The sequence below is a fragment of the Streptomyces pyxinae genome, assembly GCF_024756275.1.
GTDB classification, from domain to species: domain Bacteria; phylum Actinomycetota; class Actinomycetes; order Streptomycetales; family Streptomycetaceae; genus Streptomyces; species Streptomyces pyxinae.
On sequence record NZ_JANUGQ010000018.1, the window covers coordinates 115343 to 160046 of the forward strand.

A 44704-nucleotide genomic window follows, 5' to 3' on the forward strand; every position below is an offset into this window, starting at 1 on the left:
CGCCGGCGTCGTCGGGTTCGTGTACTTCTGGAAGGCGGAGGAGCGGTACGGCCGTGGCTGAGACAGCGAAGATCCCCCAGAGCGCCTCCGGTACGGAGCGCGTCCCCACCGTGATCGCCGACGATGTGCACATCGTCTACCGGGTGCACGGCGGCAGCGGCGGCAAGGGCAGCGCCACCGCGGCGCTGAGCCGGATCCTCCGCGGTGACAAGGGGGAGTCCCGGGGCGTCCGCAAGGTGCACGCGGTACGGGGCGTCTCCTTCACCGCGTACCGGGGCGAGGCCATCGGCCTGATCGGCACCAACGGCTCCGGCAAGTCCACCCTGCTGCGCGCCATCGCGGGGCTGCTGCCCACCGAGAGCGGCCGGGTCTACACCGACGGCCAGCCCTCGCTGCTGGGGGTGAACGCGGCGCTGATGGGCGATCTGACCGGCGAGCGCAATGTCATCCTCGGCGGCCTGGCGATGGGCATGTCCCGCGAGGAGGTCCGGGAGCGCTACCAGGACATCGTCGACTTCTCCGGGATCAACGAGAAGGGCGACTTCATCACCCTGCCCATGCGCACCTACTCCTCCGGCATGGGCGCCCGGCTGCGGTTCGCCATCGCGGCGGCCAAGGACCACGACGTGCTGATGATCGACGAGGCGCTGGCCACCGGCGACCGCAAGTTCCAGATCCGCTCCGAGGAGCGCATCCGGGAGTTGCGCAAGGAGGCGGGCACGGTCTTCCTGGTCAGCCACAGCAACGCCTCCATCCGGGACACCTGCGACCGCACGCTCTGGCTGGAGAAGGGCGAGCTGCTGATGGACGGCCCCACCGACGAGGTGCTCCGGGCGTACGAGAAGGAGACCGGCCGCTAGCCGTCGGTCCGTCCGGGTCCGCCGGCCGTACCGGGTCCGCCGATCCGCACCGGGCCCGCCGGTCCGGTCACCGGTGACGGCCCGGCGCTCCGGCCCCGTCCTGGTCCCGGGTGTACCGGTCACGCCCCCCGAGCCGGTTCCGGGTGGCGCGGCACCGGAGCCGTACCGGTCGAGACACCGGACCCGTACCGAGGGATCCGGTGGGGCCGGGAACCCCGCACCCCCTCCCGCGCGTTCCGGTAGCGCGGCCCTCGTCCCGAGGGCCCCGTCTGTCACATCCGCCTCGCGTGTCTCGCCGGGCCGAGGGGGAATGGGGACGGGGACGGAGCCGACGGCCGCGGGGCCGGCCGCGCGGAGGACCCCGCCCGGGAAGCGGTGCGTTGTACAACGTAAGCTGTGCCGGTGCCGATTCATGACAACTGGGGAGATAACGCCCGGCGGGACCGTCCCGCGCGGGAGCACTCCCCTCCGGGTAAACCGGCGGCGTGTCCGAAATGGGTAGTTTTGAGTCGGCGGTGTAGAACGGGAGATATGACGGCAATCATGGGAAATCTCCGCTTCCGCGCACCTCTCGCCGTCCCCGGAGCGGACCGCCGGCCGTGACGATCACCCGGCAGCCGCCCTCCGACGCCCCCGGCGCCGCGCTCACCGCCCGCGCCACGCTGGACAAGGCCACCGAAGAGAACTTCCCGGTGGCCCCCTTCTTCCTGCCCCGGGCCTGGCGCGACGATCTGATGGCGGTGTACGGCTTCGCCCGGCTGGTGGACGACATCGGCGACGGCGACCTCGCCCCCGGCGGCGCCGACGCCCGATATCTGGGCGTCACCCCCGAGGACGCCGACGACCGGCTCGCCCTGCTCGACGCCTTCGAGGCCGATCTGCGCCGGGTCTTCGACTCCACGCCCGCCCATCCGCTGCTCCGCGCCCTGGCCCCCACCGTGCGCCGCCGCGCGCTCGACCCCGAGCCGTTCCTCGGGCTGATCCGGGCCAACCGCCAGGACCAGAGGGTGCGCCGCTACGAGACGTACGAGGAACTCCTCGGGTACTGCCGGCTCTCGGCCGACCCGGTGGGGCGCCTGGTGCTCGCGGTCACCGGCACCAGCACCCCCGAGCGGGTCCGCCGCTCCGACGCCGTGTGCACCGCGCTGCAGATCGTGGAGCACCTCCAGGACGTCGCCGAGGACCTGGCCCGCGACCGTATCTACCTGCCCGCCGAGGACCTGCGGCGGTTCCGCGTCACCGAGGACGACCTGGCCCGGCCCAGCGCGGGCGCCTCGGTCCGCGCGCTCGTCGCCTTCGAGGCCGAGCGCGCCCGGGAACTGCTGGCGGACGGCGTCCCGCTGGTCGCGAGCGTCCCCGGGCGGCTGCGGCTGCTGCTGGCCGGCTTCGTGGCCGGCGGGCTCGCCGCGCTCGACGCCATCCGGGACGCCCACTACGACGTCCTGCCCGGCCCGCCCAGGGCCACCGGAACGAACCTGGCGCGACGCGCGGCCGGGGTGCTGCGCCGTGCGCGCGGAGAGGGGTGAGCGGAAGCGTGGAGGGACCGACGACGGAGGTGGCCGCGCCGGTGCGCGCCGCCTACGCGTACTGCGAGGCCGTCACCGGGCAGCAGGCCCGGAACTTCGCCTATGGCATCCGGCTGCTGCCCACCGCCAAGCGGCAGGCGATGTCCGCGCTGTACGCGTTCTCCCGCCGGGTGGACGACATCGGGGACGGCGCCCTGGAGCCCGGCGAGAAGAAGGAGCGGCTCGACGGCGCCCGGGAGGTGCTGGGCCGGATCCGGCGCGGCGCCGTGGCCGAGGACGACACCGACCCGGTGGCCGTGGCGCTCGCCGACGCGGCCCGCCGCTTCCCGCTGCCGCTCGGCGGGCTCGACGAGCTGATCGACGGCGTGCTGATGGACGTGCGCGGCGAGACCTACGAGACCTGGGACGACCTCGCCGTCTACTGCCGGTGCGTGGCCGGTGCCATCGGCCGGCTCTCGCTGGGCGTCTTCGGTACGGCCCCGGGGGCGCCCGGCGCCGAGCGCGCCGCCGGGTACGCCGACACGCTGGGCCTGGCGCTCCAGCTCACCAACATCCTCCGGGACCTCCGGGAGGACGCGCTGAACGGCCGGGTCTACCTGCCCGCCGAGGATCTCGCCGCCCATGGCTGCGCCGACGGCTTCCGCTCCCCGGTCCCGCCGCCGGGCGCGGACTTCGCCGGTCTGGTCCGCTTCGAGGTGCGGCGGGCCCGGGCGCTGTTCGCCGAGGGCTACCGGCTGCTGCCGCTGCTCGACCGGCGCAGCGGCGCCTGTGTGGCCGCCATGGCCGGCATCTACCGCCGGCTGCTGGACCGGATCGAGGCCGACCCCGCCGCCGTGCTGCGCGGCCGGGTCTCGCTGCCAGGCCGGGAGAAGGCGTACGTCGCGGTGCGCGGACTGGCCGGTCTGGACGCCCGTACCGCCCGGGCCACCGCCGGTCTTGTCCGCCAGTACGACGGGGGGCGCGCCTGATGGACGCGTACCCGCGCACGTCCCGGGAGGCGGCATGACCGACGCGCACCGCCGCCCCGGGGACGCCGTCGTGGTCGGCGGCGGGCTCGCCGGGATCACCGCCGCCCTCCGGCTCGCCGAGGCCGGCACCCGGGTCACCCTGCTGGAGGGACGCCCCCGCCTGGGTGGCCTCGCCTTCTCCTTCCGGCGCGGCGACCTCACCGTCGACAACGGCCAGCACGTCCATCTGCGCTGCTGCACCGCCTACCGCTGGTTCCTGGAGCGGATCGGCGGCACCGCTCTCGCGCCGCTCCAGCCCCGGCTGGACGTCCCCGTCCTGGACGTGGGCCGGCCGGCCGGGCCCCGCCTGGGCCGGCTGCGGCGCACCGCCCTGCCGGTCCCGCTCCACCTGGCCGGCAGCCTGGCCGGCTATCCGCACCTCTCGCTCACCGAGCGGGCCGCCGTGGTGCGGGCGGCGCTCGCCCTGAACCGGCTCGACCCCACCGACCCCGCCCTGGACCGGGAGGACTTCGCCGGCTGGCTGGCCCGGCACGGCCAGTCCCCGCGCGCCGTCGCCGCGCTCTGGGACCTGGTCGGCGTCGCCACCCTCAACGCCACCGCGCCCGAGGTCTCCCTGGGCCTGGCCGCCATGGTCTTCAAGACCGGGCTGCTCTCCGAACCCGGCGCCGCCGACATCGGCTGGGCCCGGGTGCCGCTCGGTGAGCTGCACGACACCCGGGCCCGTGCCGCGCTGACCGCGCTGGGCGTCCGGATCGAGACCCGGGCCAAGGCCGAGTCGCTCACCCGCACCCCGGACGGACGGTGGCGGGTGGCCCACGCGGGCGGCGCCCTCGACACGGACGCCGTCGTCCTCGCCGTACCGCAGCGCGAGACGTACGAGCTGCTGCCGGACGGCGCGCTGCCCGACCCCGGGCGGCTGCTGGAGATCGGCACCGCGCCGATCCTCAACGTCCATGTCCTGTACGACCGCAGGGTGCTGCGCCGGCCGTTCTTCGCCGCGCTCGGCTCCCCGGTCCAGTGGGTCTTCGACCGGACCGACGCCTCCGGCTACCGGGGCGGCCAGTATCTGGCGCTCTCCCAGTCGGCCGCCGGAGCGGAGATCGACACGCCCGTCGCCGAGCTGCGCGCCCGCTATCTGCCCGAGCTGGAACGGCTGCTGCCCGCCGCGCGCGGCGCCGGGGTGCGGGACTTCTTCGTCACCCGGGAACGGACCGCCACCTTCGCCCCGGCGCCCGGTGTCGGACGGCTGCGCCCCGGCGCCCGCACCCGCGTCCCCGGCCTCAGCCTGGCCGGCGCGTGGACCGCCACCGGCTGGCCCGCGACCATGGAGGGCGCCGTCCGCAGCGGCTTCGCCGCCGCCGACGCCGCGCTGCACGCACTCCGCCACCCCCGGAACCATCCGGTCGAGGAGGCGGCATGAGCCTGAGTACTGGAACAAGAGGAGAAACCGTGCCGACTGTGCCCCCGGTGAGCCCGGCCGCCGACACCGCCGACACCCACGCGGCCGACGGCGTGGACGTCGGCGCGCTGCTGGAGCGGGGACGGACCCTGTCCACCCCGGTACTGCGCGCCGCCGTGGACCGGCTCGCGTCGCCCATGGACACCGTCGCCGCGTACCACTTCGGCTGGATCGACGCCCAGGGACGCCCGTCCGACGCCGACGGCGGCAAGGCCGTCCGCCCGGCTCTCGCGCTGCTCTCGGCCGAGGCCGCCGGGGCGGCCCCCGAGGTCGGGGTGCCCGGCGCCGTCGCGGTGGAGCTGGTGCACAACTTCTCGCTCCTCCACGACGACCTGATGGACGGTGACGAGCAGCGCCGCCACCGGGACACCGTGTGGAAGGTGCACGGCCCGGCGCAGGCGATCCTGGTCGGGGACGCGCTCTTCGCGCTGGCCAACGAGGTCCTGCTGGAGATCGGCACCGTCGAGGCCGGCCGCGCCACCCGCCGGCTCACCACCGCCAGCCGCCGGCTCATCGACGGCCAGGCCCAGGACATCTCCTACGAGCACCGCGAGCGGGTCACCGTCGAGGAGTGCCTGGAGATGGAGGGCAACAAGACCGGCGCCCTGCTCGCCTGCGCCGTCTCCATCGGCGCCGTCCTCGGCGGCGCCGACGACCGCACGGCCGACACCCTGGAGGCGTACGGCTACCACCTCGGCCTCGCCTTCCAGGCGGTGGACGACCTGCTGGGCATCTGGGGCGACCCGGAGTCCACCGGCAAGCAGACCTGGAGCGACCTGCGCCAGCGGAAGAAGTCGCTGCCGGTGGTCGCCGCGCTCGCGGACGGCGGCGAGGCCGGCCGCCGGCTGGGCGAACTGCTCGCGGCGGACGCCAAGAGCAATGACTTCGACAGCTTCTCCGAGGAGGAGTTCGCCCTGCGCGCCGCCCTCATCGAAGAGGCCGGCGGCCGGGAGTGGACCTCCCAGGAGGCCCGCCGCCAGCACGCCGTCGCCGTGGAGGCGCTGGACGACGTGGACCTGCCCGCCCGGGTGCGCGCACAGCTCGTCGCCCTGGCCGACTTCGTCGTGGTGCGCCGGCGGTGAACCCCGGCACCATGGTTTCCGGCCGTCAGTCCGCCGTGACGGCGGCCCGGCGGGCGCTCGCCGTTCGCTCCATACCGGTGCCCTCCGGGGGCTGATCACCTCAGTTCCCCGGAGGCAGCCGTCGCCGGCCGGTGCCCCGACGCACCGGCCGACGGCTCTCGCAGCCGCAGCAGCCGACCGCACCGAGGGGAAGCCATGACAGCGACGACCGACGGGACCGGGGCCGGCGGGCCCCGCACCGGCTCGGCCACCGGGACGACGGACGAGAAGGCCAGAACGGCCGGCCCGGCCGGCACGGGCAGGGGGAAGGCGAAGGGCGCGAGAGGCGCCGGGGGCGGGCGGAGCCCGGTCGCCGCCGGCCCGGCCGGGGGGACGCGGGACGCGACCGGACCGGCGGGCGTCGCCGCTCCGGCCGGGGAGGCGGAGAGACCGGTGGGTGCCACCGTCCGCGCGGGCACCACCGCCGTCCGGGCCCTCGGGACCATCGCCGGAGCGGGCACGGACACGGACATGGACGCGGCGCCGGAGTCGGATTCCGGGGCCGCCGCACTCCGCGAGGCGGCCGAGCGGGCCGCCGGACGCTCCGTCGCCCACCTCCTCGCCCGCCAGGACGCCGAGGGCTGGTGGAAGGGCGACCTGGAGACCAATGTCACCATGGACGCCGAAGACCTGATGCTCCGGCAGTTCCTCGGCGTCCAGGACCGGACCGTCACCCGGGCCGCCGCCCGGCACATCCGCTCCGGACAGCTGCCGGACGGGCCCTGGGCCACCTTCCACGGCGGCCCCGGCGACCTCTCCGCCACCGTCGAGGCGTATGTGGCGCTGCGGCTGGCCGGAGACGCCCCGGACGAGCCGCACATGGCGCGCGCCGCCGCCTGGATCCGGGAGCGGGGCGGGATCGCCGCCACCCGGGTCTTCACCCGCATCTGGCTGGCCCTCTTCGGCTGGTGGAAGTGGGACGACCTGCCCGAGCTGCCGCCCGAACTCATCTTCCTGCCGCCGTGGTTCCCGCTCAACATCTACGACTTCGGCTGCTGGGCCCGCCAGACGATCGTGCCGCTCACCATCGTCTCCGCCGAACGCCCGGTCCACCCGGCCCCGTTCGCCCTGGACGAGCTGCACACCGACCCCGCGCACCCGGTACCGCCCCGGCGTTCCGCTCCGGTCACCACCTGGGACGGGGTCTTCCGGCGGCTCGACCGGGCGCTGCGCGCCTACCGCCGGATCGCCCCGCGCCGGCTGCGCCGGGCCGCGATGAACGCCGCCGCCCGCTGGATCGTGGAGCGCCAGGAGAACGACGGCTGCTGGGGCGGAATCCAGCCGCCCGCCGTCTACTCGCTGATCGCCCTGCGGCTGCTCGGCTACGACCTCGGACACCCCGTGATGCGGGCGGGCCTGGAGTCGCTGGACCGGTTCGCCGTCTGGCGCCCGGACGGCAGCCGGATGGTGGAAGCCTGCCAGTCGCCGGTCTGGGACACCGGACTGGCCGTCATCGCCCTCGCCGACGCCGGGGTGCGCCCCGACCACCCGGCCCTGGTCCGCGCCGCCGACTGGCTGCTGGGGGAGGAGATCGTCCGCCCCGGGGACTGGGCCGTGCGCCGCCCCGGACTCACCCCCGGCGGCTGGGCGTTCGAGTTCCACAACGACACCTACCCGGACATCGACGACACCGCCGAGGTCATCCTGGCGCTGCGCCGGGTGCTGCACCCGGACCCCGCCCAGGTGGAGGCGGCGGTGCGGCGCGGCGCCCGGTGGACGGCCGGGATGCAGTCCTCCTGCGGGGGCTGGGGCGCCTTCGACGCCGACAACACCGGCACCCTGCCCAACCGGCTGCCGTTCTGCGACTTCGGCGAGGTGATCGACCCGCCGTCCGCCGATGTCACCGCGCATGTGCTGGAGATGCTGGCGTACGAGGGCAAGGCCCGCCATCCGCGCGCCCGCCGGGCGGTGGACTGGCTGCTGGACCACCAGGAGGACAGCGGCGCCTGGTTCGGCCGCTGGGGCGTCAACTACGTCTACGGCACCGGCTCGGTGGTGCCCGCGCTGGTCGCCGCCGGGCTGCCCGTCTCGCACCCGGCGATCCGGCGGGCGGCCGGCTGGCTGCGGTCGGTGCAGAACGAGGACGGCGGCTGGGGCGAGGATCTGCGCTCCTACCGGGACCGGAGCCGGGCCGGGCGCGGCACCTCCACCGCCTCCCAGACCGCCTGGGCGCTGCTGGCCCTGCTGGCCGGCGGGGAGCGGGACTCCGAAGCGGTGGCGCGCGGGATCGGCTGGCTGGTGGAACGGCAGCGCGAGGACGGCTCCTGGGACGAGCCGGAGTTCACCGGCACCGGCTTCCCCTGGGACTTCTCCCTCAACTACCACCTGTACCGGCAGGTGTTCCCGCTCACCGCGCTCGGCCGGTACGTCAACGGGGAAACCGGGGCGGCCGTCCTGCCGGGTGCCGCCGCCTCCGGCGCGCCGGCCGTCCGGGCCGCGGCCGGGACGGGCCGGTGACGGGAGGCCCGGACGGCCCCGTACCGCCGCTGCTGATCGCCTGCGCGCTCGGCATCGAACGGCTGGCGCTGCGCGGGGCCGGGCGGGGCGCCGACGCGCCCGGCCCGGTCACCGTGGTGCGCACCGGCATGGGTCCGGCCGCCGCCGGGCGCGCGGTCGCCGGGGCACTGGCCGCGCCGGGACTGGCGGGCGCCGCGGTGCTCGCCGCCGGCTTCTGCGCCGGGCTCGCCCCGGGCATGCACCCCGGCGACCTGGTGGTGGCCGGGGAGACCCGGGGTCCGGACGGGACCACCCGGTGCACCGGCACCGGGCCCCTGGCCGACGCGCTGCGCCGGACGGTGCCGGGGCGGACCGTCCACACCGGTCCGCTGACCGGCTCCGACCACGTGGTGCGCGGCCAGGAGCGGGCCGCGCTGCGGGCCACCGGGGCGATCGCCGTGGACATGGAGTCCGCCGCCACCCTCCGTGCCGCGCTGACCGCCGGGGAGCGCCCGGTTGCGGCCGTCCGGGTGATCGTGGACGCTCCCGAACATGAGCTGGTCCGTATCGGGACGGTAAGAGGAGGAATATCGGCGTTCCGGGTTCTTCGTGCCGTGCTCCCCGCTCTCCATGAATGGCACCGCTTCTCCCTGCTCCCCAGGAGGTGAGCCAGATGGCCATGCCGCTTCGCCAGACCATCCGGGTCGGGACCTATCTGCTCGAACAGAAACTGCGCAAGCGCGAGAAATTCCCGCTCATTGTGGAGCTGGAACCGCTCTACGCCTGCAATCTGAAATGCGAGGGCTGTGGCAAGATCCAGCACCCGGCGGGCGTCCTGAAACAGCGGATGCCGGTCGCCCAGGCGGTCGGGGCGGTCCTGGAGTCCGGGGCCCCGATGGTCTCCATCGCGGGCGGCGAGCCGCTGATGCACCCGCAGATCGACGAGATCGTGCGCCAGCTCGTCGCCCGCCGGAAGTACGTTTTCCTCTGCACCAACGCCCTGCTGCTGCGCAAGAAGATCGAGAAGTTCACGCCCTCGCCGTATTTCGCCTTCGCCGTGCACATCGACGGACTGCGCGAGCGCCACGACGAGTCGGTGGCCAAGGAGGGCGTCTTCGACGAGGCGGTGGCCGCGATCAAGGAGGCCAAGCGGCGCGGTTTCCGGGTCACCACCAACTCCACCTTCTTCAACACCGACACCCCGCAGACGGTCATCGAGGTGCTCGATTACCTCAATGACGACCTCCGGGTGGACGAGATGATGATCTCGCCCGCCTATGCCTACGAGAAGGCGCCCGACCAGGAGCACTTCCTCGGGGTCGAGCAGACCCGGGAGCTCTTCCGCAAGGCGTTCTCCGGAGGCAACCGGCGCCGCTGGCGGCTCAATCACTCCCCGCTCTTCCTGGACTTCCTGGAGGGCCGGGCGGACTTCCCCTGCACCGCCTGGGCGATCCCCAACTACTCGCTCTTCGGCTGGCAGCGCCCCTGCTATCTGATGGCCGACGGCTATGTGCCCAGCTACCGCCAGCTCGTCGAGGAGACCGACTGGGACGCCTACGGCCGCGGCCGGGACGCCCGGTGCGCCAACTGCATGGCGCACTGCGGCTACGAGCCCACCGCCGTGCTGGCCACCATGGGCTCCCTCAAGGAGTCTCTCCGCGCCGCCCGCGAGTCCCTCCCCTCCGGCCGATCCTGACCCCGGGGCCCCGCCGATCCCGCGAACCCGGGCCCGACCCGACCCCGCCCGCCCGGCGGGGCCCCGGCGGCCCGGCCGGGGAACGGGTGGCCCGGCCGGGGAACGGGTGGCCCGGCCGGGGAACGGGTGGCCCGGCCGGGGAACGGGTGGCTCCCCGACACACGCACAAGACGCCCCGGAGGCGACCCGGGCCTCGAAACCAAAGGGGAGCAACCCGTGAACGAGTTCGACCTCGCCGCGCTGCTCCGGGAGCGCGGCGGTGAGCGCTACGCCCTGCACTCCCGGCACCTCAACCACCAGTTGCCCCGGATGCTGCGGGCCATCGGCTTCGACAAGGTCTACGACCGGGCCGAGGGGGCGTACTTCTGGGACAGCGAGGGCAACGACTACCTCGACATGCTGGCCGGCTTCGGGGTGATGGGCCTGGGACGGCACCATCCGGTGGTGCGGCGGGCGCTCCAGGACGCCCTGGCGGCGGGGCTCGCCGATCTGACCCGCTTCGACTGCCCGCCGCTGCCCGGGCTGCTGGCCGAACGGCTGCTCGCCCGCTCCCCGCACCTGGACCGGGTCTTCTTCGGCAACAGCGGCACCGAGGCGGTGGAGACCGCGCTGAAGTTCGCGCGGTGCGCCACCGGCCGGCCGAGGGTGCTCTACTGCGCGCACGCCTTCCACGGGCTGACCGCGGGCTCCCTCTCGGTCAACGGGGAACGCTGCTTCCGCGACGGCTTCGCGCCGCTGCTGCCCGACACCGCGGTGCCGCTGGGCGACCTGGCGGCGCTGGAGCGGGAGCTGCGCCGGGGCGATGTGGCGGCCTTCCTGGTGGAGCCGGTCCAGGGGAAGGGCGTGCACGAGGCCCCGCCGGGCTTTCTGCGGGCCGCCCAGGAGCTGCTGCGGCGGCACCGGGCGCTGCTGATCGCGGACGAGGTGCAGACCGGTCTCGGCCGGACCGGGACCTTCTACGCGTACCAGCGGGAGAGCGGGGTGGAACCGGACCTGGTGTGCGTGGCGAAGGCGCTCTCGGGAGGCTATGTGCCGGTCGGCGCCACGCTCGGCAAGGACTGGATCTTCCGCAAGGTCTACTCCTCGCTGGACCGGGTGCTGGTCCACTCGGCCAGCTTCGGTTCCAACGCCCTGGCGATGGCGGCCGGACTCGCGACCCTGGCGGTGCTGGACGACGAGCGGCTGGTGGAGCGGGCCCGTGACACCGGTGAGCTGCTGAAGTCCCGGCTGGCCGCGCTGGTGGACCGGTACGAGCTGCTGCACGACGTACGGGGCCGGGGGCTGATGATCGGCATCGAGTTCGGGCGGCCGTCCTCGCTGGGGCTGCGCGGCCGCTGGGCCATGCTCCAGGCCGCTCGCAAGGGGCTCTTCGCGCAAATGGTGGTGGCCCCGCTGCTGCACCGGCACCGGATTCTCACCCAGGTCTCGGGCGACCGGCTGGAGGTCATCAAGCTGATCCCGCCACTGATCATCGGGGAGCCCGAGGTGGAGCGGTTCCTCGCCGCCTTCACCGCCGTCATGGACGAGGCGCACTCCGGCGGCGGGCTGCTGTGGGACTTCGGCCGGACCCTGGTGCGGCAGGCCGCCACGGCGGCACGCTGAGCCTTTTGCCTCTCGGGCAAGAAATTTGCCTCAGAGGAAAGATGGTGGCGCAATGGTCGTATGCCGCCCATTCCGGGGGACCCGCCCCCGTTCGCCGCCGCGCCCCCTCCTCAGGACCCGGCACCTCTGCCGGAGCCGCCGGACCTCTCGGGCGGCGCCGGGCCGACCGGTCCCGCGCTGCCGGACGTCGCGCCCCGGCTGCGGGCGCTCCGCCGCCGCCGGGGGCTCACCCTGGAGGCAGCCGCCCGCTGGGCCGGTCTCTCCCCGGCCCATCTCTCCCGGCTGGAGACCGGGCAGCGCCAGCCCTCGCTGCCGATGCTGCTCGGACTCGCCAGGGTCTACGGTACGACCGTCTCGGAGCTGCTGGGCGAACTCCTGCCCGAACGGGACCCGGTGGTCCGGGCGGGCCGGGCCGAGCCGGCCGAGGCGGACGGCTGGATCTACCACCAGGCCGGGTCCGCCGGCCGCGCCATGCAGGCGCTGCGGGTGCAGGTGCCGTACGCCACCCGCGGCGATCTGGTGCGCGTCCACCCGGGCGAGGAGTGGCTCCACGTCCTCACCGGCCGGGTGCGGCTAGTCCTGGGGGAGACGGCCCATGTCCTCGACCCCGGCGACAGCGCCCACTTCGACTCGCTCACCCCGCACCGCATCGGCGCGGCCGGGCGGGAAGGGGCCGAGCTGCTCTTCGTCCACACCCTCTTGCAGAGCGGCGCCGCCGATCTCTGCCTCGGCGGCCCCGCCCGCCGATGACCCCTCCCGAGGAAGGCCCCGCCATGTCCCTGGAACCCGCCCGCGACCCGAGCACCGAGGAACGCAAATTCCCCCGCGGCCTGGTCGTCCGGCTCTTCGCCTATCTGGTCGCCGGCCACCTCTTCGCGGCGTTCCTCTATCTGCTCTTCGTGCTGGGCGGGCAGAACCAGTAGCTGACGGAACCAGTGGCCGGGCGCCCCGGCCCCGGTACGACCGGCCCGGGCGCCGTCCGGAAGATCCGGGAGCCCCGGGACGTCCGGGAGCCCCGGGACGTCCGGGAGCCCCGGGACGTCCGGGAGCCCCGGGACGACCGGGTGTCGCCCCGGCCTCAGGCGTCTTCGAGCAGCCGGTCGCGCAGCCGCTCCCGGGTCTCCGGGGCGAGCGCCAGCCCCTCGGAGAAGTACCGCTCGGTCGAACCCCAGGTCTCCTCGACGGTGGTGAAGGCCGCCGCCAGGTACTCCAGCCGGGCGTCGAACAGCGGCGCCAGCAGCTCCATCACCTCGGGCGACATCCCGGCGGCCGAACTGTCGCTCCGGTACACCTTGTAGCGGCGGGCCGGGTCGTTCGACTTGAGGTAGTCCTCCTCGATCGCGTCCCGCTCGACGCCCACCGCGAGCAGCGCCACCGCGACCGACAGGCCCGCCCGGTCCTTGCCGGCCGCGCAGTGCATCAGGGCCGGGACACTGTCCTCGGCCAGGGCGTGCAGCACCCTGCTGTGCTCGGCCGTGCGTTCCCGGACGATCTCGCGGTACGACGCGGTCATCCGGGCCGCCGCCCGGCCGTCCGCCAGCAGCCCGCGCAGCTGGTCCAGATCTCCGTCCCGGACCATGGTCCAGAACTCCGCGCCATGGGCCGGGTCGGTGAGCGGGATGTTGACGTTCCGTACGCCCGGCAGCTCGACGTCGGGGCCCTCCAGCTGCTGGTCGGCGGCGTTGCGGAAGTCGAAGACGGTGTGCAGCCCCAGGGAGCTCAGGAAGGCCGTGTCCTCGGCGCCCGCGTGCGCGAGGTGGCCGCTGCGGTAGAGCCGGCCCCACCGCACCCGGCGGCCGTCCGTGGTGGGCAGCCCACCCACGTCGCGGAAGTTGCGCACCCCGGTCAGTCGGGGTTCGGCCTGCGGGGCCTGCGGCAGCTGCTGCGTCACGGCGGCTCCTGGGGTTCTGCCGTCGGCATCGGTCGCCGACGATGGCGCGGATCCGACGATACGACATCAGGGGGTCGTTCGATCATCATCCGGGTGAAGGAGCCCATGCGTTCCCGGTGCCCGCGGGCCGGTGGGGGCTCCGTGGTGACCTGCCGCAGAAAAGCACTTCTGTCCGAATTGCTGTATTGAGGGCGCTTGCGGCGTGTTCGCCCAACGGGGTCCAGGTGCGGGGGAGGTGGCCCGGGGCCCGCGTGAGCAGCGTCATAACTGTGACCGTCCGTGGTGATCGTCCGGACGCAAATGCCGTGCCCGGTACGGCGATACATGATCCGCAATCCACGGAGGGTGACCGGAAAATTCGGGCATTTTCCGGTCCCGGAATAGCGGACCGAAACACATGGCTTGTTCCGCCGGTCGGCACTCGATTACGGTCACCGTCAATCCGGACGGACCGCCGAATCCTGCCGCCGCCCGGAATTCACATCCACTCACGCGCTGGCAGGAGCGGGGGAACCAGGTAGTACGCCGCACCGGAAATTCCGGGACGGCTAGGGGTGAAGCCGTGCGATCCGCACGGCCGGGCATCTCCAGTCCGAACCCGACAGCTCACCTCGCAGGCGCCGGAGAGGAATTCGCCATGCCCGCGAAGGGTAAGCACCGCCGTCCCAAGTCCAACCCGCTCGCCCGGGGCGTCCTGGCCGCCGGCACCGGCGGCGCGGCTCTCGCCCTGCCGCTGCTCGGGGCCACCGGCGCCCACGCCGCCGCGAACGGCGCACCCGCCGCCGCGTCCGAGCAGGCCGCCACCGCCGCCGTCCGGACGGCAGCGCCGGCGCCCCGCGTCTACACCGTGGTGAGCGGTGACCATCTCGCCAAGATCGCTCACAACAAGAACGTCAAGGGTGGCTGGCAGCGGCTCTACCAGGACAACCGCCAGGTCATCGGGGACGACCCGGGGCTCATCCTGCCGGGCATGAAGCTCACCCTCGGCGGTGGCGCCGCCAAGGCCGAGCGCCCGCAGACCGACGAGCAGCGCTCCTCGCGCTCCGCCGACCGCGCCGAGGCCCCGGCCCCGGCGAAGGAGTCGGCCGAGCCCGCCAAGGCCGCCGAGCCCGCGGCTCCGTCCCCGGCGAGCGACACCGGCTTCACCGCCCCGGTGGACGCCGCCATCACGACGCCGTACCACGCCTCCGGCTCCATGTGGTCCTCCGGCTACCACACCGGTGTCGACTTCGCCGCCGCCACGGGCACCAGCGTCAAGGCCGCGGGCTCCGGCACCGTGGTCTCGGCCGGCTGGGGCGGCGCCTACGGCAACCAGGTCGTCATCCGGCACGAGGACGGCAACTACACCCAGTACGGCCACCTCTCCTCGCTGTCGGTGTCGGCCGGCCAGACCGTGAGCGGCGGCCAGCAGATCGGCCTCTCCGGCGCCACCGGCAACGCCAGCGGTCCGCACCTGCACTTCGAGGTCCGCACCGGCCCGGACTACGGCTCCGACATCGACCCGGTGGCCTGGCTCCGCCAGCACGGCGTCTCCGCCTGACACCCCGGCAGCCCGGCGGCCCCGTACCCGGCTGCTCCGGCCGCCGCCGGCCCCGGCACCTTCCCGTGCCGGGGCCGGTGGCCGTTCCGGCCCGCTCACCGTCCTCTTTCCCGGCGCGGGCCCGGTCTGTCTTCTCGTCCTTCCCGCCCTTCCCGCTATTCCGCCCTTGGGGAATTCTTGACCGGTGGCGTATCTCACCCGCCGTCAACCCCTCCTTACGGTCGCGTAGGTCACACCGCGCGGTGAAGGATGGGCTCCCGTGGCAGACGATTCGACCTTCAATGACAGTGACACAATCGAGTCGTACGCGGCGATCGGTGACAGCTTCACCGAGGGCGTGGGGGACCCCGGTCCCGATGGACTCTTCGTCGGCTGGGCCGACCGCCTCGCGGTCCTGCTCGCCGACCGGATGCCGGACCCCGGCGACTTCCGGTACGCCAATCTCGCCGTACGCGGACGGCTGCTCGACCAGATCGTCGAGGAACAGGTCCCGCGCGCCCGGGAACTCGCCCCGGACCTGGTCACCTTCTGCGCCGGCGGCAATGACATCATCCGGCCGGGAAGCGACCCCGACGACGTGGCCGAGCGGTTCGAACGGGCCGTCGCCGGCCTGACATCGGCCGTCGGCCGGGTCGTCGTGACCACCGGCTTCGACACCCGGGACGTACCCGTACTGCGCCGGCTGCGCGGCAAGGTCGCCACCTACAACGGCCATGTGCGGGCCGTCGCCGACCGGTACGGCTGCCCGGTGCTCGACCTCTGGTCCCTCAGGACCGTCCAGGACCGCCGCGCCTGGGACCACGACCGGCTGCACCTCTCGCCCGAGGGGCACACCCGGGTCGCCCTGCGGGCCGCTCAGGTGCTCGGGCTCGATGTGCCGGCCGACCCCGACCAGCCGTGGCCGCCGCTGCCCCCGCGCGGGACGCTGGAGGAGCGGCGGAACGACATCCAGTGGGCCCGCGAGTACCTGGTGCCGTGGATCGGGCGGCGGCTGCGCGGCGAGTCGTCCGGCGACCATGTGACGGCCAAGCGCCCGGACCTGCTGCCGTTGTGACCGTACGGGCGCCGAGACCGTGCGGGGTGCGGTGACCGTACGGGGAGCCAAGACCGTGCGGCACGCGGCGACCGTCGGGAGCCCGCCGCCCGGCCGGGAGCGGTGATCCGGTGGCCGGCCGTTCCCGCACCGCCCGCCCGCCCCGGTCAGTCGTCGGCCGGCACCGCCTCGCCGGGCGCCCGGCCGTCCGGTTCCCCGGCGTCCTGAGCGGTGCCCGGGCCGCCGGGCGCGGAGCCGGGGGCCAGCTCGCGGTCGAGCGCCTCGTCCGCCCAGGCCAGCATCGTGGCCCGGGAGAGGGAGCCCGGGTGGGCCGTCATCTGGACCGCGAGCCCGTCCAGGAAGGCGGTCAGCCGCCAGGCCGCCGCGAGCGGGTCGGCGCAGCGGAACTCGCCCGCAGCGGCTCCCTCGGCGATCACCTCCGCCAGCGCCGCCTTCCAGCGCCGGTCCAGGTCCCGTACCACCGCGCGCAGTACGGGATCCCGCAGCGCGGCCGCCCAGCCGTCGATCCACAGCCGCCAGCCCTTGGCCTGGCCGGTCGGCGCGTACCACCGCACCGCCGCCCGCAGCCGGCGCTCGGCGCTGGTCCGCCGGGCGAGCACGGCCCGGAGCCGTACCAGGTCGCCCTCGGCGGCGTACCCGAAGGCCGCGGCCACCAGCTTCTCCTTGGTGGCGAAGTGATAGAGGACCAGCGCGTTGCTCACCCCCAGGGCCGACGCCACGTCCGCGATGCGCACCGCGGCCACGCCCCGCTCCTCTATCTGCGTGACCGCCGCCCGCAGCAGCTCCGCGCGCCGCTCGGCCACGCTCAACCGCACTCTGCCCATCCGTGTGCCCCTTTCCGGTGCGGGGACGACGGCCGGTGCGGCGGCGGTTGCCCGTCGCCGTGGTCCGCCGCCCCCGGTCCGTCGCCGTCGGCCGTGCGCCGGCGGCCCCTTCCGCGACCGCCGGACGTCACCCGCCCGCCGTCGTGCTGTCGTACCACCCGCCCATAATGGAAGAACCCCTGTTCCCACTGGAGGTGCTGTGACCGACGCCGCTTCCCCGCGACCGCCGCGCTCCCCGTTCCGCTCACTCCGCCCGGCCTCGTTCGGCGCGGACGCGACCGGCGAGCGGCTGGAGCGGATCCGCCGCTCGCCGCACTTCGCCGACGGGGTGTTCCGGAATCCGGAGGGCACCCGCCACCGCCCGTCCGGTTCGGCGCTCGAACTCGCCCGGGTGTTCCTGGAGAAGGAGGCCCGGCGCCGCCGCGCACCGCGCGGTGCCGTCCCGGTGCACCCCACCACCGTCGCGGATCTCGCCCGGCCCCCGGCCACCGGGCTGCGGCTCACCTGGCTCGGACACTCCAGCGTGCTGGCCGAGATCGACGGCCGCCGGGTGCTCTTCGATCCGGTCTGGGGCGAGCGCTGTTCCCCGTTCTCCTTCGCCGGCCCCAAGCGGCTGCACCCGGTGCCGGCTCCGCTGGCCGCGCTCGGGCCGGTGGACGTGGTGGTCATCTCGCACGACCACTACGACCACCTCGACCTGCCCACGATCCGGGCCCTCGCCACCACCGGCACCCTCTTCGCGGTGCCGCTCGGGGTCGGCGCCCATCTGGAGCACTGGGGCGTGCCCGCCGGCCGACTGCGGGAGCTGGACTGGCACGAGTCCACCGAGGTCGGCGGCATCACCCTGACCGCCACCCCGGCCCGGCACTTCTGCGGCCGGGGGCTCCGCAACCAGCAGCACACCCTCTGGGCCTCCTGGGCGGTGGCCGGCCCGGAGCACCGGATCTATCACAGCGGCGACACCGGCTACTTCACCGGCTTCCGCGACATCGGCGCGGCCCACGGGCCGTTCGACGCCACCATGATCCAGATCGGCGCCTACAGCGAGTACTGGCCGGACATCCACATGACGCCGGCCGAGGGCGTGCGCGCCCATCTCGACCTCCAGGGCGGCCCCGGCGGCGTACTGCTCCCGATCCACTGGGCCACCTTCAACCTGGCCCCGCACCCCTGGGCCGAGCCCGGTGAGGGCACCCTCGCGGCCGCCGCCGAGGCCGGGGTCCGGGCCGCCCTGCCGCGCCCGGGGGAGCCGTTCGAGCCGGCCGGCCGGACGGTGCCGGAGGAGCCCTGGTGGCGTGGCGTCGCCCATCCCCCGTCCGGCGGCCGGCCCTCCGCCACCGTGCCGCTCCTCGCCGACCGGACCGCCGTCGGCACCGGTCCCGAGCCGGGCGCCGGCGCCCACCGCCCGGCCGCCACCGGCTGACCGGCGCCCCCGCCGTACCGGAGCGGACCGGGGGCCCGCCCGCAGGAGAGCACCCGCGGGAGAGGTCCCGTACGGCGAGGCGTGCCGAGCCCATGCCGGCCCCCCCCAGGGGCCCAGCGGCCAGGAGGCCCCGTACGGCGAGGCGCCGGAACGGCGGCACGTCTCCACGGCAGACGCCGAGGGAACCGGGTACGTCACCACGTCACACCGCCCACCGCACACCGCCCACCGCCCACCGCCGAAGGGACCGGTACGCCCCGCGTACCGGTCCCTTCGCTCTGGTGTGCGTCGCGCTGTTGTGCGGGGCCTCATACCAGAGCGGGATGCTCGGCGGGCAAGTTCGTCAACTGCCATCCGGGTGCCGACGCTTCGTGACTACCGTGGGTCCCCGGTGATCGACAGTGGGTTCAACGGCGCCGCCGTGGGCCCGCCGTATCGCCGTTCCCGCACACCCAGGTGAACCCGAGCTCGCAGACGCCGAATTCCGGGGATCACGTACCGAGGACGCCGATGTCACAACTTCGCGCACCCGCCGCGCGGCCGGACCGCCGTGAGGGCGGCCGGCACGGCCGGACCGGGGCCCGCTCCCTCCCGCCCAACGGCCGTTCCCGGGCCGCGGCGCCTCCGGTGGAGGCCCGTATACGGCCCCAGTTGCTCCGTGCCTCGGTCCTGCCGGTCATCGTGGTGGCGCTCGCCGGAACGGCCGCCGTGCTCTTCACCATCCGCTCCACCGGGGCCCGGCCGACCCCCGCGCTCTGGACCGCGCTGGCCGGCTCCACGGCGCTCGCCGTCGCCGCCGTGGCCGCCGCCGTGCTGGCCGCCGAGCGGGCCTCCGCCACCGTGCTCGACCGGTGCCACACCCTGCGCCGGCGCAGCGCCCGGGGCCAGACCGAGCTGCGGATGCTGGTCGACCAGCTCCGCAAGGGCGACCGCCCGCCGGCCCGGGCGGCCCTGCCACCGGCCCCCGGTGGCGCCGACGAGTTCGACCTGCTCACCCATGAGCTGGGCCGGTCCCACGAGGCGGCCGTGGCGGCGGTCGTCCAGGCGTCCCGGCTCTCCAGCAGCGTCGGCAACGAGCAGAAGGTGGAGGTCTTCGTCAATCTGGCCCGCCGCCTCCAGTCCCTGGTGCACCGCGAGATCCAGCTGCTGGACGAGTTGGAGCACGAGGTCGAGGACCCCGAACTGCTCAAGGGCCTCTTCCACGTCGACCACCTGGCCACCCGGATCCGCCGGCACGCCGAGAACCTCGCCGTCCTCGGCGGGGCCATCTCCCGCCGCCAGTGGTCGAACCCGGTCTCCATGACCGAGGTGCTGCGCTCGTCCATCGCGGAGGTCGAGCAGTACCCGCGGGTCAAACTGGTACCGCCGATCGACGGCACACTGCGCGGCCACGCCGTCGCGGACGTCATCCACCTGCTGGCCGAACTGGTCGAGAACGCCACCCTGTTCTCGGCGCCGCACACCTCGGTCCTGCTGCGCGCCCAGTACGTCACGGCCGGACTCGCCGTGGAGGTCGAGGACCGGGGCCTGGGCATGCCGGTGGCCGAGCAGAACCGGATGAACGAGCTGCTCACCGACCCCGACCAGGTCAATGTGGCGCATCTGCTCCAGGACGGCCGCATCGGCCTGTTCGTGGTCTCCGCGCTGGCCCGCAGGCACGGCATCGCCGTCCGCCTCCAGTCCAACATCTACGGCGGCGTCCAGGCCGTCCTGGTCCTGCCGCAGGAGCTCCTCGGCACCGACGCGGAGGGGCTCGGCCGGCCCCACGAGGCCGCGGGCGCCGTCCGGACGGACCAGCCGGCCGGGCCGTACGCCGTGCCGCGCCCGGACCACCGGCCGCCGGGTCTGTACCGGCCCCCGGCAGCGGCGGCCGCCGTCCCGCCGCCCGCCGGGGTCGCGGATCTCCGGCCGCCCCACCAGGGCCACCACGGGCCGGTCCAGCCGCCCACCGCCCCGCAGGTCCCCGCCCAGGGACAGGGCCAGGGACACGGGCCGGGGCCGGTCCGGGAGGGCGCCGGCCCGCTCCCGGTGCGGGACGACCACACCGACCGGCCCAACCCGGCCGAGGCGCTGCCCGGTCCCCGGATCCCGGCCGCGCCCGGCCCCGGCGGCGCACCCCGGCAACCGCTGCTGCCCGGCGGCCACCGGTCCGTGCCCGGCCCCGGCGAGCGCCCCCTGCTGCCCCGGCGCCGCGCCCAGGAGCACCTGGTCCCGCAGCTGCGCGACGCACCGGTCCGGCGGGACGACGAGGAGCCCACCGTGCACGACCCCGGCCTGATGGCGGCGTTCCAGCGCGGCATCGGGCTGGCCGAGGCGGTGTCCCCGTCGTCCCCAGCCACCCACGCCCACCCCGAACCGGGGCCCCACGGCCAACCCCCCAAGGAGTAATCCACCATGACGAGCGATGTGCCGACCGGCCATTCCTCGGATCTCGACTGGCTGCTCAGCGGCCTCGTCCAACGGGTGCCGCACACCCGCAGCGCGGTCCTGCTCTCCTCCGACGGCCTGGTGAAGTCGCTGCACGGCATGGACCCGGACAGCGCCGACCACATGGCGGCTCTCGCCTCCGGCCTCTACTCGCTCGGGCGCAGCGCCGGAGCGCGCTTCGGCGACGGCGGAGAGGTCCGCCAGGTCGTGGTGGAGCTCGACTCCACCCTGCTGTTCGTCTCCACGGCCGGTTCCGGCACCTGCCTCGCCGTGCTCGCCGGCCGGGAGACCGACGCGGCCGTCCTCGGCTACGAGATGGCCATGCTGGTCAAGAGCGTCCGGCCCTATCTCGTCACGCCCGCCCGGCAGCCCGCGGTCGCCCGGGGCGGAGCGGGGCACTGACCGTGCACATCCGACAGGACGGCCCCTGGCTCGACGACGCGGCCGGCCGTCTCATCCGCCCGTACACCGTGAGCGGCGGCCGCACCCGGCCCACCACCACGCTCGACCTGCTGTCGCTCGTGATGGCCACCGGGACGATGCCACAGGCGCACCTGGGGCCGGAGCACAGCCTCGCCCTCGGGCTCTGCCACGGTCCCACCTCGGTGGCCGAGATCGCCGCGCACCTGCGGCTGCCCGCGGTTGTCACCAAGGTCCTGCTCTCCGACCTGGTGGACTGCGGGGCGCTGACCGCGCGGGCGCCCCGGTACCACGACAGCCCCACCGACGACCGTTCCCTGCTGGAGGCAGTGCTCGATGGCCTACGACGACGGCTCTGAGAACCGGGCGGTACGTCCCGCGCGGACCGGCGCCCCGGACTCCGGCAGGGCATCCGGCCCGGCATCCGGCGTCGCGCGTCCGGTCGCCGTCGGCCCCGGCCCGGCGCCCGGCGGGACCGGGTCCGTGGCCGTGACAGGGCCCATGGCGGCGGGTCCGGCACTGCCAGGGCCCGGCGGGACCGGCGATCTCTTCCCCACCGCCCTGAAGATCCTCGTCGCCGGGGGCTTCGGGGTGGGGAAGACCACCTTCGTCGGCGCGGTCAGCGAGATCGAACCGCTGAGCACCGAGGAACTGCTCACCACCGTGAGCGAGGCCACCGACAGCCTGGTGGGCGTGGAGTCCAAGCGCACCACCACGGTCGCCATGGACTTCGGCCGGATGAGCCTGGACAGCCGCCATGTCCTCTATCTCTTCGGCACCCCGGGACAGGAACGCTTCTGGTTCATGTGGGACGAGCTCTCCGAGGGCGCGCTCGGCGCGGTCGTCCTCGCGGACACCCGCCGCCTCCAGGACTCCTTCTCGGCGGTGGACTTCTTCGAACGGCGCGGCATCCGCTTCGTCGTCGCCGTGAACGAGTTCGACGGCGCCTTCCGCTACGCACCGGACGAGGTACGGGCCGCGATCGACCTCCGGCCGGACGTGCCGGTCGTGCTCTGCGACGCCCGTATCGCCAGCTCCGGCATCCAGACCCTCGTCACCCTCGTCCAGCATCTGCTCGCCACCCACCCGTCCCCCGCGCCGGCACCGAGCTACGGAGCTCCTTCATGACCTACGACCCCACCGGCCATCTGCTGCTCACCCCGGTCGACCACGAGGCCCCGCTGCGGGTGCGGAGGCTCCGTCAGCTCGGCCTCGGGGACCGCCCCGACCCGGCCTTCGACGAGTTCGCCCGGAAGCTGGCGGAGGTGACCGGGGCCCCCTACTCGATGGTCAACTTCATCGACGAGAACCGGCAGTTCTTCGCCGGACTGCACACTCCGGCCGGCACCCACACCGGCAGCGACCTCGGCGCCACCGCCGCCGCCACCGGGGGAGTGGGCCGGTTCATGGCCCGCGACCACGGCTACTGCCCGCATGTGGTGGTCCGCCGCAAGGCGCTGGTCCTGGAGGACGTCTGCGACTACCCCAGGTTCGCCGGCAACCCGGTCGTGGACGAGATCGGCATCCGCTCCTACCTCGGCGCGCCCCTGATCGACCGTACCGGCACGGCCCTCGGCACCATCTGCGTGGTCGACACCGAGCCCCGGCCCTGGGGGCGGGCCGGCCTGGAGACCATCAAGTCGCTGGCGGCGGAGCTGGTCGAGCAGATCCACCGCCGCGAGGACGGCGGCCTCTGACCGACCCGCCCCGCCCCGGTGCCGGTGTACGGGCTTCCGCCGTACGGGCTCCGCCCGGAAGGCGTACCGCCCCGGTGCGCGCCCTCCCTCCGGTGTCGGCGGCGGTGACGGTGACGCTGACGGAACAGGCCGGGGGCCCACCTCCTCGGGCCCCCGGCCCGTTCCCGCTCGGCCCCTGGTCCCCGGCCCGTTCCGCTCGGCCCGGCGGGCCTGCCGGGCCTTCCCGGGGCGTCAGGGCGCCGTGGGCATGCGCACCACCTCGGAGAGCCGTTCGGACCACTGCCCCTTCGAGGACCCCAGCGCCACCTCGGCCAGCCGCAGCAACTGGATGTCCGAGGTGCCGGCCGGGGCGAAGATGTGGTGGGCGTCCCGCAGATAGCGTTCGATCGGCCGGTCGGTGAACAGCCCGGCGGCGGCGTGGACCTCCATCGCGTTACGGGCCGAGTCCAGGGCGTATTCCACATTCACCAGCTTGGCGTTCATCAATTCCGCGTCACAGGGCGCACCCTGGTCGAGCAGATGCACCGCGTGATAGGCGGCGAGCCGGGCGATCATCAGCCGGGACTGGATCTGTCCCAGCTTCATTTTGACCGTCGGCAGGGCGTGCAGGGGTTGCCCGTACCGTTGGCGTTCGGAACAGAAGGCCGTCGTCTCCTCCAGCAGCGCCCGGTGGATACCGAGGGACACGGCGGTCAGATTGGCCCGTCCGTACAGCACGCTGGAGGAGTAGGCGACGGCCAGCCCGTCCCCCTCCTCGCCCAGCCGGTTGGCCGCCGGCACACGGCAGTTGTCGAAGACGAGTTCACCGAAGCCGAAACCGTGCAGCCCCAGGGTCGGCTTCTGGTCACCCACCCGGCAGCCCGGCCGGTCCGCCTCCACCAGGAAGGCCGTGAGCCCCCGGGAATTCGGTCCGGTGCGCACCACGACGCCGTGCAGATCACCCACATGGCTGTTTCCGACAAACACCTTTCGGCCGTTGAGCACATAGTCGTCGCCGTCCCGTACGGCGGTGGCGCTCATGCCCAGGACATGGCCGCCGGACTCCGGCTCGGTGACCGCGATGGTGGGCAGGCACTCGCCCGCCGCGATCGCGGGCAGCCAGGTCTTGCGCTGCTCGGTGCTGCCGAAGTGCACGATTTTCGCCGCCCCGAGCTGCGAGGCCTGGACCATGGCTCCCATGGCGCCGCTGACCCGGGACAGTTCCTCGATGATGATCGTCTTGCCGAGGTGACCGACGCCCATCCCCCCGTGCTCGGGCCCGATCGTGGCTCCCAGCCAGCCCTGCCGGGCGATCAGCCGGGAGAGTTCATGGTGCACCGACCGGGAGGCCTCCATGGCGGGTATCAGCGGCCTCACCTCGTGCTCCGCGAACTCCCGTACTCGCTCCCTCAGTCGGTGGTGCAGTCGAGTGGCGAAGTACCCGTCCATTCGAGCCCTCCTCTGCGCAGCCCCCGCCCGGATCTGGGACGAGCGGTGGTGCCTCGGCTGTGGTCCCGCCCCGAGCGGTTCGGACGCGTGACGGTATGGATCATTCCGGAACGGTGCGGCGCGTCTCCGGCTTCTTCGAAATCTGTCCGGAATCAAAGCCATCGGCGCGCGAAGAGAACTCTGTTCGGTGTGGTAACGGCTGTCCAGTCCTGTTCGGGGTGCATTCCCCTCGCGCTTACTTCTGCCACATGCCGCCGGCACATGTGTCGCTTCCGGCGGGTGCGTGGAGGCCATTGAATGCCACATCCGTCACAGAAGTCCCATCAGCAAGGGTGCGCCGGATCGTTTCCGCATGTCTCACGACCGAATCTTTTCCTTTCATGAACGGTATTGACGCTGCTTGTTGCGGTGGAAGGGGCCAGAGGTGTCACGGCGGTGCCCGGAGGATCGGCGCGTGGATGCGTTGTACGGCGCGAACGGCGCTCGTGTCGGAAACCCGCGCGCGAGACGGCGCGCCTCTCCGTCCGCCGCGCGCCGCCAGGGGCCGCTCGCCCTGGCCGGCCCGGGAAGCGGTTCGAGATCACCCACCGGGGTGCGGTATGGTTCTTCTGCGCGTTCGGCCAGGGAAGCCCCAGGTCAGACGGGTAACGGGACGTGGCGCAGCTTGGTAGCGCACTTGACTGGGGGTCAAGGGGTCGCAGGTTCAAATCCTGTCGTCCCGACTTTACGAAGTCGCGGTTCGGGGCTGGTTTCGGAGATATCCGAAACCAGCCCTTGATCATTTCTGGTGGCGGCGCAGGTGGCCCGTTCCCGGACGGTGCGGCGCCAGGCGTTGGCGTCACCGGTCAGGCGGCCGGCCGGTCCGGGTTCTCCGGTGGATGCGTCCAGGTGATGGGGACGGTCGTACGGCCCCTCGGGTACTTCCGCGGTATCACGGCCTGCTGGTGGACATGGCCTGCGGCGTATCGCGTCCTGCGCGGTGTGGCTCAAGACCCGGGCTCATACCGGCAAGCTCACTTGTACGGTGCTGGTATGGCAGATCAACGGAACTCAGAGGGGTCGGCCGCGCACGTCGCTGCTGCCTGGGAGCGTATAGAGACGTGGCTACGTATGCACGCCCCCGCGTCCGCCCTCCTGTTGCGCCCTGCGGCCGGCGACGCCGATGTCACCGCAGTGGAGGAAGCGATCGGGGTGGCGTTTCCGCCCGCGCTGAGAGCCTGGTACGAACTGCACGACGGTATCGATGACCCTGGGGACGGGGAGAGCTGGTGGCCCGCCGGGTTCCTGCCGGGGAGTCAGGGCTGGTATCGGCTGGAGCAGCTGCAGAGCGCCTATGTGACGCAGACACGTGACTGGGGACGCGAGCCGGGTCGTATTCCGATCTCCTGCACTCCGGACGACATGTGGCACGGGCTCTACATCGACGCGCGCCCGGGTGAACCGTCGTGCGGCAATCTCGGCCGGTGGGTGGTCGACCGCGAACCGGAGCTCGTTCCGGAGTCCACCTCGGGCTGGCTGCTTCAGGCATGGCTCACCGAGATCGCCGACGCTCTTGAGCATGGCCGTTGCCTCATCGGACCCGATGGCCGGCGGGACGAGGACAACTGGCCCGCGTTGACCGTGTGCGGAGGGCTCACGTGGGTGGCTCCCGGTGAGGAGCCCCAGTTCCCCGAGGGCCGGATTCTTTTGGACGGTCCTCGTTAGCGGGGTGGTCCGGCAGAAACGGTGTCCTGCCGGACCACCACCTGGCTCCTTACGGCTTGGGGACCGTGCAGGCCACTGTCGCCTTCGAGGCGTCACAGTGCCGGAACTGCGGGAAGGTCACCCAGTAGGGGTCCTTGTCCAGCAGTCGGTATGTGCCGGAGAATCCGGAGCTGAACGCGCCGCCCATCGAGGTGGAGCTGATCCAGCTGGACATGGCAGAGCGACCGCAGACCTCACTCCATGCCGGAGCTGCCCTGCGCTCATCGTCATACAGGTGCCAGGAGCCGCCGCCAGCAGCAGTGACTCCCCCGCTGGTCTGGCCGCCGGCCAGCGGGGAGTGGACCCGGCTGGGCGCGGGTTCGCCGGGTATCCGGTACGGCCTCCGTCGCGGTGTGGGGCCGGTGGCTGCCGCGGCGTCCTTGTCCCCGGCGGCCGCCCGGTCCGGCGGGACGGGGTGACGGTGGTGGGCGCGGCCCGGTGCCTTCGGCCGGGCCGCAGGTGGGGGGTTGGCCGGAACGCGGGTCTACACGGCGTGTGCGAAGAGTGCTGCACTGGTTGGCGGAACGAGCCGCACGCCGGGGCCGGCACCGGCTGCTGTCCGGCTCCGGTGACCGGCGCCGCGTGAGGTGGAGACGCATGGAAGAAGCCGCTGTCCGCCCCCTGTTCCGCTCGGACGGGGTGGTCGCGACCGACGAGGAGATCCCCTGGCGCGACGGCCTCTCCGGGCCGGCGCCCGTGGCCCCGCCGGTCGCATGGTGACCGGGGCCCACCGGGCCGCGCCGCCGGTGCTGTCCGGCGGACTGCCGCTGCTCGGCCACACAGCGGCCTTCGTGCGCGACCCGGTGCCCGTGCTGTGGCGCGGTCATGCCGAGCACGGCACCGCTTTCTCCCTGCGCCTCGCCGGCCGCCGGACGGTCGTCCTGCTGGGCCGGGAACACAGCCGGACCTTCTTCGCGGAGACCGACGAGCGGCTGTCCATCGCCAGCGCCTACCCGTTCTTCGTCCGCATGTTCGATCCTGACTTCTTCTATTTCGGCGGTCAGAAGGAATATCTGCGGCAGCGCGATCTCATCCTGCCGCGCTTCCGGGGCAACCAGTTCGACGCCTATGTCGCGGTGATGGAGCAGCGCACCCGCGCCCTCATCGACCAGCTGGGCGACGAGGGCGAGACCGATCTGGTCACGACGCTCGGCCCGCTGGTGATGAACATCGCCGCCCATGCCTTCCTGGGCCCCGACATCACCACCCGCATCGACGGCTTCTTCTCTCTCTTCCGCGACTTCTCCAGCGGTATGGACCCCGTGCTGCCGGGCTGGCTCCCGCTGCCCCGGGTGGTGCGCGGGCGCAGGGCGCGCGCCCGGTTGCGCTCGGAGATGCTCGCCCTGGTCGCCGAACGCCGGCGACGCCCGGCCGACCCGCCGGACTTCCTCCAGGCGCTGAGCGAGGCCCACTACCCCGACGGCCGGCCGGCCCCCGACCGGGTGATCGTCAATCTGATCCTGTTGCTGACCTGGGCCGGCCACGAGACCACCACCGGGCATCTCGCCTGGGCCCTGACCGATCTGCTCGGCCACCCCCACGAGTGCGAGCGGGTCCGTGCCGAACAGGAGGCCGTCCTCGCTCCCGACGAGCCGCTCACCAGCGCCGCCGTGCGCCGCCTGGCCCATCTGTCCCGGGCCCTGCACGAGACCGAACGACTCCACCCGGTCGCGTACATCATGGCCCGCCGTACCACCGCGCCGCTGACCACGGGCGGCTTCACGATCCCGGCCGACACGCTCGTCCTGCTGTCACCCGCCCTCAGCCACCGGCTGCCCGAGGACCACCCGGACCCGGATTCCTTCCGTCCCGACCGGTTCCTGGAAGAGCCGCGCCGGCTGCACGATCTGACCGGCTTCGGCGGCGGTGTCCACCGCTGCCTGGGCGTGCACTTCGCCTATGTGGAGATGCAGGTCGTCGTGACCCTGCTGCTGCGCCACTACGATCTGGAACTGATCGACCGGCCGGAGCCGGTGCGCGGCACCAGGACGAAGTGGCCGCAGTCCCCGTGCCGGATCCGCTACAAGGCCCGGGCGGGCCGGGCGGCGGCCCGGCGCGAACCGGTGTGACCAGCTGCCCGGTCCACCCGGGTGAGGTGCGGAGGAGGCACTGTGGCACTGCGTGTTCTGGTGGTCGGCGGCACCGGCTTCGTCGGCCACCATGTGGTGCGGGAGCTTCTGGCCGGCGGTCATGAGGTCACCGTGGTGTCCCGGCGCCCCGCCACCACCGCGCACCCGCCGGGCGTGCTGACCCGGACGGCCGATGTGGCGGCCTCCGACGACCTCGGGGAACTGCTGGCGGACCAGGACGGTCTGGTGTTCGCGGCCGGTGCCGACGACCGCAGCGTGCCGCCCGTCCCGGCCTACCGGTACTTCGAGCGCGGGAACGTCGAGCCCGTGCGGCGGCTGACACGCGCGGCCGCCCGGGCGGGCTGTACCCGCGCTGTCGTGCTCGGCTCCTATTTCACCGCCCTGCACCGCGCCTGGCCGGTACTGGACCTGCCGGGCCGGCACCCGTACATCCGCAGCCGGGTGGAGCAGGCGCGCGTCGCGCACGAGGCCGCCGGGGACAAGGTGGCGACCACGGTTCTGGAGCTCCCCTTCGTCCTCGGCTCCGCACCGGGCCGGACCCCGCTGCTGGCGCCGGTCGCGCGATGGCTGCGCTCGCCCTGGCCGCTGTACGCACCGCCGGGCGGCACAGCCGTCGTGACCGCCCGTACCGTGGCCCGGGCGGCCGTTCGCGCACTCGAACAGCGGGCGGCCGGACCGGTCCCGGTGGTGGACGAGAATCTGCACTGGTCCGCCTTCCTGGGCCGGTTCGCCCAGGTGGCGGGGTGCCCCCGCCGGGTCCACCGGCTGCCGCCGGCCGTGCTGCGGGCCGGCGCGGGTGCCGTCCAGGTCCTGCACACCGTGCGCCGGCGCGAGGCGGGTGTGCGCCCGGTCGCGATGGCCACCCTGCTGACCCGTGAACTGTTCCTCGACCCCGCCCCGTGCCGTGCGCTGACCGGAGAACCGGCCGCCTCGGTGCGCGAGGCCCTGACCGACACCCTGCGCGGCTGCGGCGTACCGGCGTAGCCCGGGGCGTCCCCGTACGGCTCCGGCTCCGGCGGGTACCGGGGTGGCCGTCCCCGCACGGCGCCGGCGCGTACCGGAGCGCGAGGCGGCTCGTTGCCGGCGCCGGGCGGCCGGGGCGCCTGATCCGGCGAGGGCGGGTACTCGGGCGGCGGCGGATCGACGGGCGGGAGGCGCTCATGGCGGACGCGGTGGTGATCGGCGCGGGCCCCAATGGACTGGTCGCGGCCAATCTGCTGGCCGACGCCGGATGGAGTGTGGAGGTTCTGGAGGAGCAGCCGGAGCCCGGGGGCGCCGTCCGGCACGACCGGGGCGTCCACCCCGACTACGTGAGCGATCTCTTCAGCTCCTTCTATCCGCTGGCCGCCGCCTCCCCGCTGCTCACGGGGCTGGACCTGGGCCGCGACGGACTGCGCTGGAGCCACGCCCCGCGCGTACTGGCGCACCCGCTGACGGACGGCCGGTGCGCGGTGCTGGGCCGGGGCCTGGACGACACCGCCGCCTCGCTGGAGGCGTTCGCCCCCGGGGACGGCGCGGCCTGGCGGGAGCTGTACGAGGTCTGGGAGCGGCTGCGCCCGGCGCTGCTGGACGCGCTGTTCACACCGTTTCCCCCGGTCCGGGCCGCCGCCCGGCTGGCGGTCCGGCTGCGCGGCACCGGCGGGCTGCGGCTGGCTCGGGCCCTGGCGCTCCCGGTGCGGCGGCTGGGCGAGGAGGAGTTCCGGGGCGCGGGCGGCCGGCTGCTGCTGGCCGGCAACGCCCTGCACGCCGACCTCGCCCCGGAGGCGGCGGGCAGCGGCGGCTACGGCTGGCTGATGTCCATGCTGGGCCAGAGCTACGGCTTCCCGGTGCCGGAGGGCGGCGCGGGCGCCCTGATCGCCGCACTGGTCCGCCGGCTCGCGCGCGGGGGCGGGACCGTCCGCTGCGGGGAACGGGTGGACCGGGTCGTCGTCCGTGGCGGCCGGGCGGTGGGGGTGCGCACGGCGGGCGGCGACACGGTCCCGGCCCGCCGGGCGGTGCTGGCGGACGTCTCGGCGCCCGCGCTGTTCGGGGAGCTGGTGGACGCGGCCGAGCTGCCCGGCCAACTGCTGGCGGACCTGCGGCGGTTCGAGTGGGACTTCGCCACCTTCAAGGTCGACTGGGCGCTGAACGGCCCGGTGCCCTGGACCTGCCCGGCGGCCGGGGCGGCGGGCACGGTCCACCTGGCCGACGGGGTGGACGAGCTGACCCGCTTCGCCGCCCAGATCGCCATGGGCCAGGTCCCGGACCGGCCGTTCGCCCTGTTCGGTCAGATGACGACCGCGGACCCGTCCCGGTCGCCGCGCGGCACCGAGTCGGCCTGGGCCTACACCCATGTGCCGCACCTGGTCACCGGCGACGCCGGGGACGAGGGGCTGACCGGCGCCTGGGGGCCGGGGGAGCGGGAGCGGATGGCCGACCGGGTGGAGCGCCAGGTGGAGCGGTTCGCCCCCGGGTTCCGGTCGCGGATCCGGGCCCGCCGGGTGCTGGCCCCGCCCACCCTCCAGGCGCTCGACGCCAATCTGTACGGCGGCGCCATCAACGGCGGCACCACCGCCCTGCACCAGCAGCTCTTCTTCCGGCCGCTGCCGGGGACGGGCCGTCCGGAGACCCCCGTACGGGGCCTCTTCCTGGCGTCCGCCAGCGCCCACCCGGGCGGCGGTGTGCACGGCGCCCCCGGCGCCAACGCGGCCCGCGCCGCGCTCCGGGCGCACACCCGGCCGGGACTGAGCGCGGCGCAGCGGCTGCTGGCGCGGCGGGACCGGAAGGGCGACCTCGGGAGCTGACCGGTGCCCGGTCCGTACCGGCCACCCGTTCGACCGGCCCCGGAGTCCGGTGGCCGGGGCCGCACCGGCCGCCGGTCCGTCCGATCGGCACCCGGCACCCGGCAGCCGCGCATGGGGCGGGAGCGAGGGGTACCCGGCAGCGGGGACCACCGCCACGGAACGAGGGCCGACCATGGCCAGACCGCCGTACTCCGTCCACACCCGGCACACCGGCCGCACCGGGCCCGCCGCTCCGCTCCGGGGCCGCACGGCGGTGGTGACCGGGGCGGCCCGGGGCATCGGCGCCGAGCTGGCGCGCCGGCTGGCCGACCGGGGAGCGCGGGTGGCGCTCGTCGGGCTGGAGCCGGAGGCGCTGGACCGGGTGGCGGCCGGGCTCCCGGCGGGCCGGGGCCGGGCCTACGAGGCGGACGTCACCGACGACGCGGCCCTGGCCCGGGCGGCCGACCGGGTGCGGCGGGAGCTCGGGCCGCCCGCGCTGGTCGTGGCCAACGCGGGCATGGCCGCCGCGGAGCCGCTGGGCCGGAGCGATCCGGCGGTGTGGCGCCGGGTCGTCGAGGTGAATGTCGTCGGCAGCGCCGTCACGGCCCGGACCTTTCTGCCCGATCTGCTGGCCACCCGGGGCTACTTCCTCCAGCTGGCCTCCACGGCGGCCTGGTCACCCGCCCCGCTGCTCAGCGCGTACTGCGCGTCCAAGGCGGCCGTGGAGTCGCTCGCCCGCACCCTGCGGACGGAGGTGGCGGGGCGGGGCGTCGGGGTGGGCGTCGCCTATCTGGGGTGGACCGGAACGGAGCTGATCACCGACCCGGACGACGGCGGGGCGCTGCGGGCTCTGCGCGACCGGATGCCCGGCCCGGCGGGCGCCGTCCAGCCCCTGGCGCCCGCCGTCGAACGCCTGGTCCGGGGGATCGAACGCCGCTCCCGCACCATCTGCTCCCCGCCCTGGCTGCTGGCCGCGCGGGCCGCCCGCCCGGTCCTGCCGCTCCTGGTGGAACTCCGCGCCCGCCGGACCCTGCGCGAGCTGGAACGCGCCGGCTCCCGCGCCCTCGCGCCCACCGGTCCGCTCGGTCCCGGCGGCGCGGCGGCCACCGGGGCCGGCAGCGGGCCCGGGAGCTGAGATCGCCCGGCCGGCACGGGGCCTGGGGGGCCGGTACGGGACCCGAGGAGTCCGGGGCCGCCGGCCGGCACCGGTCCTGGGGTTCCGGGGGCCGCCGGCCGGCTCCGGGCCGGAGCCCTCGGGGCCGGCCGGTGCGGACGGCTACTTGCCGAGCGCCTTGGCCAGCTCGTCCTTGGTCATCTGGGAACGGCCCTCGATATTGCGCTGCCTGGCCTCGTTGTAGAGCTGGTCACGGGTGGGACCCTTCGGACCCGTCCGGTTTCCCGAGCGCTGGCCGCCGCGCTCCGGCGCCGACTTCGGGTCCTGGAGGGAGCTCCGGCTCGCCGTGCGGGACTCTCCGGCGCGGGCCCGCTCCTTGTTGACCGTACGGGCGGCGATCTCCTTCGCCCGGTCCTCGCTCTCCCCTCGTGCCTTGCTGCTCTCCTTGATCTTCTCGTACTGACGTTCACGCTTCGGACTCGATCCGGCAGGCATGACCACTCCTTCGTTCGTCGACCGACGCCGTGACCTGCGGGTGTCCAGCCGGGCGGGGTTCACACCCGTACCGCGCCCCGGCCACCCGGCGGTCCGGCGGCCCGGGCGGTCATCCGGCCGGCGGTTTCCTTTCCGGCCACCGCCGGGGGGCGGCGACCGCCGGCCGGGTGGAGTATGGACCGACGGCGACCTGCGGGAGGACGGCGGTGGAGACGGTGGTGGAAACGGTGATCGAGTCGGTGCACCGGGATCTGGTGTCCCGGGGGGCCGTGGCGCTCCGGCCGGACGAGGTGTCGGCCTGCGCGGGGATCGCGCCGGGGGAGTGGACGCGGTTCGCCGGGCACTGGGAGGACCTGGCGGTGGATCCGTACGCCGCGGAGCACGGCACCCGCCGGCTGCGCCGTTACGGGGCCTTTCTGCTGACCGCCGGGGGGCGGCTGACGCCCCGGCCGTACGAGGCCTTCGTGCAGCCGGACGCCAGCAATCCGATGTACGTCGACGTCGACCGGCACTTCGAGCCGCTGACCGCGTCCTTCGCGGCCGATCCGGTGCTGGCGGCCCTGGCCGGACTGCTGGTGCGGGCCGCCGGCTGCCTGGAGGAGCGGGACGAGTGGCTGTTCAAGGTGCACCCGTTCCGGGTGACGGCCCACGCCGGCCAGGACGGCCGGCCCACGCCCGAGGGACGGCACCGGGACGGCGTCACGCTGGTCTCGTCGCTGCTGATCGGCCGGGAGAACGCCACGGGCGGGCAGAGCAGTGTGTACGGCGCGGACGGCGAGCGGGTCCTGCGTACGACGCTCGCCGAGCCGGGCAGCCTGCTGCTGGGGGACGACCGGCGCACCCTGCACGAGGTGACGCCCGTGCGCCCGGTCGACGAGGCCCGGCCCGCCCGGCGGGACGTCCTGGTCATGACGCTGCTGTCCCCCTGAGACGGCGGCCCGGCCTCCGCCGTCCGGGGATCAGCGGGCTCCCGGCTCCCCGGCACAGGTCTCGGCGACCAGGCTCTCGACCAGCCTGCCCAGGTGCGGGTCGGCGGCCATCCGGGCGCGCTGGCGGTCCGCGCCGGTGCCCCGCCGGTCGAGCCGGCTCAGGAACGCCATGGCCTCGTCCTCGTCGCCCTGGGCGCGCAGGGCGGGGCGCACCAGGGCGAGGAGGCGGCGGGCCTGGACGCCGGACGGCAGCACCTCTCCGGTCACCGCGTCGACGCCGGACCCGGACCAGCCGTCGCGCCCGGCGCGCCAGTACGCCGCGCGCAGCAGCTCGACGGGCGGGCGGGGGCCCGGGTCGCCGTCCGCGACCCGGTCGGCGGCGGTGAGGACCAGCGCCCTGATCAGCGCCGTCAGCGCCACCGTGTCGTCCAGGTCCGCCGGGACGTCCATGGTGCGGATCTCCACGGTGGGCAGACGGGGGTTGGGGCGTACGTCCCAGAACGGCATCCCGGGCTCCAGCATCGCCTCGGTGGCCGCGATGGCGGAGGCCAGCTCCTCCCACTCCGCGAGCGACCGGGCGTAGGGCGGCGGGCCGAGGCACGGGAAGCGACCGCGGATCACCGATCGCCAGCTCGCGTATCCGGTGTCCTGGCCCCGGTGGTAGGGCGAGTTGGCGCTCATGGCGATGAACAGGGGCAGCCACGGCCGCAGATGATTGCCGACCAGAACGGCGGTCTCCCGGTCGGGCAGATGCACATGGGTGTGCGCGGCGCAGATGGCGAAGTCGTCCAGCATGCTCCGGTACTGCCGGGCGCCGTCCCGGTAACGGGGGTGGTCGCCGAGTTCCGCGCGGCCGGCCGGGCCGTCGAGGACCGGGGTCCCCGAGGCGCACAGCCGCAGCCCTTCGGCCCGGGCCGCCGCCGCCAGGCCGGCGCGGACGCGGCGCAGATCCGTCCGCAGCTCGTCCATGGTCGAACAGGGCGCCGTTCTGCCCTCGACCTGGCCCTGGCTGAACTCGCCGGCGACCTGGTCCCCGAGCAGGCCCGAGGCGCGGGCCACCACCCGGTCGCCCGCCGCCGTCATGCCGTGGGTGTCCGGGTGAACCAGGAAGTATTCCTCTTCCACGCCGACCGTGGGGTGTCGCGGTTGCCGAGTCTCCATACGGCCAAGGATGGCCGGTGCGGCGCCCTCGCTTCCCGAGGCTGCTTCCCGGGCCGCGTGTCGGGCGCGTCCGGGGCACCGCGCCGGACCGGACGCGCCCGACACGCGGGTGCGGATCCGCTCGGCGCGGGCGGCGGTGACGCGGCGTCGGACGGCGCCTGGCGCTGGGAGCGTCCGGGTGGCCGCCGGCCGACACGAGGTCCCGGAGTTCCTTCCGCAGGGCCTCGTAGTCCTTCCGCGTCTGTTCGGCCGCGGCCGTGGTCCGGTCGCCGTCCCCCGGCGCGGTGCCGGGGACGGCCCGGGCCGCCGTGGGAAGTGCCAGGGCGAGAACGGCGGCGACCGCGGTGCCGGCGAGCGTGCGCGGGGGCGACATGGTGGACTTTCCGGACGGGTGGAGACCGGAAGGGGGCGTGGCCGGTGCCGGCACGGACGCCCTCCCGCACCACCATGACGCCGGGCTTCCCCGGATGCCACTCGAACGGCGCAGTGGGACGGCCCCGGCCGGTGTGCGGGCCGGGCCCATCGGGTCACCGGGTCAGGACACGAGCCGGATCACCTCTCCCGGGCGGCTGCCGCTCGTCGCCTCCAGATGCGGGTTGACGGCGCCCGGCTCCTGCCTCTCCTGCCACCGCCAGGTGACGCCTCCGACGCTGACATCGAGCGGCAGCTCCCGGCCGGACCCGTCGGCCCGGGAGAGCGCGTCCGAGACCCGGCCCGCGTTGACGCAGGCGGTCCTGCCGTCCCGGGTGGTGACGGCCATCAGGGCCAGGTCGTTGTGACCGTTTCCGCAGTGGACCGTACGGGCCGGTGCCTGGGGAACCGACGCACCGGCGGTGGCGGGGCAGAGGGCCCAGGAGCCGCCCAGGACGAGCGCGGCGGTCAGTGGAACGGTGAGAGAGCGCATGATGTTCTTCTCCGCTAAGGGGATCCGGGCGCCACTGGCCCACCCCGCGCCCTGCCACCAATTCTCGCATCCGGCACGCCGGTTCACATCTGGCCGGGGCCGCCGGGTCCCGCACGGCCCGGTCCCGGCGGGTCCCGTACGGCCCGGTCCCGGGCGAGGCCGGGGGCGCCGGCGGCCGGGAGCGGGCGGGGTGGTGTGCCCGCCGCCGGGGCCGTACGGGCTAGGGTCTTTCGTTTGGATCAGGCTGGATGAGTGAGCGGCGTCTGGTGCCATGGGGCATCCCCAGGCCCTCAGGGCCGAGGGGAGGCATCGCAAGGCGGAGGATGGGGGCACCTCCCGGCCGAAGGCTGGGGGAGAGTCCCTGCGGAGCAGCGGCGACCGACGACAACTCCCCCGGACGAAGTCTGGGGGAGTGCGGTGCCCTGGGGGCACCTCCCAGCGAAGCTGGGGGAGCGTCGGGAGCCCAGCAAGATCCGAACGACAGGCCCCTACCGCTCGCCGAAGGCCAGCCCCTGCCCGGTGAGGTCCACCCGGATGCCGTCGGGCCGGACCGAGACGTCGCGGAGGCGGACACTGCCGGAGGCGCCGCCCGGGAGGCCGGGCAGCCGGAAGGCGAGGGAGAGCCGGTCCGCGAGTTCCGGGCGGGTCAGCCGGGAGAGGCCCTGGAGGAGGGCCGGGTCGATGCCCAGGACCGAGAGCAGTTCCGGGTGGGCCGTCGCCACGTCCACGAGGTTCATCCCCATCAACCGGTGGACGAAGCGCGGCGATCCGGTCATCCGGCTCAGTTCGGTGTCGTCCCGCAGGGCCCGCTTCACCGCCGACTGCGGCACCCCCACCCGCTCGACGATCGCCGGTACCGCGAGCAGTTGCCTGGCCTTGGCGGCCTCGGCGGTGATCCGGTCGATGGAGGCCGGGGTGAGGTGCAGCCCCTCGGAGGGGCGGGTGCCGGGCCGGTAGGTGGCGAGATCCCCGATGTCCAGGCGCATACCGCCGATCTCGGTGGCGATGCCGGTGGTGCCGAGCCGCCGGATCGAGGCGTCGGCCCGTACCCGCAGATCCTGCCCCGCGACCGGCAGGGTGCCGCGGGCCAGCACCCGGTCATTCCCCAGTCGGCTGAATGTCACCTGGGAGGCGCCCAGTTCGCGGTTCATGTCGGCGAAGGAGAGCAGTACCCGGCCGTGCAGATCGGCCACCCGGAGGCCGGTGAATCCGGTGAGGCCCTGCCCGTCGATCCTGACGTCCCGCGCCCGGGCGGTGACTTGGGCCAGGGTGACCCGGCTCGCGCCCACATCGGGGACCGTCACCGTGACGTCGTCCAGCCGGCGCCGGGCCAGTTGGGTCAGGAAGGGAAACCCGCCGATGGACACCTCGGGCGCGGCGGTCAGCCGCAGCTGGTCCTTGAGCGCGCCGGCCGCCCGGTGTTCGGCGTAGAGCACCGCCCAGCGGTCCCCGAGCCCGAGGAAGGCGGCGAGCACCAGCAGCGCCACCACCGCCTTGGCGGCGCGGGAGCCGGGCAGCCGCCGGCGTCGGCGACGCTGCCGGCGGCCGCCGCGGCGGTGGTTGGGGGGCTCCCAGGGCTCGTCCACGACGGGGATCGGCCGGGTGCCGCCTTCGTCCGGTGCCTCCTTGAGCAGGTCGTCGCAGGGGTACGGGTCGTCGGCCAGGGCGCCCAGCTCGTCGTAGGGGTTCCGGTACCGGGGGCGCCCTTCGCCGGACGCGGGAGCGGGAGTGGCACGGGGAGCGGGAGTGGTGGGGCGGTCGGGAGCGATGCGGCGGTCCGGGGCGGGAGCGGTGCGGCGGCCGGGCCCGGACGGGGCGGCCGGCCGCGGTGGTTCACGATCGGGACGCGTGCCTATGCGGTGGGGGGAGCGCATCGGCTCATCCCACCACGGGGCGCGCCCCCGGCGGCAAGTCCTACGCGCGGTAGCCGGTCGAATGAGGCGCGTGTCACGCTCCGGCGGGCGGTGCGCCGCCGGTCTCCCGCCGTTCGGCCGGACGGTGGCCGGCGAGGACCGCGTCGACCAGCGGTCCGGCCGCGCCGGTGTAGCCGGCCGGGTCCAGCAGTCCGGCGAGGTCTCCGGCGGGCGGCTCGCCGGCCTGCCCGGCCGCGAGCGTCTCGGCCAGCGGCCGCCCCGACCGGTGTGCCTCGGCGGAGGCCCGGTCGAGCAGCGCCCGGGCAGCGCGTTTGCCGATCCGGGGGGCCAGCACGGCCACGATCCGCTCCGACACCACCTGGCCGCCCGTCAGTTCGAGATTGGCCCGCATCCGGTCCGGGTCGGCCCGCAGGCCCTCGGCCAGTTCCACCGCCGTGTGGGTGGCGCCGCCGGCGAGCCGCAGACACTCGCGCAGCAACTGCCACTCGGCGTGCCACACCCCGGCCGACCGCTCGTCCTCGGCTACCAGGCACTGGGTCAACCCGGCGCCCAGTACCGGGACTTGCAGCGCGGCGCTGCGCAACAGGGTCGAGAGGACCGGGTTGCGCTTGTGCGGCATCGCGGAGGAGGCGCCGCGCCCGCTCGGCCCCGGCTCGGCCACCTCCGCCACCTCGGTGCGGGCCAGCGACTGCACATCGACGGCGATCTTCCCCAACGCGCCGGTCACCAGGGCGAGTACGGAGGCCAGATCGGCGACCGGGGTGCGCAGCGCGTGCCAGGGCAGCGGCGGGACCGCGAGCCCGGTCTCCGCGGCGTACGCGTCCAGGAGCCGCCGCACCAGCTCGGCCCGGCCGCCGGCGGTCGCCGGGACGGCACCGGCCACGGAGGCGTACTCCAGATAGCCGGCCAGGGTGCCGGCGGCGCCGCCCAGGGCGAACGGCAGCCCGCCGGCCAGCAGCCGGTCGATCCGGTCCCGCGCCCCGGTGACCAGGGTCAGCCAGCCGGCGGCCTTCAGCCCGAAGGTGGTCGGCACGGCGTGCAGCGCCAGGGTGCGGCCGGCCATCACGGTGTCCCGGTGCCCGGCGGCCAGCTCCGCGAGGGCGGTGGTGACCCGGTCCAGGTCCGCCCGCATCAGGGTGAGCGCCCGGCGGGCCACCAGCATCGCCCCGGTGTCGAACACGTCCTGGCTGGTCGACCCCCGGTGGACCTGGTCCGCCGCCGCCGGATCGGTCGCGGCCACCGCCTCGGTCAGCGCGGCCACCAGGCCCACCACGGGGTTGGCCGTCTCCCGCGCGCCCCGGGCCACGGCCACCAGATCGATCCGGTCGGCCCGTGCCGCCGCCGTGATGGCCCGCGCGGCGGCCGGGGGCAGCACCCCGATCCTGGCCTGCGCCCGGGCCAGTGCCGCCTCGGCGTCCAGCATCGCCTGGAGCCAGGCGGCGTCGGAGACCGCCGCCTCGACCGGGGTGCCGGCCCGTACCGGGGAGAGCAGTCCGGCGTCGGGCGCGGGCGGTGGCGTGCCCGTCATGCCGTCACCTCCGTGAGCCGGCCGCCGGGCGCGGTGTCACGGTCCGGTACGGGCTCGCGGCCCGGTGCCGGAGACGGTGCCGGGGATGCGGACGGTTCCGGTACCGGTGTCGGCTCCGTTGCCGTTGCCGTTGCCGTTGCCGTTGCCGTTGCCGGGGGAGGGGGCGCCGGGGTGAGGTCCAGCACGGCCCGGGCGATGGCGTCCGAGTCCCCGAGCGTGACCGAGTTGACGCCCGGCCGGGTGCCGGCCGCGGTCACCCAGTGCACCGACTCGGTGGGCACCCCGAAGGCGAAGATCCGCGGGTGGGCGCGTCCCCCGGCGTCGACCAGGTGGTACGGCCGCCGGGTGACCTCAAGGCCACCAGTCTCGTACGCGCCACCGGTCGCGGTGGGGATGCGGAAGGCGCGGCACCGTCCGGTGCTCAGCAGCCGGCGCAGCAGCGGCGCGGCGGTGCGGCGCAGATCCGTGTCGGGCAGCCGGGCCTCGATCATCACCGGGGCGCGGAACACCGCCCCCGGTACGGCGTCCGACTCCGCGACGAAGGCGGGCTCCTCCCGGTCCAGCCGGACCCGGAGGCCGGGGCCCACCACATCGAGCAGCCCGGCCTCCATCAGCGCGACGAGTTCCTCGATGCGGGAGACCGGGGGGCCGATCGACAGAAAGGCGTTCAGCCCGGTGTACCAGCCGTCGAGTTCGTCGCGGTGGGAGTCGCCGTCCAGACCGGCGTGGTCGACGACCAGCCGGATCTCGTTGCGCAGATCGCGCAGCACGTCCAGCGCCGCCTTGTACGGGTCGCCCCGGTTGCCGCCCCTGGCCCGCTCGATGTCCCGTCGGAGATAGCCCAGCAGCCAGTCGCGGAAGTCGGCGTGATCGGTGAACCGCCGCCCGGCCCAGGGGCGTTCGAACTCCGACCAGTCCCAGAGGTCGGCCTCCGCGATGCCGAAGCGGCCCGGCACCGCGGCCCGCGCCCGTTCGTCCGGCGCCGTCAGATACGCCTCCACCAGCAGCCCGGCGTCCCGCTCCCGGCCCCGCCCGGTGAGCAGCGTCTCGTAGTAGACGCTCTCCACCTCCCGGGCGATCAGGGGCCAGAGCACGGTGGAGAAGCCGGGCGGGTCGCCCTTCTCGCGCAGCGCGGCCAGCTCGCCGAGGACGGCCGGGGTCAGCACCCGGGGCAGGTGGCGGCCGTGGGCGCCCTTCTGGTTCTCGCCCCGGGCGTGGTACGGAATGCCGCGCCGGGAGCCGGCGACGAGCCGGGGCTCACGGCCCGACGGCCGGTACACCAGCCGCCCGTCCCGGCGTTCGAAGACCCCGCCCCGGCCGGTGGTCAGCAGCGCCATGTGGTCGAAGAAGTTCAGCCCCAGGCCCCGGAGCAGGACCGGCCGGCCCGGGGCGACCGAGGACAGGTCCACATCGGCGGGATTGGCGGGCGGCAGGTGGCCGAGGCCCAGGGCGGCGGCCGTCCGGCCGGGCTCGGCCTCCGGACGGGAGGGGAGATGGCCGAGCGCGAGCACGACCGTGTCGAGCCCGGTCAGCCGGGAGCCGTCGGCCAGCGCCACCGACAGCGTGCCCGCCGCCCCGGGCGCCCGGGGCCCGTCCGCTGCCCCGAACCCGTCCGGCACTCCGGTGCCGCCCGGCGCCCCGGTCCCCTCCGGCGCCCCGAACCCGTCCGGCGCGAGGGCGCCGCCCGGCGTCCCGGTCCCGTCCGGCGCGACGGTCCGGTCCGGCCACCCGGTCTCGTCCAGCGCGACGGCGGCGGCGCGGTGGACGGTCACGGTGAGGTGCGCGGGCGCGGCCGTGACGACCCGGCGGAAGGCGTCCTCCAGATAACTGCCGTACAGCGCCCGGGTGGGATAGTCGTCGGGGCCGAGGGCGCCGGCCTCGGCCAGGGTGGCGTCGTCGTATCCGCCGAGCACCCGGTCCAGCTCGCTCAGCCGGACCAGCCCCCGCGCCCACTCATGGAGGCTGGGTCCGGGCTCGATGGGGCCGTCGATCTCCACCGAGGCGTCGGTGTAGACGGTGACCTGGGAGGCGACGGTGTTCATCAGCAGCTCGCGCGGCTGGTCGGTGCGCCAGACGCTGCCCGCGCCGGGCCGGGCGGGGTCCACCACATGGACCGTGACCGCCGGATGCGAGGCCGCGTGGCGTTCATGGGCACAGAGCCGCTCCAGCACGGACAGTCCGCGCGGACCGGCACCGACGATGCAGACGGTGAGCGGGCTTCTGCTCACAGAGTTCTCCTCCGGGGCTGGCGGCCGGCCCGGCAGGGCCGATGGCCGTGAACTGGCCGTGGACTGGTCATGGACTGGTCATGGACTCCGGGCGGCTGCCCGGCGCGCGGGTGCCCGAACCGGGCGGGCGGCGCGCGGAGACGGCCGCGTTCACCGTCACCGCTCCGACCGGGCGGCCACCCGGCCGGAGCGGAGCGTGGTGGCCGGTGCGCGCCGGCCGGTGGCGCACGGTGCGTTCGGCGCCGGAACTCCGCCGCTGGTTCGGCCGGCGCGGCCCGCGCGAACGGCGCCACGGGCCGGGTGTGTCCGGTCGGTGCGACGGGCGCGGGAACGGACGGGACGGCGGGCCGCCGGGGTGCCGGACGGCCGGGTAAGACGGACGCAGCCTGGCAAACGCCGCTCAAGAAACTGTCGGGAAACGACCGGAGCCCAGAGCAGCCGGGTGGTTCGCGTGGCCGGCCGGCAAGCCGAAGCGGACCCGGAGAGGAATGGGGAGCCAGGAATGGGCTATCCGCGTGTACAAGGACGCGACTGCTGTCACCTTCGCGGGGAAGCGGGAAAGTAGCCGCCGACCCCGCCGTGTGCAACCGAGGAATTCCGTCGGTTGCACACCCGTTCTGTCCCGCCGCTCGCCGGGCCGGCCGTACGGGCGTCGACAACTGGTCACTCCGGCTGGATTTCCATCTGGTTACGAAGTGAATTCGATACGTATGTTGTCAGGGATGGAGTCATTCATTCGAGGGGTTGTCCGTGCCGGCGGCCGCTCAGTCCGAGGGGGAATCCATGCGCGTGGCCATGTATCAGGTCGACCGGATACCGGAAGAGACTCCTCCGGCGGAGGCGCCGGTTCCGGCCGGGATGCGCTGTGAACTGCTGGGTCCCCTGCGCATCGGCACCGGTGACGGGGACGACACCGTCGGTGTCGCGCCGAAGATCCGCACCGTGCTCGCCATGCTGTGCGTCCACCCCGACCAAGTGGTACCGGTCCCGGCGCTGATGCGGGAGCTGTGGTCGGAGCGGCCTCCGGCGAGCGGCCTGCGCACCCTCCAGACCTATGTGCTGAACGCCCGCAAGCTGCTCTCCCAGGTCACCGGGGATTCGCCCGTCGATGTCGCCCGGGACGTCCTGGTCACCCGGGCCGGTGGCTACTGCCTGCGGAGTGCGGGCATCCGGCTGGACTGGCTGGAGTTCCGGCGGCTGACCGAGCGCGGTACCGCCGCGGTCCGGGCCGGCGACTCGCTCGGCGGCATCCGGTTGCTGGAGGAGGCGCTGGGGCTGTGGCGGGGCGATGTCCTCGCCGATGTGCCGACCGGTCCCGTGCTGGAGTCCCGGCGCCTGCTGCTGGAGGAATCCCGCCTCGACGCCGTCGAGGCGCTGGTCGAGGCCAAGATAGCGGCGGGTCTCCACAAGGAGGTCATCGCCGACCTCGCCTCCCTCACCAGTGAGCACGCATTCCATGAGGGGCTGCACGCCCAGTATATGCGCGCACTCGCCCTCAATGGGCGCCGGGCTCGCGCCCTTGAGGTTTTCGGTGGTCTGCGGGCCCGGTTGGTGGAGGAAATAGGGATCGAGCCCGGCTATCCGCTCCAGCGGCTTCAGCTGACCATTCTGAATTCTCATACGGCGGAATACGCCCCGATTTCTGTGGAGTGAAGAGCCGGAATGGCGGCCGGGCCGGCGCGTGCCGGTGACTCCCGGCCCGGACCGGGCGCGGAGCCACCGTCCCGACCCCGGCCTCCGACCGGGCGCCCCGGGGCGGCGGCGCCGGGCCGGGGTACCCGGCGCCGCCCGGCCGGTCCGGTACGGCCCGGGAAATGCCCCGGGCCTTCCGTCCGGTCGGCCGGACACGGCCCCGGGGGGAACGGCCGGTGCTCCGCGCCCCGCCCCGCCGTCAGGTGCTCACTCGGCGAGGGGAAATTCTCCGCAGGGTGCTTCCCGGCGCGGGGCGGGAGCCGCCGTCCCCTCTTTGAGCCGGGTCGCCAGATTGTGCCAGGCGTCCGCGTACGACTCCGCCACGGCCGACACCGCGTCCACCCGGTCGCTCGGCACCGAGTCCGCGATACGGCTCCACTGCCCGGCGTCGAAGGGATGAGCCTCCAGCAGCCGCAGCAGCAGCCGGCCCGCGGCGGTGACCCGGAGCTCGGGATCCTGGAACAGCGCCTGGTAGGCCGCCGTACCGGTTTCCGCCGCAGCGGCGCCGGCACCCCCGGGCGGCTCCCGCCGACCCCGTTTCGCGACGGTCCGCGTGTCACCGGCCAGCGGGCTCTCGCCCCGGGCCAGCCGCCTGCGCACATCGCGCACGGTCCCGGGGGAGATGCCCGCCCGCGCCGCGATGTCGCGGAGTGACGCCTCCGGGTTCTCCGCGATGAGCCGGCCGGCCAGCTCGCGCCCCTCGGCGCTGCTGACAGGCCGTTTCCGGCCATCCCTGCCCAGGGTGAAGGAACGTTTCCCGGCGGGCTCGGCCAGCGTGTGCCGCAGCCCGCCCACCGTCTTCGCGGAGAGCCGGGTGACCGAGGCGATGGCCCGGTCGGACCAGTGCGGATGGGAGCGGAGGATGCGGGCCGCCGCCGTCCGCCGCTCGGCCGGCGACAGCGGCGCGCCGTAGCGGTTGTTGGCCTCCACCGCGAAGACGAACGCGTCCTCCGGCGGGCCGTCGAGAAAGCGCACCCGGACCTCCGGCTGTCCGCGGCGCAGGGCGGCCCGCAGCCGGCGCGTCCCGTCCACGACGCGCATCGACGGCCGGTGCACCACGAGTGGTGGGAGCGGATCGTCCGGCGCGGGATACGGGGGCCCGTCCCGCTCCGCGCCGCCGTCGTCGTGGCGCGGGGAGTCGGCGGGCCCGAGCTCGGCCGTGGCCACCGTGGTGATCTCGGAGAGCCCGCTCCACCTGTGCTCCGGGGTGCCGAAACCGCCCGGCAACGCCGCATGACCGTCGAAGAGACACATCGCCGCTCCTCCTCCGTGAGACCCGCTCTGCCACTGCGTCTGCCTGGGGACGCTACCCAGCGCCGTCCCCCTTCGTGCCGGTCGCCACCCGGGCGCGTTCCGGCCGCCGACCGGACGCGTCCTGGCCGCCGACCGGTCGCCGCCCGGGCGGCCCGGCACCCGCTCCGGTCCGCCCGGGCGCCCTTGTGCCCCAGATCCCGGGGTCGCCGTGCCGCTCGCCGCCGTACCGCCGTGTTTCCGGTGCCGCCGTACCGCCGTACCGCCGTACCGCCGTGCCGCCGAACTGCCGCACTGGTGTCGCCGTGCCGGTCGTTCCGGTGTCGCCGTGCCGGGCCCGGCCGCCGGGAGGCTCGGTCCCGGCACGGCCGCCGGCCGGTTCGCTCGCCGGGGTGGGGGATCGCCGCCCGGACGACGGTGAGCGGCGGGCACGGTGCCCCGCCTGGCTCTGAGCCCGGTCCCCGGCCGCCGCCGCCCCGCCGCCCCCCCGCCCCCCTCGGCATCCCCCCCCGCCGCCGCCCCCCCCCCCCCCTCCCCCCCCCCCTCGCCGCCGTCCACCCC

38 protein-coding genes, 1 tRNA gene, 1 pseudogene and 1 riboswitch (1 of these 41 only partly in view) are annotated in these 44704 nt (G+C 74.7%); of the genes and pseudogenes, 29 read left to right on the plus strand and 11 right to left on the minus strand.

Annotation, left to right across the window (positions count from 1 at the left end; all coding sequences use genetic code 11):
• The 12 genes from NX801_RS20645 to NX801_RS20700 form a co-directional block, all read left to right on the plus strand.
• A protein-coding gene (locus NX801_RS20645) for an ABC transporter permease (protein WP_258789284.1) crosses the window boundary here: on the plus strand, positions 1 to 61 show its 3' portion. Its footprint begins 872 nt before the window's first position; the window shows 61 of its 933 coding nt (coding positions 873-933); its start codon lies beyond the left edge, outside the window; the stop codon is at positions 59 to 61.
• Entirely contained in the window at positions 54 to 860 is an 807-nt protein-coding gene (locus tag NX801_RS20650; protein WP_258789285.1) for an ABC transporter ATP-binding protein, read from the plus strand. The genes NX801_RS20645 and NX801_RS20650 overlap by 8 nt, the downstream gene beginning before the upstream one ends.
• 599 nt (positions 861 to 1459) lie before the next feature.
• Entirely contained in the window at positions 1460 to 2386 is a 927-nt protein-coding gene (gene hpnC / locus NX801_RS20655) for a squalene synthase HpnC (RefSeq protein ID WP_258789286.1), read from the plus strand.
• Complete coding sequence (gene hpnD, locus NX801_RS20660; protein ID WP_258789287.1) at positions 2383 to 3354, plus strand: presqualene diphosphate synthase HpnD; 972 nt, start codon at positions 2383 to 2385, stop codon at positions 3352 to 3354. Before hpnC ends, hpnD begins: the two co-directional genes overlap by 4 nt.
• 34 nt (positions 3355 to 3388) lie before the next feature.
• Complete coding sequence (hpnE, locus tag NX801_RS20665; protein WP_258789288.1) at positions 3389 to 4774, plus strand: hydroxysqualene dehydroxylase HpnE; 1386 nt, start codon at positions 3389 to 3391, stop codon at positions 4772 to 4774.
• Positions 4771 to 5895, plus strand: coding sequence for a polyprenyl synthetase family protein (locus NX801_RS20670; RefSeq protein WP_258789289.1), 1125 nt, complete (start codon positions 4771 to 4773; stop codon positions 5893 to 5895). Before hpnE ends, NX801_RS20670 begins: the two co-directional genes overlap by 4 nt.
• 432 nt (positions 5896 to 6327) lie before the next feature.
• Positions 6328 to 8391, plus strand: a complete 2064-nt coding sequence (shc, locus tag NX801_RS20675) for a squalene--hopene cyclase (protein WP_428986189.1) — start codon at positions 6328 to 6330, stop codon at positions 8389 to 8391.
• Complete coding sequence (locus tag NX801_RS20680; protein ID WP_258789290.1) at positions 8388 to 9038, plus strand: phosphorylase family protein; 651 nt, start codon at positions 8388 to 8390, stop codon at positions 9036 to 9038. The genes shc and NX801_RS20680 overlap by 4 nt, the downstream gene beginning before the upstream one ends.
• Before the next feature lie 5 nt (positions 9039 to 9043).
• Positions 9044 to 10066, plus strand: a complete 1023-nt coding sequence (gene hpnH, locus NX801_RS20685; RefSeq protein WP_258789291.1) for an adenosyl-hopene transferase HpnH — start codon at positions 9044 to 9046, stop codon at positions 10064 to 10066.
• Positions 10067 to 10282: 216 nt separating this feature from the next.
• Entirely contained in the window at positions 10283 to 11668 is a 1386-nt protein-coding gene (locus tag NX801_RS20690) for an aspartate aminotransferase family protein (protein WP_258789292.1), read from the plus strand.
• 60 nt (positions 11669 to 11728) lie between these two features.
• Positions 11729 to 12418, plus strand: a complete 690-nt coding sequence (locus NX801_RS20695; protein WP_258789293.1) for a helix-turn-helix domain-containing protein — start codon at positions 11729 to 11731, stop codon at positions 12416 to 12418.
• Positions 12419 to 12441: 23 nt separating this feature from the next.
• Positions 12442 to 12591, plus strand: coding sequence for a DUF6126 family protein (locus NX801_RS20700; protein ID WP_258789294.1), 150 nt, complete (start codon positions 12442 to 12444; stop codon positions 12589 to 12591).
• Between the two features lie 155 nt (positions 12592 to 12746).
• Here the strand turns inward: NX801_RS20700 and NX801_RS20705 are convergent, their stop codons facing one another.
• Entirely contained in the window at positions 12747 to 13559 is an 813-nt protein-coding gene (locus tag NX801_RS20705; RefSeq protein WP_258789295.1) for a tyrosine-protein phosphatase, read from the minus strand.
• Positions 13560 to 14034: 475 nt separating this feature from the next.
• Positions 14035 to 14194: riboswitch (cyclic di-AMP (ydaO/yuaA leader) on the plus strand.
• A gap of 2 nt (positions 14195 to 14196) precedes the next feature.
• Here NX801_RS20705 and NX801_RS20710 point away from each other — a divergent pair.
• Together NX801_RS20710 and NX801_RS20715 are read left to right on the plus strand one after the other, a co-directional pair.
• Positions 14197 to 15099 carry a M23 family metallopeptidase gene (locus NX801_RS20710; protein ID WP_258789296.1) on the plus strand — a complete coding sequence of 301 codons (903 nt, stop codon included), beginning with the start codon at positions 14197 to 14199 and terminating at the stop codon, positions 15097 to 15099.
• 259 nt (positions 15100 to 15358) lie between these two features.
• Entirely contained in the window at positions 15359 to 16153 is a 795-nt protein-coding gene (locus tag NX801_RS20715) for an SGNH/GDSL hydrolase family protein (protein ID WP_258789297.1), read from the plus strand.
• A 146-nt stretch (positions 16154 to 16299) separates the two neighbouring features.
• Here the strand turns inward: NX801_RS20715 and NX801_RS20720 are convergent, their stop codons facing one another.
• Complete coding sequence (locus NX801_RS20720; RefSeq protein ID WP_258789298.1) at positions 16300 to 16977, minus strand: TetR/AcrR family transcriptional regulator; 678 nt, start codon at positions 16975 to 16977, stop codon at positions 16300 to 16302.
• A gap of 199 nt (positions 16978 to 17176) precedes the next feature.
• Here NX801_RS20720 and NX801_RS20725 point away from each other — a divergent pair, with 199 nt between their 5' ends.
• The 6 genes from NX801_RS20725 (at position 17177) to NX801_RS20750 (ending at position 22944) form a co-directional block, all read left to right on the plus strand.
• The gene (locus NX801_RS20725; protein WP_258789299.1) at positions 17177 to 18400 is read left to right on the plus strand and encodes an MBL fold metallo-hydrolase; all 1224 of its coding nucleotides are present in this window, start codon (positions 17177 to 17179) and stop codon (positions 18398 to 18400) included.
• Between the two features lie 510 nt (positions 18401 to 18910).
• Positions 18911 to 20788, plus strand: coding sequence for a sensor histidine kinase (locus NX801_RS20730; RefSeq protein ID WP_258789300.1), 1878 nt, complete (start codon positions 18911 to 18913; stop codon positions 20786 to 20788).
• A 6-nt stretch (positions 20789 to 20794) separates the two neighbouring features.
• On the plus strand, positions 20795 to 21229 hold the full coding sequence (locus NX801_RS20735; protein WP_258789301.1) for a roadblock/LC7 domain-containing protein: 435 nt from the start codon (positions 20795 to 20797) through the stop codon (positions 21227 to 21229).
• A gap of 2 nt (positions 21230 to 21231) precedes the next feature.
• Complete coding sequence (locus tag NX801_RS20740; RefSeq protein WP_258789302.1) at positions 21232 to 21606, plus strand: DUF742 domain-containing protein; 375 nt, start codon at positions 21232 to 21234, stop codon at positions 21604 to 21606.
• Between the two features lie 142 nt (positions 21607 to 21748).
• Positions 21749 to 22375 (plus strand): GTP-binding protein, encoded by a 627-nt coding sequence (locus NX801_RS20745; protein WP_258789328.1) that lies wholly within the window; start codon positions 21749 to 21751, stop codon positions 22373 to 22375.
• Positions 22372 to 22944: a GAF domain-containing protein gene (locus NX801_RS20750; RefSeq protein ID WP_258789303.1), complete on the plus strand. Its 573-nt coding sequence runs from the start codon at positions 22372 to 22374 to the stop codon at positions 22942 to 22944. The genes NX801_RS20745 and NX801_RS20750 overlap by 4 nt, the downstream gene beginning before the upstream one ends.
• A gap of 231 nt (positions 22945 to 23175) precedes the next feature.
• Here the strand turns inward: NX801_RS20750 and NX801_RS20755 are convergent, their stop codons facing one another.
• Entirely contained in the window at positions 23176 to 24372 is a 1197-nt protein-coding gene (locus NX801_RS20755; RefSeq protein WP_258789304.1) for an acyl-CoA dehydrogenase family protein, read from the minus strand.
• A 648-nt stretch (positions 24373 to 25020) separates the two neighbouring features.
• On the opposite strand from NX801_RS20755, the gene NX801_RS20760 reads away from it, so the two are divergent.
• Both NX801_RS20760 and NX801_RS20765 read left to right on the plus strand, forming a co-directional pair.
• Positions 25021 to 25094, plus strand: a tRNA-Pro gene (locus NX801_RS20760).
• 388 nt (positions 25095 to 25482) lie between these two features.
• Positions 25483 to 26076: an SMI1/KNR4 family protein gene (locus NX801_RS20765; protein WP_258789305.1), complete on the plus strand. Its 594-nt coding sequence runs from the start codon at positions 25483 to 25485 to the stop codon at positions 26074 to 26076.
• 49 nt (positions 26077 to 26125) lie between these two features.
• Here NX801_RS20765 and NX801_RS20770 read toward each other — a convergent pair whose 3' ends face one another.
• Complete coding sequence (locus tag NX801_RS20770) at positions 26126 to 26290, minus strand: hypothetical protein (RefSeq protein WP_258789306.1); 165 nt, start codon at positions 26288 to 26290, stop codon at positions 26126 to 26128.
• A gap of 422 nt (positions 26291 to 26712) precedes the next feature.
• On the opposite strand from NX801_RS20770, the gene NX801_RS20775 reads away from it, so the two are divergent.
• The 5 genes from NX801_RS20775 (at position 26713) to NX801_RS20795 (ending at position 32102) form a co-directional block, all read left to right on the plus strand.
• Positions 26713 to 26835: a hypothetical protein gene (locus NX801_RS20775; protein ID WP_258789307.1), complete on the plus strand. Its 123-nt coding sequence runs from the start codon at positions 26713 to 26715 to the stop codon at positions 26833 to 26835.
• Complete coding sequence (locus NX801_RS20780) at positions 26829 to 28184, plus strand: cytochrome P450 (RefSeq protein WP_258789308.1); 1356 nt, start codon at positions 26829 to 26831, stop codon at positions 28182 to 28184. Before NX801_RS20775 ends, NX801_RS20780 begins: the two co-directional genes overlap by 7 nt.
• Positions 28185 to 28226: 42 nt before the next feature.
• Positions 28227 to 29189 (plus strand): NAD-dependent epimerase/dehydratase family protein, encoded by a 963-nt coding sequence (locus tag NX801_RS20785; protein ID WP_258789309.1) that lies wholly within the window; start codon positions 28227 to 28229, stop codon positions 29187 to 29189.
• A gap of 176 nt (positions 29190 to 29365) precedes the next feature.
• Positions 29366 to 30988, plus strand: coding sequence for a phytoene desaturase family protein (locus tag NX801_RS20790; protein ID WP_258789310.1), 1623 nt, complete (start codon positions 29366 to 29368; stop codon positions 30986 to 30988).
• 172 nt (positions 30989 to 31160) lie between these two features.
• Entirely contained in the window at positions 31161 to 32102 is a 942-nt protein-coding gene (locus NX801_RS20795) for a short-chain dehydrogenase/reductase (protein WP_258789311.1), read from the plus strand.
• Between the two features lie 141 nt (positions 32103 to 32243).
• Here NX801_RS20795 and NX801_RS20800 read toward each other — a convergent pair whose 3' ends face one another.
• Complete coding sequence (locus tag NX801_RS20800) at positions 32244 to 32576, minus strand: plasmid stabilization protein (protein WP_258789312.1); 333 nt, start codon at positions 32574 to 32576, stop codon at positions 32244 to 32246.
• 206 nt (positions 32577 to 32782) lie between these two features.
• On the opposite strand from NX801_RS20800, the gene NX801_RS20805 reads away from it, so the two are divergent.
• Complete coding sequence (locus NX801_RS20805; RefSeq protein ID WP_258789313.1) at positions 32783 to 33505, plus strand: 2OG-Fe dioxygenase family protein; 723 nt, start codon at positions 32783 to 32785, stop codon at positions 33503 to 33505.
• Positions 33506 to 33535: 30 nt separating this feature from the next.
• Here the strand turns inward: NX801_RS20805 and NX801_RS20810 are convergent, their stop codons facing one another.
• The 5 genes and pseudogenes from NX801_RS20810 to NX801_RS20830 all read right to left on the minus strand — a co-directional run bounded on the left by NX801_RS20810 (position 33536) and on the right by NX801_RS20830 (position 41200).
• Entirely contained in the window at positions 33536 to 34630 is a 1095-nt protein-coding gene (locus tag NX801_RS20810) for a carboxylate-amine ligase (protein ID WP_258789314.1), read from the minus strand.
• A 571-nt stretch (positions 34631 to 35201) separates the two neighbouring features.
• Positions 35202 to 35570: a hypothetical protein gene (locus NX801_RS20815; protein WP_258789315.1), complete on the minus strand. Its 369-nt coding sequence runs from the start codon at positions 35568 to 35570 to the stop codon at positions 35202 to 35204.
• A 488-nt stretch (positions 35571 to 36058) separates the two neighbouring features.
• The gene (locus NX801_RS20820) at positions 36059 to 37444 is read right to left on the minus strand and encodes a DUF2993 domain-containing protein (protein ID WP_258789316.1); all 1386 of its coding nucleotides are present in this window, start codon (positions 37442 to 37444) and stop codon (positions 36059 to 36061) included.
• A 73-nt stretch (positions 37445 to 37517) separates the two neighbouring features.
• Positions 37518 to 38954 (minus strand): annotated as a pseudogene (locus tag NX801_RS20825) (nitrosuccinate lyase); the annotation flags it as partial.
• A 14-nt stretch (positions 38955 to 38968) separates the two neighbouring features.
• Positions 38969 to 41200, minus strand: coding sequence for an FAD/NAD(P)-binding protein (locus tag NX801_RS20830; RefSeq protein WP_258789317.1), 2232 nt, complete (start codon positions 41198 to 41200; stop codon positions 38969 to 38971).
• Between the two features lie 783 nt (positions 41201 to 41983).
• Here NX801_RS20830 and NX801_RS20835 point away from each other — a divergent pair.
• Complete coding sequence (locus NX801_RS20835; protein ID WP_258789318.1) at positions 41984 to 42853, plus strand: AfsR/SARP family transcriptional regulator; 870 nt, start codon at positions 41984 to 41986, stop codon at positions 42851 to 42853.
• Between the two features lie 246 nt (positions 42854 to 43099).
• On the opposite strand, the gene NX801_RS20840 is transcribed toward NX801_RS20835, so the two are convergent.
• Positions 43100 to 44146, minus strand: a complete 1047-nt coding sequence (locus tag NX801_RS20840; RefSeq protein ID WP_258789319.1) for a winged helix-turn-helix transcriptional regulator — start codon at positions 44144 to 44146, stop codon at positions 43100 to 43102.
• Positions 44147 to 44704 lie beyond the last annotated feature (558 nt).

Bases quoted from the DNA above. Each gene is read 5' to 3' on its own strand.
- NX801_RS20795 (WP_258789311.1), top strand. From the start codon at position 31,161: ATGGCCAGACCGCCGTACTCCGTCCACACCCGGCACACCGGCCGCACC.
- NX801_RS20840 (WP_258789319.1), bottom strand. From the start codon at position 44,146: ATGTGTCTCTTCGACGGTCATGCGGCGTTGCCGGGCGGTTTCGGCACC.
- NX801_RS20770 (WP_258789306.1), bottom strand. From the start codon at position 26,290: ATGTCCAGCTGGATCAGCTCCACCTCGATGGGCGGCGCGTTCAGCTCC.
- NX801_RS20720 (WP_258789298.1), bottom strand. From the start codon at position 16,977: ATGGGCAGAGTGCGGTTGAGCGTGGCCGAGCGGCGCGCGGAGCTGCTG.
- NX801_RS20835 (WP_258789318.1), top strand. From the start codon at position 41,984: ATGCGCGTGGCCATGTATCAGGTCGACCGGATACCGGAAGAGACTCCT.
- NX801_RS20755 (WP_258789304.1), bottom strand. From the start codon at position 24,372: ATGGACGGGTACTTCGCCACTCGACTGCACCACCGACTGAGGGAGCGA.
- NX801_RS20745 (WP_258789328.1), top strand. From the start codon at position 21,749: ATGGCGGCGGGTCCGGCACTGCCAGGGCCCGGCGGGACCGGCGATCTC.
- NX801_RS20790 (WP_258789310.1), top strand. From the start codon at position 29,366: ATGGCGGACGCGGTGGTGATCGGCGCGGGCCCCAATGGACTGGTCGCG.
- NX801_RS20710 (WP_258789296.1), top strand. From the start codon at position 14,197: ATGCCCGCGAAGGGTAAGCACCGCCGTCCCAAGTCCAACCCGCTCGCC.
- NX801_RS20765 (WP_258789305.1), top strand. From the start codon at position 25,483: ATGCACGCCCCCGCGTCCGCCCTCCTGTTGCGCCCTGCGGCCGGCGAC.
- NX801_RS20700 (WP_258789294.1), top strand. From the start codon at position 12,442: ATGTCCCTGGAACCCGCCCGCGACCCGAGCACCGAGGAACGCAAATTC.
- hpnE (WP_258789288.1), top strand. From the start codon at position 3,389: ATGACCGACGCGCACCGCCGCCCCGGGGACGCCGTCGTGGTCGGCGGC.
- NX801_RS20800 (WP_258789312.1), bottom strand. From the start codon at position 32,576: ATGCCTGCCGGATCGAGTCCGAAGCGTGAACGTCAGTACGAGAAGATC.
- NX801_RS20730 (WP_258789300.1), top strand. From the start codon at position 18,911: ATGTCACAACTTCGCGCACCCGCCGCGCGGCCGGACCGCCGTGAGGGC.
- NX801_RS20750 (WP_258789303.1), top strand. From the start codon at position 22,372: ATGACCTACGACCCCACCGGCCATCTGCTGCTCACCCCGGTCGACCAC.
- NX801_RS20670 (WP_258789289.1), top strand. From the start codon at position 4,771: ATGAGCCTGAGTACTGGAACAAGAGGAGAAACCGTGCCGACTGTGCCC.
- NX801_RS20820 (WP_258789316.1), bottom strand. From the start codon at position 37,444: ATGCGCTCCCCCCACCGCATAGGCACGCGTCCCGATCGTGAACCACCG.
- NX801_RS20780 (WP_258789308.1), top strand. From the start codon at position 26,829: ATGGTGACCGGGGCCCACCGGGCCGCGCCGCCGGTGCTGTCCGGCGGA.
- hpnH (WP_258789291.1), top strand. From the start codon at position 9,044: ATGGCCATGCCGCTTCGCCAGACCATCCGGGTCGGGACCTATCTGCTC.
- NX801_RS20815 (WP_258789315.1), bottom strand. From the start codon at position 35,570: ATGCGCTCTCTCACCGTTCCACTGACCGCCGCGCTCGTCCTGGGCGGC.
- NX801_RS20695 (WP_258789293.1), top strand. From the start codon at position 11,729: ATGCCGCCCATTCCGGGGGACCCGCCCCCGTTCGCCGCCGCGCCCCCT.
- NX801_RS20775 (WP_258789307.1), top strand. From the start codon at position 26,713: ATGGAAGAAGCCGCTGTCCGCCCCCTGTTCCGCTCGGACGGGGTGGTC.
- NX801_RS20735 (WP_258789301.1), top strand. From the start codon at position 20,795: ATGACGAGCGATGTGCCGACCGGCCATTCCTCGGATCTCGACTGGCTG.